Source organism: Streptomyces sp. NPDC050085, from assembly GCF_044460595.1.
GTDB lineage: Bacteria > Actinomycetota > Actinomycetes > Streptomycetales > Streptomycetaceae > Streptomyces.
Genome location: NZ_JBITJZ010000007.1, coordinates 111,148 through 168,818, shown reverse-complemented (window position 1 = coordinate 168,818; position 57,671 = coordinate 111,148). Strand labels below are relative to the sequence as shown.

Sequence of the window (57,671 nt, the reverse complement as noted above, 5' to 3'; positions counted from 1 at the left end):
AACGCCGCCCTGACCACCTCGACGTCCACGTACGGCACCCGCACCTCGGTCGACGCGGCCATGCTGGAGCGGTCCGTGTAGGCGAGGTTGAGGCCCGGCAGGAACATCCGGGCGTCGCCCAGGCACATGCGGTTGACGAAGTCGTCGAGGTCGTTGTCCGCGTAGACGTCCGCGTGCTCGGTCAGCACGTCGTCGACCGTCCCCGCCAGGTCCGGGTTGATCAACGCGAGCAGATCGCCCCGGTCATACATGGTGTAACTGCGCCGGAACGCGGTCTCCTCCGGCAGGTCGGCGAAGGACAGGAACCGCTTCGCGAAGCGCACCGACCGGTAGCCGCGGCGGGCCGTCGCGACGGGCAGCCTGTCCACGGCCGCGGACAGGCCGCGGCGCAGGGGCCGCGGGACGCGCTGGTAGCGCAGCGCGATCACGTTGGCCAGGTGCTTGCGGTAGCCCGCGAACAGCTCGTCGGCGCCCATCCCCGACAGCATCACCTTGACCCCGGCCTCCCGGGCGGCCTCGCAGATCAGGAACGTGTTGATCGCGGCGGGGTCGCCGATCGGCTCGTCCAGGTGGTACGTCATCCGCGGCAGCAGGTCGAGGACGTCCGGGGCGATCTCGATCTCGTGCAGGTCGACCCCGAACTGCCGGGCCACCTGCCGGGCGTAGCGCAGGTCGTCGGGCATCGCCTCGAACTTGGCGTCCTCGGCGCGGAATCCGATCGTGTACGCGGAGATCCCCGGCTGGTGCCGGGCCGCGAGCGCGGTCAGATAGCTGGAGTCGAGACCGCCGGACAGGAAGGTCGCCACGGGGACGTCGGAGAGCATGTGGCGCCGGGTCGACTCCTCGACGACGGCGGCCAGGTCCGGCTGGTCGCCGCTGCGCGCCCGGTCCCTGCCCTCGGCCGCGACGTCGCGCAGGTTCCAGAACCGGCCGCGCTCGACCCGGCCGTCGGGGCGGCAGCGCAGCCAGCTCCCCGGCGGCAGCTTCTCGGCCTCGCGGTACGCGCAGCGCGAGTCGGGCACCCAGTAGTAGAGGAGCGAGGCCACCAGTGCCGAGGGATCCGGTTCCAGCGAGGTCACCCCGGCGAGCGCCTTGAGCTCGGAGGCGAACACCAGGCCCTGGCCGCGGCGCAGCAGGAACAGCGGCTTGATGCCCAACTGGTCGCGGGCGAGCACGAGTTCGCCGGTGCGCTCGTCGAAGACGCCGAACGCGAACATGCCGCGCAGGCGGGGCAGACAGTCCGTGCCCCAGCGCCGCCAGGCCTCGAGGAGCACCTCGGTGTCGGAGGTGCCGTGGAAGCGCACCCCGGCCGCCGTCAGCTCGGCGCGCAGCTCGGGGGCGTTGTACAGCTCTCCGTTGTACGTGAGGACGAGGCCGTCCGAGACCATCGGCTGGGCCCCGGTGTCGGACAGGTCGATGATGGCCAGCCGGCGGTGCCCGAGCTGCACGTCGCCGTCGCCGACGGGGTGGCCGTAGCGGCCCGCCCCGTCGGGGCCGCGGTGGGCGAGGGTGTCGGTGAGCCGGTCGGTGACGGCCTTCCCGTCCGGCCATCGGTAGGTTCCTGCGATGCCACACATGTGCTTACCGCGCCTCCTGGTCGTTGTCCGGGCCCGGTGCGGCCCACACCGGCAGCCGCTCGGTGCCGGGCCGGTTCGTCCCGTTGCGGCGGGCCGGGCGCTCGCTGCGGCCGCGCAGCGCGGTGTGCAGTCCGTCCCACAGGGTGCCGTCGGTGCGGTCCCGCGGATCGGGGTCGATCAGCACCACGCCGACCACCGGGATGCGCTGGTCCGCGAGTTGCCGTGCGACGGTGTGCAGCCAGGCGGCGCCGGCGTGCCCGACCCGTACGACGAGCACGGTCCGGGTGCCGAGGTACTGGAGGTCGGTCCACGCCGTGCCGGGCGCCACGGAGCCGACGCCGAGCCGGCGCTCCTGGGGCGCGAGGGTCGCGGCCTGCTCGCCGGTGACCACGGCCGGGCCCGAGGGCCGTCGGAGCTTGGCGAGTTCGGGTCCCGGCAGGCCGTCGACGACGGCCACCGGTCCGTCCGCCGCCAGTGCCGCCGCGACGTCCAGGGCGAGCGCACTCGCGTGGCGTGCGCAGCCCAGTTCGAGCAGCGAGAGCGGTTCGGGGTCCGCGGAGCCGCGCACGGTGCGCACGAGGGTCGTGGTGAGCCGTTCGCGTGCCACCCGGGTGCGGCGGCGTCGCCAGGGCCTGCCCGACCGGTGGGGCAGTTCCGCGATGACGGAGGCTCCCAGGTTCGCCGCGATGTCCCGGCGCAGTACGGGGCGGTCCCCCACCACTGTGCGGACCGCGGCGAGCGCGAGCCCGAGGACGAGCCCGAGGACGAGCCCGATCACGGCGTTCGTGACGGCGGTCTTGGGCACGGAGTGCTGCACCGGGCGGGCGTCGTCGACGATCTGCGTGCCGGCGACGACCTTCGGCGTGCCGACCCTGGCCTCTTCGGCGCGCTGGCTGAAGTCGGCGATGCGCGAGGTGAGTTCGGCCCTGCGGGCGAAGAGCGACTCGATGCCCGCCGACTCCTTGGGGTCGGTCTCCGTCTCCGGCGACCGGTCGCCGATGTCCTTGTTGACCTGGGTCAACTCGTGCTGCAGCCGGTCCCGTTGGTCGAGCAGGGCCGTGGCCTCCGCCTCCGCGCTCGCCCGCATCCGGCGCACGTGGTCGGCGACGAACGCGTCGGCCAGCGCCTTCGCGCGGGCCACCGCCTGTCCGTCGCTGGTCCCCGTGACGTCGATCTGCAGGAGGTTGTTGGTCAGTCCGGTGCCCCGGTAGCTCTTCATGAACTCCTCTGGATCCTCCGAGGAGTTGAGGGACTTCAGGGCCCGGTCGGCGATCCGCGTGGTGGCCAGCACGGCGACGTCGGTGCGGATCAGCGTTCCCATGTCGTTCGGCTGGTCCTCGGCGTGTGCGACCAGAACCTTGATCCGCGCGCTCGGCGGGGGCGGCATGAGGACCGCGACCGCCGCGCCGGCCAGCAGGCCGAGGAGCGCCAGGGCGCACCAGAAGCGGCGGCGCCGGCGCACCGACACCAGCAGCCCGTGCAGGTCGAAGAGCGGGGCGGCCGCCGACGACTCGGATGTCGTGTGGGTCGTCACCCTGAACCTCCCGTCACCGGGCCGCGCCCTGCCAGCGCCGGAGCGGCGTGGTCCGCGGGGTGGTCGGCGGAGCGCGCGGGCCGGGTCCTGACCGGGCCCGCGACGACGACTCCGACGACCTCGTGCCCGCCGTCCGCACACGCCTCGGCGAGGCCGGCGACCTCCTCGGCCGTCCAGTGGCCCGCACTGAGGACGACCAGGGCACCGGACTCCGTACCGCTGTCCGGCACGGTCGGCCGGTCCATGGAGATCTCCACCGTCCGCAGCAGCGGATCGCTCGCGGCCTCGGCGACGAGGTGTCCGGCGGCCCGGCGGGCGACGTCGTCGCGGTCCGGGACGACGATCAGCAGCCGTCGGGGAGCCGGCACCTGGTTCCGTACGCGGGTGCACACGCGCCGGTAGCGGATCCGTCTGCCCGCCTCGTCGCCCGATCTCTGCGGTGTCGGTGTGTCCCACCGGGTGTCGAGGGCGAGGAGCCGGCGGATCCGGGCTCCCGTGCCACGGTCCTCGGGCCGGTGCGAGGACGGTCCGTCGAGGACGTCGACGGTGCCCAGGAGCACCGAGCCGAGGGCCGCGGCGATCTCCGGTTCGGTGCGCAGGCGGCGGTTGCTCCGGGCGGCGACGAGATGGCCGATGACCGCGACCAGGAAGAACAACAGGGCGCCTGCGACGACGAGTTGCAGCCGCGTCGGCGGTGCCTCGCCGGTCGGCCTGGCGGCCGGTCCCATGACGACCATGCCGGCCTTGTCGTTGGCGGGGTCGGCCTGTTCCAGCTGCGTCATGGCTTCTTCCAGCGAGGTGCGCAGCTTCTCCAGCGTGGTGCGTGCCTGCACGCTCTCCACGGTCTGTCCCGGATCGGCCGCGTTGGCGAGGTCGGTGATGCGGCGGCTGGTCTCCTGGACCTGCTTGCGCAGCGCCTCGGGCCCCGTGGCGACTCCGGCGTCGGTGCCGCCGCTGGTGATGCGTGCGGCGAACGTGACGAACTGCTTGGCCACCTGGTCGGCGAGGCGCTGTGCGCGCTCCGGTGTGTCGGAGGTGCCCGAGATCTTGATGATGTTCCCGTCGGCGGCCTTGGCGGCCACCTTGTCCCGCAGGTCGGCGCCGCTGACGCCCTTCCAGCGGAGCTGGGCGGCGGCGCGGTCGGTGACCGAGGAGCTGGTCGCGACGTCCACCTGGGTCAGCAGTTCGCGCTCTTCCCACTGTCCGGGCAGCAGTACCGATGCCGACGCGGTGTAGCGCGGCGGAAACACCAGCACGGCCGTGCCGTAGCCGACGAGTGCGCCCACCACGGTGAGGACGGCGAGCAGCCGCCAGCGCCTGTGCAGTATCCGTCCGACGGTGGCCAGACGGATCGTGTCTTCGTTCAACGCCGCGGCCTCTTCCTTGCTCGGCCCGTCGAACCCGTGGCCGCCTCGGTGCGGTCACCGCAGGCGGCGGCGTACGCGGCGAGCAGGGACGCCTGCGAGTTGCGCCAGGAGAGCGGTCCGCCGACCCGCTCCTGGCCGATCTTGCCCATCCGGGCGCGCTGTTCCGGGTCGTCGAGGAGCTGCGCGATGAGCTCGGCGAACGCGCTCTCGTCGTTGGCGGGCGCGTAGACGGCGGCATCACCGGCGGAGACGCGCGCCTCGCGGAGGTCGAACGAGACGATCGGCCGACCCATCGCCATGTACTCCAGGACCTTGTTCATGGTCGACACGTCGTTGAGCGGGTTGCGCGGGTCGGGGGAAAGGCAGACGTCCGCGGTGGACAGGTGGCGCACGAGGTCGGCGTCCGGGATGCGCCCGGTGAACTCCACCTGGTCGGACAGGCCCAGCTCGCGGGAGAGCTCCACCATGGAGTCGAACGCGTCGCCGGATCCGACGAACACCGCGTGCCAGTCGGTCCGTCCGCACGCGTCGCGCAGCTTCGCGAGGGCCCGCAGCGCGTAGTCGACGCCGTCCTGGGGGCCCATGACGCCCAGGTAGCACAGCAGATGGGGCTTGCCGCGCTTCAACTCCGGTTCGGGCGGCACCGGTTGGAACCGCTCGATCGCCGGAGCGCTGCGCACCACGAAGACGTCCTCGGGGCGCTGCCCGCCGCGGCGTATCGCGACGTCGCGGTAGCTCTCGTTCGTGGCGAGCACGATGTCCGCGGCCCGGTAGGTGCGCCGTTCCAGCGCGCACACGGCGCGGTAGAGCAGGTCCTTGCCGCGGTCGAACCGGGACAGGTACAGCTCGGGTACGAGGTCGTGCTGGTCGAAGACGAACCGTGCGCCGCGCCGCTGCAGCCACCGTGCCGCCAGGAACAGCAGGTCGGGCGGGTTGCAGGCGTGGACCACATGGACCGGCCCCACGGTGCGGGCGAGCCGGGCGGTGTGCCAGAGCGCGGAGCCGTACTCCCGCAGATAGCCGGCGGGGCCGCCGGTGGCCGCGCGCAACGGGTAGCGGTGGATCCGCACTCCGTCGATCACGGCCTCCGGCTCCGTGTCCCGCTTCTGACCGCGGGGGCAGATGACGTGCACTTCCCAGCCGGCGTCGCGCAGGGTCGTGCACTCCTGCCAGACCCGACGGTCGAACGGCACCGACAGGTTCTCCACGAGGATCAGCGCGCGACGTGCCCGCCGGTTGCCAGGGGTTGTTCCATCGAACGATGTGTTACCAAGCAAGGCCTACGTACCCCGATTCGGTCCGGCGCTCGTCGGCGTCGGGAAGATGGACAAGGTCGACGAGCAGCGGGCCGTCGTCGCCGTGGGGCAGTTCCGCCAGCACGGCCGGGTCCCGGGTCCCGACCAGGCACACGTCGGCGTGCTCGAGCACCTCCTCGACGGAGTCCGCGAGCAGCTGCGCGAGGTGCGGCAGCCGGTTCTCGATGTACTCGCGGTTCGCGCCGATCAGCCGGGACAGGCTGACGTTGGCGTCGTAGATCTTCAGGTCGTAGCCCTTGCCGAAGAGCCGCTCCGCCAGCTCGACGAGCGGGCTCTCGCGCAGGTCGTCGGTGCCGGGTTTGAAGGAGAGCCCGAAGATTCCCACCTTGCGCTTTCCGGTGCGCTCGACGAGCTCCACCGCCCGTTGCAGATGGGCGGAGTTCGAGGTCAGCACGTTCGCGAGGATGGGCACCGCGACGTCGGCCCGCTGCGCGGCGTGGACCAGGCTGCGCAGGTCCTTGGGCAGGCAGGAGCCGCCGAAGGCGAAGCCGGGCCGCAGGTAGGCGGGGCTGATGTTCAGCTTGCGGTCGGCCAGGAACACGTCCATGACCTGGTGCGAGTCGACGCCGAGCGCCTGGCACACCGCGCCCAGTTCGTTGGCGAAGCCGATCTTGAGTCCGTGGAACGCGTTGTCCGCGTACTTGATCGCCTCGGCCGTCGGGACCGGCACCCGGAACACCTCGCCGGGCAGGCCGTCGTAGAGCGCCGCCACCGTGTCGCCGCTCGTCGGGTCGAGTTCACCGATGACGGTCTTGGGCGGGTCGAAGAAGTCCCGCACGCTCGTGCCCTCGCGCAGGAACTCCGGGTTGACCGCGACCCCGAAGTCCACCCCGGCGGTGCCGCCGACGTACTTCTCCAGGATCGGCACCAGCAGGTTCATGCAGGTGCCCGGGAGCATGGTGCTGCGGAACACGACCGTGTGCCGCCCGCCCTTCTCGGCGATCGCGGCGCCTATCTGTTCGGTGACCCGCTCCAAGTAGGTCGTGCACAGACTGCCGTTGGGCTCCGACGGTGTGCCCACGCAGACCAGTGACACGTCGCTGCCCAGGATCGCCTCGCGGACGTCGCCGGTGGCGCGCAGCGCTCCGGTCCGCACGACCTCGGCGGTGAGCTCTCCGATCCGTTCCTCGACCACCGGCGCCTTGCCGTCGTTGACCAGGTCGACCTTCGCCTGGTTGACGTCGACGCCGATGACCTCGTGACCGAGGCTCGCCAGGCACGCGGCCGACACGCAGCCCACGTAGCCGAGCCCCAGAACGCTGACTCTCATGACCCGTTCCTCCCCCTGGGCAGGCCCGGTCGGCCTGCCGTCCGTGCGCCGCCGCGGCGGCGTCCCCCCGTGCATCAGTACGCCCCCTGCCCGTAGAGCACCGCGCGCAGCGTCTTCCACAAGATCACCGCGTCGAGGGCGAGCGACCAGTCCTCCACGTACCGCAGGTCGAGGCGGACGGCCTCCTCCCACGGCAGGTCGCTGCGCCCGCTGATCTGCCACAGGCCGGTGAGCCCCGGTTTGACGAGCAGCCGTCGCCGGATGTCCGGGCCGTACGCCGCGGACTCCTCGGGCAGCGGGGGCCGCGGACCGACGAGCGACATCGATCCGGTGAGTACGTTGAACAGTTGCGGCAGTTCGTCGAGCGAGTACCGGCGCAGCACCGACCCCACCCGGGTCACCCGCGGATCGCGGCGGAGCTTGAACAACAGGCCCGCGCCCTCGTTGAGTTCGGCCAGTTCGCTGCGGGCCCGGTGGGCCCCGGTGACCATCGTGCGGAACTTGAGGATGGTGAACTCGCGGCCGTCCTTGCCGACCCTGCGCTGGCGGTAGAACGCCCCGCCCCGGCTGTCCGCCATGACGAGCAGGGCGACGAGGACCATGAGCGGCGCGAACAGCATCAGCAGGACCGCCGCGCCCAGCCGGTCGACGACTCCCTTGACGGCCCGGCGGCCCCCGGTGAAGGTCGGCATGCTGACCCGCAGCAGCGGGATCCCGAGGACGGCGTCGACGTGCAGCCGCGGTCCCGCCACCTCCATGAGGACGGGGGCCACGATCATCTCGGCGTCACTGCCCTCGAGGTTCCAGGCCAGCCGCTGCAGCCGGTCCGGTGACCAGTGCGGGTCGGGGGTCACGGCGACGACGCGGTAGCCGTCGCGGTGCACGTGGCTCGCGACGTCCGCCAGCAGGCCGACGACCGGCACGCCGTCCAGGTGGTTGCCGTCGAGGCCGCGGCCGTCCGTCGTGCACACCGCTTCCACGCGCCAGCCGAGGTGCGGGAACTTGCGGGTGCGGACGATCAGGTCGCGCACGGTCTCCGGGCTCCCGGCGGCGAGCACGGGCCTCAGGCAGCGTCCGTCCTTGCGCTGCTTGTGCAGCCAGAGGCGGAGCAGGTACCGCTCGGTCATGGTGGTGATCGCTATCGCGGGGATCGCGACGAAGATCCAGAGTTTGATGTTGCGCGAGGTGAGGGCGATCCCGCCGAGCGCGAGGACGACGGTCGCCGCGAACAGGGAGCGACCGAGTCTTCGGAATTCCTCGGCGCCCTGACCGAGCACGGCCGGTGCCCAGGCCCTGCTCACCGCGAGCGCGGCAAGCACCAGGAGCTCCGTGCCGAAGGCGAGAATGCCCCACTTCTCATGCCAGTTGGCCGCGTCCCGGATCCCGAAGAAGTTGCCTATTCCGGCCACCACCAGCGCCGTGGTCACGGTGTCGCTGGTCATCACGGTACGGCGGTACCGCTGCTCCCAGTCGTGCGCCGGCTGACTGAACACCCCGCCCGTCAGACGCCCGCGCGCCGACGGAGAAGGGCCGACTAATCCCCCCTGCCGCACAGAACCCCCCCGGTCCCCAGTAATACGACGTGGTCGCCCGACACTGTCCCTCCCCCCGGGAGGCCCCCGCCCCCCGCACAGTTCCTCCCCTCGGGAGGCCCCCGCCTCCCGCGCCGCGCTGTTCCTCCCCTTGGGAGGCCCCCACCTCCCGCGCCGGACGTCCCGGCTGTTCCAGGGCTACGTGAACCGACTCTCGAGGTGCGCGGAAACCCGTCACGACCTCGGGTGCTCCCCGCACCAAAGGCCCATCACGGGCTCACAGACTGATCACTTCCACGCCTGGTGACAGAGACACAGCGGCTGGCTGACCGCAACTCCTGACCTATAGATCGGGATTTCTCGCCTCGTGTCCCAGCATGCGAAGCACGGTCAATCTAGACCATCCGACCCCGTCTGAAGAGAGGGATGTGTGGAATTTGTGCTCAAGATTTGGAGCCCGGCCCGGAGCCCAACTCCCGCCCAGGGGTGGCCTGATGACGTGGCACGCCGTGTGACCAGTAATGACGTGACCACGCAGGGCCACTGGAACCGGAAGCTCCGGACCGGACGATGGGCTCGAACTGGTCTACGCGCAAGGCCCGTTCGGCCGTTCACCGGACGGGCGACACCCAACTCCTGTACTCGCGCGACGAGTTCGGCCACCGCGCACGCCGCCTTCCCACCGTTCCCCCGCCCTGTGCGGCGTACCACAGGAAAGCCCCGCGAACAGGATCAGGCCTCCTCGGCCTCGAAGGTGCGCAGCAGATCGGCCGCCACGCTGACCGCGATCGTCGCCGGGGCCTTCCCCCCGATGTCGGGCAGCCCGATCGGGGTCTTGATCCGGCGGATGGTGGCCTCGTCGTGGCCGCCCTCGGTGGCGAGGCGCTTGCGGAACCGGGTCCACTTGGCGGCTGAGCCGATCAGGCCGATCGAGGCGAGGTGGTCGGTGCGCAGGGCGGCGTCGCACAGGGCGGCGTCCTCGGCGTGGTCGTGGGTCATGATCAACACGTGGGTGCCGTGCGGGAGTTCCTCCAGGACCTCCTCCGGCAGCAGCGGCGTGTGGTGGACGTGCACCTGTGCCACCGCGTCCGCGAGGACGTCGAGCCGCTCCTTGGTGAGGACCTCGGAGCGGGTGTCGACGAGATGGAGGTCGAGGTCCTGGCGTGCCAGGATCCGTGCGAGTTCCAGGCCGATGTGCCCGATGCCGAAGACCGCCACCGCCTGCACCACCGGCAGGGGTTCGAGGAGCACCGAGACCGTGCCGCCGCAGCACTGCACGCCGTGCCGGTTGGTCACCTTCTCGTTGAGGGCGAAGTCGAGCAGCTCCGGCTCCGACTTGGCCGCGGCGATCACTTCCCTGGCCCGGTCGATCGCGACGGCCTCGACGTTCCCGCCGCCGATGGAGCCCCAGGTTCCGGACTCGCCCACGACCAGTTTCGCGCCGGCGTCGCGCGGGGCGTGGCCGCGCACGGTCACGACGGTCACGAGCACGCCGGCCTCCCGGCGCGCCCGCAACCGCGCGACCGCGGCGACCCACGTCATGTCAGGCATCGTGCAACGCAGGTGCGTCGGTACGGATCGCGGTGCCCGTCGCCCGGCCGGTGCGGTCGGCAGTGCCCCGGCGGGCCTCCTGGATCGCCCAGTACACGGCCTCCGGCGTCGCGGGCGAGGCCAGTTCGACGGCGACCGTGCCCGGGCCGAACGCCGCGGCGGCCTGGCGCAGCGCCTCCCGCACCGAGAACGCCAGCATCAGCGGCGGCTCCCCCACGGCCTTGGAGCCGAACACGGCGCCTTCCTCGGTGGCGTTCTGCAACAGCGTCACGTGGAACTCCTCGGGCATCTCCGAGAAGCTCGGCAGCTTGTAGGTGCTCGCCGCCTGCGTCTGCAACCGGCCGCGGTGCGGTCCGTCGCCGGTGTCCCAGCGCAGGTCTTCCAGCGTCAGCCAGCCCGCGCCCTGGACGAAGCCGCCCTCGACCTGACCGATGTCGATCATCGGGGAGAGGCTGTCGCCGACGTCGTGGACGATGTCAACGCGCCGGATGCGGTACGCGCCGGTGAAGCCGTCCACCTCCACCTCGGTGGCGGCGGCGCCGTGGGCGAAGTACTTGAACGGCGAGCCGCGGAACGACTTGGCGTCCCAGTGCAGCCCCTCGGTCCGGTAGAAGCCGGCCGCCGACAGCTGTACGCGCTGGAAGTACGCGGTGTGCACCAGGTCGTCCCAGGCCAGCTCCTTGTCGCTGCCCAGTGCGCGGGCCACGCCCTCGACGATGCGTACGTCGGAGGCGTTCGCGCCCAGCTGCGTCGCGGCCACCTGCAGCAGCCGTTCGCGCAGCTGCTCGCAGGCGTTCTTCACCGCACCGCCGTTGAGGTCGGTGCCCGCGCTGGCGGCGGTGGCCGAGGTGTTGGGCACCTTGTCGGTGCGGGTCGGGGCGAGGCGGACCTTGTGCAGCGGGATGCCGAGGGTGGTCGCGGCCACCTGGAGCATCTTGGTGTGCAGGCCCTGGCCCATCTCGGTGCCGCCGTGGGTGATCAGGACGGAGCCGTCCTTGTAGATCAGGACCAGTGCGCCGCCCTGGTTGAAGGCGGTGAGGTTGAACGAGATGCCGAACTTGATGCCGGTGAGCGCGAGGGCCCGCTTGGTGTGCGGGTGCGCGGCGTTGAAGGCGGCGATCTCGCGCCGCCGGCCGGCGAAGTCGGCGTTCTCCTGCACCTGCTGCCAGACGGTCGCGATCCGCTCGGGCTGTGTGACCGGCTGCCCGTACGGCGTCGTCTGCCCCTGGCCAGGACGGTAGAAGTTGCGCTCCCTCAACTCCATCGGGTCGAGGCCGAGTTGGGGTGCGACCCGGCCCAGGATGTCCTCGATCACCAGCATGCCCTGCGGTCCGCCGAAGCCGCGGAAGGCGGTGTTGGAGACGGTGTTGGTCCGGGCGATGCGGCCCGCGACGCGTGCGTGGGGGAGCCAGTACGTGTTGTCGATGTGGCACAGCGCCCGGGCGAGGACCGGCTCGGACAGGTCCAGGCTCCAGCCGCCGTCCGCGGTCAGGGTGGCGTCGAGGGCCTGGATGCGCCCGTCGGCGTCGAAGCCGATCTTCCACGTGGCGTGGAAGCCGTGCCGCTTGCCGGACATGGTCAGGTCCTGCGTCCGGTTGAGGCGGAAGCGGACCGGGCGTCCGGTGAGCTTGGCGCCGAGCGCGGCGACGGCCGCGAACCCGTGCGGCTGCATCTCCTTGCCGCCGAAGCCGCCGCCCATCCGCAGACACTGCACGGTGACCTCGTGACTGGGCACGCCGAGCACGTGGGCGACGATCTCCTGGGTCTCCGAGGGGTGTTGGGTGCTGCTCTGGACGAACACCTGCCCGTTCTCGTCGATCTGGGCGAGTGCCGCGTGCGTCTCGAGGTAGAAGTGCTCCTGCCCGGAGAACTGGAACTCGCCGGTGAACACGTGCGCGGAATCGGCGAAGCCCGCGTCGATGTCGCCGTGCACCATCAGGGGCCGGGCACCGTGGTAGCTGCCCGCCGCCATCGCGTCCTGCAGCGTGATCACGGAGGGCAGTTCGTCGAGCTCCACCTCGACGGCCGCGGCGCCGAGCCGGGCCGCCTCCAGGGTCTCGCCGAGCACCCAGGCGACCGCGTGGCCGTGGAACATGACCTCGTCGGGGAAGAGCGGCTCGTCGTGCTTCATCCCGGCGTCGTTGACACCGGGCACGTCCGCGCCGGTCAGCACCCGGACGACGCCGGGCACGGCGAGTGCGGGCGCGGTGCGCAGCGCGGTGATCCGGCCGTGGGCCTTCATGACCTGGACCGGGTACGCGTGCAGCACGTCCTTGGTGCGCTGGACGAGGTCGTCGGTGTACAGCGCGGTGCCGGTGACGTGCAGGTCGGCGGCTTCGTGCGGCAGGGAGACGCCGACGACGGACTTCTCGGGCCGCTGGGACAGATGACTCATGACGTCGCCGCCTCGGTGGTCTGCGCGTACAGCTTCAGCAGGCTCTGGCCGAGCATCGCGGAGCGGTACTCGGCGCTGGCGCGGTGGTCGTCCATCGGAGTGCCCTGGGCCCGCAGCACCTGTGCGGCTCCCTCGACGGTCTCCTGCGTCCAGGGCCTGCCCTCCAGGGCCGCCTCGGTGGCGAGCGCGCGGATCGGGGTGGCGGCCACGCCGCCCAGGCCGATGCGTGCCTTGCGGACGACGCCGTCCCGGATGTCGAGCGCGAACGCGACCGCCACGCTGGAGATGTCGTCGAACCGCCGCTTGGCGATCTTGTGGAAGGCGGTGACCGGCGCCAGGGGCAGCGGGACGCGCAGCGCGCGGATCAGCTCGCCGGGGCGGCGCACGCTCTGCCGGTAGCCGGTGAAGTAGTCGGCGAGGGGGACCTCGCGCTCCCCGTCGGCGTCGGCCAGCACCACCGACGCCTCGAGAGCGAGGAGGACGGGCGGGCTGTCGCCGATGGGCGAGCCGGTGCCGAGGTTCCCGCCGAGGGTCGCACTGTTGCGGATGAGGCGGGAGGCGAACTGCGGGAACAGCTCGGCGAGGAGCGGGAGTTGTCCGTTGAGGCGGCGTTCGATCTCGGTGAGGGTGAGCGCCGCACCGATCTCGACCGCGTCGGACTCGACGCGCAGTTCCCGCAGTTCGGGCAGCCGGTCCACGGCGATCACGCAATCCGCCCTGCGGGAGCGGATGTTGACCTCGACGCCCCAGTCGGTGGAACCGGCGACCACCACGGCGTCCGGCCGCTCGCGCAGCAGGCGCAGCGTCTCGGCGAGGGTGTCCTTGCGCAGGAACACCCGGTCGCCCTGGGCGTATTCGGTGGCGACCGGCGCGGGCGGCGACTGCTCGCGCCGCTGCGCCAGCGGATCGTCGGCGGCGGGCGCGCCCACGGCGAACGCGGCGTCGCGGATCGGGCGGTAGCCGGTGCAGCGGCACAGGTTCCCGCTCAGCGCGTGCAGATCGAAGCCGTTCGGACCGTGCTCGGCGTCGGCGGCGGCGTCGGCGTCGTCACCGGGCTCCCCCGCCGCGTGTGCGCAGCGGTCGGGCCGGTAGTACTCGGAGGCCATGCTGCACACGAACCCCGGTGTGCAGTACCCGCATTGGGAGCCGCCGCGCACGGCCATCTCCTCCTGCACCGGGTGCAGGGCGGGCCGCGTGCCAGGGGCGCCCGCGGTGGCGAGGCCCTCGGAGGTGATGACCTCCTGGCCGTCGAGCGCGGCGACCGGCACCAGGCAGGCGTTGACCGCGACCCAGTCGGTGGGCCTGTGCACGCCGGGGCGGGCCACGAGCACCGAGCAGGCGCCGCATTCGCCCTCGGCGCAGCCCTCCTTGGTCCCGGTGAGGCCGCGCTCCCGCAGGAAGTCCAGCACTGTGGTGTGGGGGGCGGCCGGTGCGATCGGCGCGTCCTCCCCGTTGACCTTGATCCGCGCGGCTACCACGACAGGCCCCCGTTTCGGTGGGTGAGCTGTCGATGCATCATATTCGCCAATTTCAGGCAGCTTTCTGTGTTCAGGCGCGCCCGCCGGCCACAGGGGACGGGGCGCAGGACGGCACGCAGCAGCGACGTGCCGGAACGTCATGGCAGGAAGGGCGAGGTGCCTCGAACGGGCACGGGGAACGGCGTGCTCAGCAGCCGTGCGCGATGCGGCCCGGGGCCCAGGCCGTGCGCGGGGCGAGGCGGCCGAGATCGCAGTGGGAGTACATCCGCGGGTCGCCTCCTTCGCACGGTGATCGGTCGACAGGAGTCACGGGACGGACGGGTCGACGGGTTACCGCAAGCTAATCGCTGGGACCGCCGAGATCAAGGGGGCACCGCCCCTCGTCGCTCTCGCACCACACGGTCCTGCCCTCGGGTCACAGGGCCTCCGACGGCTCGTCCGCGCCGTCCTCGTCGATCTCGAACCACACGGTCTTGCCCTCCGGCTCGGGCCGGATGTTCCACCGGTGGGCCAGCACGTCGAGGAGGACGAGGCCCCGGCCGGAGGAGGAGAGCTCGCCGGGGGCGCGCCGGTGCGGCACTTCGTCGCTGCGATCGGTGACCTCCACGCGCAGCCGCCGTCGGCCGACGGCGCCGCTGATGTCGGCCCGCAGGACGGCGGCCTGTTCGGTGTGGATCAGGACGTTGCCCAGCAGTTCGGAGACGAGCAGCAGGACGGTGTCGACCTGCTCGGGGCGCGCCCAGTCGTGGAGCAGGCCCTGGAACTCGATCCGCGCGTCGGCGAGGCCCTGCGCCTGGTCCTGTGCCAGCGTGAACCGCAGATGCCGCCCGGTCCCGTCGGCGTACCCGTCGGACGGGTCGCGGCGCAGGAGCAGCAGGGCGATGTCGTCCTCCGTGAAGGAGGTGGCGGGCAGGTCGCCCGCCGGTGACGGCTGCGGGGCGACGACCGCGTTCAGGAGCCGGTCCGCGAGCCCGTCGAGGTCGTCCGCGCTGCCGGGGGTCAGCGCGTTGCGCACCCGCAGCCAGCCGGAGTACATGTCGTGGCCGCCGGACTCGATCAGGCCGTCGGTGCACAGCATCAGGATCTCGTTCTCTCGCAGGGAGACGACGCTCACCGGATAGTCGTCCTCGCCGAGGTCGAGGCCCAGGGGCAGGCCGCCCCGTACGTGCTTGAGCAGACAGGTCCCGTCGGGCAGGCGGAGCACGGGATGCGGATGGCCGGCCCGGGCGATGCGCAGGATGCCGGTGGCGGGGTCGGCCTCCAGGTAGATGCAGGTGGCGAAGCGGCCCTCGTTCAGGGACGCCAGGAAGTGGGAGGCGCGGACCAGGACGGCGTCGGGGCCGTGGCCCTCGGCGGCGTAGGCGTGGATGGCCGTACGCAGTTGGGACATCAGCCCGGCAGCGTGCACGTCGTGGCCCTGGACGTCGCCGATCACCAGGCCGAGCCGCCCATTGGGCAGGGCGATGCTGTCGAACCAGTCGCCGCCGACCATGAGGCCGCCGCCGGTCGGGACGTACCGGGCGGCGACGCTGAGGCCGTCGACGCCGGAGCCGATCCGGCCCATGCTGCTGCGCAGGCTCTGCGAGAGAGCGCGGTCGGCCTGGCCGTCGTAGGTCTGCTCGATGCACCGGCCGAGCAGCCGGGCCACGGTCAGCAGGAAGGCACCGAAGCCTTCGGTGACCTTCACGGGGGCGTCGAAGGCGGCCATCCAGACGCCGGTGAGCTGGCCGTACGTGGTCAGCGGCAGGAAGGCCCAGGCCGCGCAGCCCTCGCGGTCGGAGAGCTGCCAGGTGGCGGGGAAGCGGTCGCGGAACTCCTGCGGGGAGGCGAGGAAGACGGGGCGTCCGGTCCTGGCCACCTGCGCGGCGGGGTGAGCGGTGTCCAACGGCAGCCTGAAGGCGTCGCTCTCGCCGTCCTGGAGCCCGAACTGCCCCACGCAGTGCAGTACTTCGCGGTCCGCGCGGAACACCGCCTGACTGCGCAGCGGCAGCGTGGTGTCGGCCATCCGGGAGATCAGGGTGAGCGCCTCGCCGAGCGATTCGACCTGCGCGAGGGCGTGCCCGGTCAGGAGCAGGTCGGCGCCGCGGTGGCGCGCGCGCTCCGCCACTGGGCCCGTCGCACCGGCCGCCGGGCCCGCAAGCCGGTTGAGGGCCTCGACCTGGCGCATCTCGGCGTCGTACGCCTCCGAGTCGCCCTGCTCGCGCCCGCCACCCACCTGCGCCACTCCCGTCTGCTCGGCCCGCTGCCTTCCCCCATGTTGCGTCGATCGGGCCTGCCGCGCCTGCTCACGTACGTCCACCCGCCTCTGCCAGGAGGACGCGCACGCGCGCCTTCTGCCCCAATGAGCCGTCCGCGCCGATGCATTGACGGATCCGCACCCGCGGGACGAAGATCGACAGGCGTCATTCTGACAACGTTGTCGAACGAGAGGAACGCGATGAGAGCGCTGAGACGCGCATTCACCGCCGCATTGATAGTCACCACGGTGGCCGCGGCCTCCGGGGTCGCGAACGCCGGGGAGCGGGGGCCGCGCTTCGCCGCCGACCCCACCACGCTGGTCGACACGTCGATCGGCAACAACGGGGACGGGACGACCTTCCCCGGTGCGGCCGCCCCGTTCGGCATGGTGCAGCTGAGCCCCGACACCCAGCTCAACAAGTACGCGTCCTACGACTACGCGCAGAACTCCATCCTCGGCTTCAGCCACACGCACCTCTCCGGCGTCGGCTGCCAGACGATGGGCAACATCCGGTTCATGCCGACCACCGGCGCGGTGACGTCGTCGGACCCGGCGAAGTACGCGGCGAAGTTCAGCCACGCCAACGAGACGCGCGCACCGGGCTACTACGGCGTGACGTTCGACAACGGCATCGAGGCCGAGCTGTCGGCGACGCAGCGCACCGGCCAGCACCGCTACACGTTCCCCGCCGGATCGGGCGAGGAGAACGTCCTCGTCGAGGCCGGCGAGAGCAACGGCAGCACGTACGCCGGCGACATCGAGGTGGTCGGCGACGACACCGTGGAGGGCTGGGTCCAGGGCGGGAACTTCTGCGGGGAGACCGGCAAGGAGCGCTACCGGATCTACTTCAGCGCCACGTTCGACCGTGCGTTCTCGAAGTTCGGCACCTGGACCGACAACACCCTGACCGCGGACCGGCGGACGGCTTCGCGCGGCAGCAAGCGCGCGGGGGCCTGGCTGACCTTCGACTCCGCCAAGGGCAAGCAGGTCGGCGCTTCGGTGGGCGTGTCCTACACGTCGGTCGACGGGGCGCGTCTGAACCGCAGGGCCGAGCAGCCGAAGTCCTTCGACAGGGCCCGCGGCGCGGCGCACGACGCCTGGAAGGACGAGCTGAACCGCATGCGCGTGGCCGGTGGCAGCACCGCCGACCAGCGCACGTACTACAGCGCGCTCTACCACTCGCTGCTGCACCCGTCGATCGGTTCCGACGTCGACAACCGCTACCGCGGCTTCGACGACAAGGTGCACCGGGCGGATGCGCCGTACTACCAGATGTTCTCGCTGTGGGACACGTACCGCTCGCAGAACCAGCTGGTCGCGTTGTTGCATCCGGACAAGGCCGCGGACATGGCGAAGTCCGTGCTGCGCATCTACCAGGACGGCGGCTGGCTGCCGCGCTGGGGGCTCGGCGGCGGCGAGACCAATGTGATGAGCGGCGACCCCGTCACCCCCTGGGTGGTCGACCTCTACAACCGCGGCCTGCTCGACGACCGCACCGCGCGGGGCCTGTTCGACGCGCTCTGGAAGAACGCCAACGAGGTCCCCGCCGACCAGTCCCTCTTCCGTGGCCGCGACGGCAATCCGACGTACGTGAAGAACGGCTGGATCGGCTACCAGAACCTGCCCGGCTACACGTTCGGCGACAGCCGCCAGGCCGGTTCGGCGACGCTCGAGTACGCGCTCGGCGACTGCGCCCTGTCCACGATGGCCGACGGCCTCGGCCACCCGGACAAGGCCGCGACGCTGGCCGCACGCTGCGACAACTTCACGCACCTGTGGGACTCCGGCGTCACGTCCCAGGGCTTCACCGGGTTCCCGGTGACGAAGAACGCGGACGGCACCGTCGCGGGCAACCCCGACCCGACGCAGTCCGGCGCCTTCCACGAGGGCACCGCGTGGCAGTACCAGTGGCTGGGGCAGCAGGACCCCGAGACGCTGTACGGCCTGATGGGCGGCAAGGCGGCGGCCGAGCAGCGGCTCGACAAGTTCTTCGACATGCCGACGGTCCTGACGGACCCGGCGAAGGCCGCCTCGGACTCGTGGGTGACGGGCGCCTACGACTACCACAACAACTTCGCCTTCAACCCGAACAACGAGCCGGACTTCCACGCCCCGTGGATGTACACGTGGACCGGCGCCCCGTGGAAGACGTCCGCGGTGCTGCGGGCGATGCGGACGCTGTTCACCGACGACGCGTACGGCATGCCCGGCAACGACGACCTCGGCGCCACCTCGTCGCTGCTGGTCTTCGCGATGGCGGGCGTCTTCGAGGCCCAGCCCGGCTCGGCCACGTACGTCGTGACGGCGCCGATGTTCGAGAAGGTCGAGATCCGGCCCGAGCACGGACGCAGGATCGGCATCGAGGCCCCGGGCGCCGACGCCTCGAAGCTGCAGTACGTGTCCTCCGTACGCACGCACAAGGGCGAGCTGCGGCAGAGCTGGCTGTCCCACGAGGACCTGCTGCGCTCCGGCACCGTCAAGGTGCGGCTCGCCGACCGGCCGACGAGCTGGGGCGTGGACGCGGCCCCGCCGGCCGTGGCCGCGCGCTGACATGACGAACGGGTGCGGTCCCTCCCTGCGGAGGGGCCGCACCCGTTCGCGTACGCCGGTCAACTCGGGCGCAGCAGTTCGCGCAGCGCGTCGACGTCGCCGAGCAGCCCGTCGACGTCCCCGTCCGTCAGGGACGGGTCGGCGACGGGGCGCAGGGCCGGGTCGCGCAGGGCCGCGGCGAGGGCCGCGACCTTGCGGTTGAGCACCGCGTTGACCCGCTCGTCGATGGTGTCCGTGGCGAGCAGGACCGTGCAGGTGGGGCGGGCGTCGGGCGGCAGGCCCAGCCGGTGCGTGCGGTCGATGGCCTGGAGCCAGGTGCCCGCGGCGTAGCCGCGGTCCAGGTGGATCTGGTCGCTCGCGGCCAGGTGCAGGGAGACCCCCTCCCCCAGCGTCTGCGGGGTCGCGACGAGCGCCCAGCAGTCCGCGTCGTGCCGGAAGCGGTCGAGCTGCGCACGGCGGTCGGCGCGGCCCAGCGGGTCGTCGAACGGGGTGGAGCCCGTGATGACGGCCGGACGGTGCCGGGCCAGCGCCGAGGTGAGCGCCTCCACGTTGCCGAGGAAACCCGACCAGACGACGGTCTTGCGGCCCGCGGCCCGGTTCCCGGCCACGAGCTGGGCGGCGCGCAGCACCTTGGCCGGGCGGATGTGCCCCACCGGATCGGTGACCAGGGACGCCAGATCGGTGTGGCCGACGTCCTCCCAGGGCAGCGACCACGGGCGTCCCGGAGCGAACACGGCGGCCGGGTTGGCCGCGGCGGCGATCAGGTTCAGCAGCGCGCGTCCGGCCTGGGCGGCCACCGCGGCGGACGCGGCGCCCCCGGGCCCGCCGGCGTCCAGGGCCCACCGCCGCACCCGGTTGGACATGGCGTCGTACAGGGCGCGGTGCGAGGCGTCGAGGGCGATGCGTTCCACCCGCAGCTCCAGCGGCGGCAGTTCGAGGTCGTCCTTGGTGGCACGCACGTAGGCCCGGTCGCGGAGGTGGGCGAGGTCGCCGTGCACGAGCCGGGGTCCCTGTCCCGGCCACACCAGGTCGAACACGGCCTCCAGGTCACGGGGCCGATTGGGCATCGGGGTCCCGGTCAGCACCATCACCGCGTCGGCCCGGCGGGCGAGCTCGGCGGCCTGTGCTCCGCGCCGGGATGCGGCGCCCGCCTTGGCGCGGTGGGCTTCGTCGAAGACGGTGAGGACCTTGCGGCCGCGGGACCAGCCGGCGAGCCCGGCGCGGACCGCCGGGTCGGCGAGCCGCTCGTAGTTGAGCACCACGACGGAGTCGGTGCGCGCGAACACCCGGGGACGGACGGCGACGGACGGCACCCGGTCCGGGGCGAAGCAGGCCCGGGCCTCCTCCACCCAGGCCTCGAAGGCGGACGGTGGCGCGACCACGAGCATGGCGTGCGCGGTGCCGAGGCTGCGCAGCGCGGTGAACACGGCGTACGCGACGGTGGTCTTGCCCGATCCCGGTACGGAGAAGTTCGCCCCGCCGCGGGCCGCCACGAGCCGGGCCACGGCGGTGCGCTGGAAGGGGCGCAGCGGCCGGACGAACCCCAGCGCGGGCAGATCGAGTCCCGTCGGCCAGACGGACTGCCGCGCGACCGACAGGGCCAGCACTCCGGCCGGCGCGTCCTCCCCCGCGGCCCCGGCGGCCGCTGTCGCACGCAGCCGCTCGGCGGCCGCGGTCCACTCCCAGCGGGCGCCCGCCGCGGGGTGGCGGGCGAGCAGCCGGGGCAGCGCGCGGGCCCGGTCGGGGCGGACGGTGACCTCGCTCGCGGCGCCCGCGGGGTCGGTGGCGCCGTGCAGGGTCGGCCGCAGCAGGGCCACGACCTCCTGCCACCACAGGTCGTCGACGTGCGCGGGCCTGCGGACGACGGGGCGGCCCGCGCCGTCGACGGTCACCGTGCCCGTGGCAGGCGGGCGGATCCGCGTCGCGGCGCTCACCGGCGGGCCTGCTGCCTGAGGTACGCCATCACGCCCTGCCGCAGGAAGCGGCGCAGGTTCTCGATCGACGCGTCGGTGCCGCCCTCCGCCTCGGGGTCGATGCCGAACTCGTCGATCATGCGCGGCAGATCGGGGTCCTCGGGGTCGTACTCGTCCGCGTCGACCCCCGCGCGTACGGCGTCCACGGGGACCTCGGCGAGGACGTCCGCGTGCGCGGACAGGGCGTCGATGTCGTCGGCCAGGGCGACGACGGCCTTCGACCACTCGCGGGGGTCGGAGAGCGGGTCGGTCCGCGGGGCGTCGTCCTCGTCCTCATCCGGCGCGTCCGGCGCGTCCGGCGCGTCCGGCCACAGCGGGACGGCCACGCCGGAGCCGAGCGCGGGGCCCGCGCCGTCGGTGCGGGCCCCGGCGCCCTGCTCCCGGGGCTGCGGGGCGTCGTCCGCCGCCCGTTCGCGCCGCCCGCTGTCCACCCACCGCTGGCGCAGCCACTCCTCCAGCATCTCCTCGCCGCCGACCGGGTCGACCGGGACGACGGGCACCTCGGTGACGGCCGCGGCGACGATCGCCGCCAGCTGGTCGATGCCCTCGTGCCGGCAGGCCGCGTTCATGACGACGACGTCCGCCTCCACCTTCATGACCCCGCCGCGGCCGCCGCGGCCGGTCAGGGTCAGTGAGGACGGCCAGCGCACGGTGCGGACGCCGTCCTTGGCCGCCACTTCCCTGCCGTACTCGCGCAGGGCCGGATTGGCCGCGTGCGCGACGAGCGCCAGGGCGGCGAGGGCGCGCTGGTGGGGGCCGAGGGACGAGCGCTGCGGATGCGTGACGGCGTCGGCCTCGCGGTGGGCCGCGGCCGCGATCTCCTCGAGGTCGCGCTCGATCACGTCGGTCCAGTTGCCGTCGTGCGACGCGATGTCGCGCAGCTCGGGCTTGCGGAAGGAGCGGGCGATCACCGCCGTGAACTGGCCCATCTCGCCGTCCCCTTCGAGGCCCGCGACCAGGCCGGCGAGCGAGGCGGTGGTGGTCGCCGCCTGCAGGGGCGAGTTGGGCACGCGCAGCCGCTTGAGGGTCTCGCGGACCACGCGGTACCGGCTGGAGACCGCCGGGTCGTCCACCACCGTGGAGATCATGACGTGGGTGGTGGCGACGACGCGGTTGCGGTAGGGGCCGCGCGCGGGGTCGTCCGCCCAGGGCACCTCCGTGTCGCCGAAGAAGACGTCGCGCTGCTCGTCGGTGACGTAGGCACGGCGGACGAGGTCGTTGACGACGGTCCGGGCCTTGAAGGCCTCGTCGTCGGCCTTGCCCCACAGCGTCGGGTTCTGGCCCTTGACGTGGAAGCGGGCCATGTCGGCGTAGACGACGTCGTGGTCGCTGTTGTCGCGGTAGGGCCGGACGGCGATGCCGATGTCCATCCGCGCGGTCATCATGCGCAGGGTGGCCTCGGCCTCAGGGGAGGCCGCGTCGAGCCACTTCTGCACGGCGTTGCCGGTCCGGCCGTCGGGCCACACCTCGAACGCGGCGTCCTTGAAGCGGAGTTCGCGCAGCGCCGCCTCGATCGTGTCGGGCGTGTGCGGGCGCACGGTGAGGGTCCCGTCGCCGTTCTCCCAGTGCAGGGTGGACAGTTCGGCGTTCAGTCCCATCAACTGGCCCATGAAGGCCTGGGCGACGCTCACCCGCGTCCAGCCGTCGTCGGTCTCGACGAGGTGGCCGTGCTCGTCGTCGTCGACGTACATGTCGTACGCGAATCCGCGGATCTCCTCCCTGATGCCCTCCAGGGCCAGCGAGTCGGCGAACTCCTTCTCGGCCTCGCCCGCGTAGGCGTGCGGCAGACGCACGCTCTGCTGCGCCTTGGTGATGGCGTCCAGGTGCTCGGCGGAGCGCGCGCGGACCCGCAGGCCGGGGCCGATCTCGTGGATCAGCGACAGCCCCTTCTCCCGCATCTGGCGCTGGGCGGAGGCCGCCATGCGCGGCTGCACGGTGGCCGGGCGCACCATCGGGACGCACACCTGGAGCTGGGCGACCGAGAGCAGTCCGGCGTGGTTGCGGCGCCACTGGGCGCGGCGGACGGCCTCGATGTTGTCGCGGCCGACGGACACCGCCTCGATGGCCCGGACGAGTCCGGCGGGCGTCTCCTCGGGAGCGCCGCCGTGGATCTTGGCGTACCACTCCATGACGGCCTTGCCGAGTGCGGTGGGCGGTTCGCCGTCGCTCAACTCCCGCTCGCCGCTGAGGGGTTCGAAGACCGGTGGCAGCAGCGGGAAGACGCCGTCGAGCGGGACGGCGTCCGAAATCAGGTTCTGGTGGCCGGGATTGAGGAACTGGAAGGTGCTCTTACGAGCGGCCATGGGTGACAACCTCCGTGGGTCGACACCCGTCGATGCGCCGGGTACAGGAAGACACTGTGGACACGGTGGAGACGGGTGCGTCATCGGTGCGCTGCACGGCAGCGCGCTGCTCAACTGCTCGACGACGCAAGCGCCGCCTCCACTGACCCGTCACCAGAGCCGGCCAAGCGCGTCGCCTGTTGCGGCGTGCGAGGGCGGATGGACTCCCGATGTCGTGGAGCGGCCACCTGTCGGAGGTGGCTGCGGAGGGAAGAGTAGCGACCGGTGTGTCAACTCGCTCATGAAATCGAGGAGTTGATCACGGCACCGTCAGGATTCGGCCACCTGTGTCACGACGTCCGACAGCGTCCGCCCCAGCGGCAGGTCGATACGGTGCGCCGCCAGCGCGTCGCCGCGGCCCGGGCCCTGGTTGACGATCAGCACGGGGATGCCGGCCTGATGCGCCTGGCGCGCGAAGCGGAGCCCGGACATGACGGTCAGCGAGGAGCCGAGCACGAGCAGGCTGCTCGCCCCTTCGACCAGCTTGCGGCAGTCGGCGACCCGCTCCCGCGGCACGTTCTCCCCGAAGAAGACCACGTCCGGTTTGAGTACGCCGCCACAGGCCTCGCAGGGGACGACGCGGAAGCCCGTCACCGCCTCGTCGGGCAGGTCCACGTCGCCGTCCGGATTGACCCTCGCCGCCGCGGCGCGCTGTGCGGCGGCCGACTCGAACTCCGGGTTGGCCCCGCGCAGCCGCCGGTCGAGCGCGGTGCGGTCGCTGAGGTCACCGCACGCGAGGCAGATCACGCGGCGCAGGCTGCCGTGCAGCTCGATGACGTCCGCAAGGCCCGCGGCCTGCTGCAGCCCGTCCACGTTCTGCGTGATCACCCCGTCCACCAGGCCCGCCGCGGCGAGGGCGGCGACGGCGCGATGGCCCGCGTTCGGCTCGGCCCGGGTCATGGCCCGCCAGCCCACCTGGCTGCGCGCCCAGTACCGCTGCCGCGCCGCCGCGCTGCCCGCGAACTCCTGGAACGTCATCGGGGTGCGCCGCCGCAGGGAGCCGTGCTCGCCGCGGTAGTCCGGGATGCCGGACTCGGTCGACAGGCCCGCGCCGCTGAGCACGACGACCCCGCCGGCCCGCACGGCGTCCACCACCGGGGCCGGATCGGTCGAGGCCGGGGGCAGCCCTTCGGCGGGTTCCCAGGTCAACGTGGGTCGCATCCGCATGTCTGCCAGCTTACGCAGAGAAGATCGGCCGCCCTAGGGCGTGTCTTCAAACTCCCGTCTGCCTCACGACGCCTGGCACGCACTCTCGCCGCACCGGGCGTAAGGCCAAGTACATCCAGTACGAGGCCTTGCACCCGGCACGCCGAGAGCACGCACCAGACGCCGCGCGGCCGCCCTGCGGGCGACGACGGGAGTTTGAAGACACGCCCTAGGCCGCCGTCTCCGCCTCCACGACGGACCGGGTCAGCGGCCCGTACACGCCGAGCGGCTCGTTCAGGGCGCGTGCCTGTTGGATCCGGGTCACGGCCTCGGTGACGTCCGTGCCGTACGTGCCGTTCAACGGGCCCACGTACAGCCGCAGTTGGCGCAGGCGCCGCTGCAGATCCCGGACCTGGGTGCCTTGGCTGCCCGGGCCGAGCCGCTGCGGCTGCCCGGCGGGCCGGGCGGACGGCGGGGGTGCGGCGCTCCGGTGGGCCGGGACGGTGGGGGTCTCGGCCGGGACCGGGGACGCGTCCTGCCAGGGCGGGACGACGGCCTGTCCGATGCCGTGGGCGTCGCTCGGCCCGGGCTCCGGCGCCGCACGCTCGGTGCCGTGCCTCGCCGAGGTCAGCGTGTGTCCGGCGAGCAGCACGGCCGCGCCGAGCACGGCCACGGTGACGCCGGTGTGCACGGTGCGGCGCACGGCCCGGCCGCCGTTGCGCGGGACCGTCCGGTACCTGGGCGCCCGGTGCCGTCCGCCGACCGGCCGGGACGTCCTCGTCGCCGGTTCGATGATCTCGATGCTCACGGGGTGACCCTAGGCGGGACACGGGCGGCCTCGACGCGCTCCGAACCGGACGCGCGGATCCTTAAGCGGGCCTTGATGTGCGCCTCAACGGCCGTTAAGGAAGCGCGGGACGGGCCGGGGGTCAGCCGGTGACCAGCCCGGTGACGAGGTTGATGGCGGTGGCGAGGATGCTGGTGCCGAAGACGTACGACAGCAGGGTGTGGCGCAGCACGATCGCGCGGATCGTCGTGCTGGAGACGTCGGTGTCGGACACCTGGTACGTCATGCCGAGGTTGTAGCTGAAGTAGAAGAAGTCCCGGTAGGCGGGCGGTTCCTCGGAGTTGAAGTCGATCCCGCCGCCCGCCGAGTAGTAGACGTACGCGTAGCGGGTCGCGTACATGAGGTGCAGCGCGGCCCAGGCCAGGAACACTCCGCACAGTGCGGTCGCGGCGGCGACGTGGTCGGTGTCGGACTTGCCGCGCAGGAGCAGCAGCACGATGGCGACCAGGCCGCACAGGGCGACGGCGACGACCACGAGCTCCTCGGCGAGCGGCCTGAAGTCCTCGCGGTGGGCGTTGCGGTGGGTCGCGGCGGCGTCCAGGGGCCACAGGACCACCCAGCCCGAGACCACGAAGAGGAGCTCGGTCGCGGCGATGCCGACGAGCCAGCCCAGCGGGGCGTCGGTGGCGACGCCCGCGGCCGTGCCGCCCAGGGCGCCGATGACCACCGCGGCGACGAGCCTCGGGACGGCGGACAGCGGCAGTCTCATGGGGTGATCCTCGCATCGGCGCCGGGCGGCGGCACGTACTCGGCGAGCAGGTCGGTCAGGGCCCGGGCGGCCGCGCTCGGCGGGCGGTCGGTGGGCGCGGCGAGGGAGAGCGGCCAGTGCAGGTCGGCCCCGGTCACCGGGAGCACGGCGAGTCCGTGGGCGGTGCCGACGAGGAAGCGCGGGACGAACGCGATGCCGAGCCCCGCGCGCACATAGTCGGCGGTCGTCACGATGTCGGTGATCTCGATCGTCACGTGCCGGGGCACCTTGGCCGCCGCGAACGCCCGGTCGGCGATGGCCCGGTTGCCGTAGCCCGGCGGGCAGTCGATGAAGCGAAGACCGGCGAGCTCGCCGATCTCCACCTCGGTGCGGGACGCGAGCGGATGGTCGGGCGGGACGACCAGGTCCAGGGTCGAACCGGCCAGGGTCGTCAGGGCGACGCCGGCCGGCGCCGGTCCCGGCAGCGAGACGAGGGCCAGGTCGAGGCGGCGCTCGGTGAGCGCCTCGACGTGGCCGCGCGAGCCGGAGGGCGCGACGGAGATCTGTAGTTGCACGCCGGGGTGGCGGCGGTGGAACTCGCCGAGCAGCGCGGGCAGGTCGATGAGCCGGACGGAGGTGAGCGTGCCGAGCCGCAGGGTGCCGCGCAGCCCGCCGCGCACCTCGGCCACGGCGTCCGCGGCGTCCCGCGCGGCGTCGAGCGCGATCCGGGCCTTGGGCAGCAGGGCGCGGCCCGCGTCGGTGAGCAGCACCCGCTTGGAGTTGCGGTCGAGCAGCCGGGTCTCCAGCTCGCGCTCGAGCGCCTTGACGGCGGCGGAGACCGCGGACTGGACGATGTGCAGTCGCGCCGCGGCCCGCGTGAAGTTCTGCTCTTCGGCGACGGCGACGAAGTACTCGAGATGTCGGAGCTCCACGCCCCGACTATGACACAACCATCTCTCATCCAGATGATGACCAGCGCAAAGATTCGTTGGACGCGATCGCTGGTGCGTCGGAGAGTGGGCCGTGCCCGCCCACGCCCCGTGGGCAGCGCCCTTCGGATCGGAGCAGTGCCATGACCACGTCGACGCCCGTGCGCGCTCGGCTGTCCCCCCTGCCCACCCCGGGCGGCCCGCCGCCCGCCCTCGCCGCCCCGTCGGCCCGGCACGGCACGGGCTTCTGGGTGGTCGCCGCGGCGTTCCTCGTCGCCATGGCGTTCTCCACCGTGCCGACACCGCTGTTCCCGCTGTACGCCGCCCATGACGGCTTCTCGACGTTCATGGTCACGGTGGTCTTCGCCGTGTACGCGGTGGGCGTGATGGTCAGCCTGGTCCTGGCCGGACACGTCTCGGACTGGCTGGGCCGCAGGCGCGTGCTGCTTGCCGCGCTGACCCTGCAACTCGTGGCGGCCGTCCTGTTCCTGACGAGCGCGGCGCTGCCCGTGCTGCTCGTGGCACGGTTCGTCACGGGCCTCGGCGTCGGCATGCTCACCGCGACGGCGACGGCGCATCTGCACGAACTGCACACCGCGCACCGGCCGCGCGCCTCGGCGCAGCGGTTCGAGACGGTCTCCACGGCGGCGAACATCGGCGGCCTCGGCCTCGGCCCGCTGGCCGCCGGATTCCTCGCCCAGTACGTGACCGAGCCGCTGCGCGTTCCCTACGCGGTCTTCGCCGTGCTGCTCGTGGCGGTGATGGCCGCGCTCGTCCTCGCGCCCGAGACGGTGCGCACGCCCGAGGTGCGCCCGCACTACCGGCCGCAGCGGGTGAGCGCCGACCACGGCGACCGGGCGGGATACATCGGGGCCGCGGCCGCCGGGTTCTCCGCGTTCGCGGTGCTCGGCCTGTTCACGGTGACCGCGCCCGGTTTCCTCGGGCAGGCGCTCGGCCGTCCCTCGCACGCCCTGGCCGGTGCCGTCGTGTGCGCGGAGTACCTCGCCGCGGTCCTCGCCCAGACACTGACGCACCGCCTCCCGGCCCGGGCGAAGATGACGCTCGGGCTGCTCGCCCAGGCCGTCGGCTTCCTGAGCGTGGTCGCCGGCATGCACGCCGTCGATCTGGCGACGTTCCTGACCGGCGGGATCGTCGCGGGCATCGGCTCGGGCCTGATGTTCAAGGCGGCCGTGGGCACGGTCGTCACGATGGCCGCACCGGCCCGGCGCAGCGAGGCGCTCGCGGGTCTGTTCCTCGTCGCCTACGTGGGCCTGAGCGTCCCGGCGGTCTCGATCGGCGTCGCCACCGTGTCGCTGACGGCGACCGCGGCGATGACCTGGTTCGCCGGGCTGCTCCTGGTGCTCCTCGCGGCCGTCGCGGTCCTCAACCGGCGCTCGCCCGACGGCCGTTGAGCCCTTCAGCTGGAGGCGCGGACCACCAGCTCGGGCTCGAAGATCATCGACGTCGGTTCGGTGCGGGTGCCCTCGATGTGCTCCTGGAGGATGCGGGCCATGGCCCGCGCCATCTCCTCCACCGGCTGCCGCACGGTCGTCAGGGGCGGGGTGCAGGTGATCGCGACGCTGGAGTCGTCGAACCCGACGACGGCGACGTCCTCCGGGACGCGCCGGCCCCGCTCCCGCAGGACCTGGCAGACGCCCTGCGCCATCAGGTCGTTGGCCGCGAACACCCCGTCCAGATGCGGATGGTCGTCCAGGAGCCTGGCCATCGCCGCGGCCCCGCTCTCCAGGGTGAACCCGCCCTCGGCGATGGGGACGTAGGGCAGCCCGGCCCGCTCCGTCGCCTCCCGGAACCCCGCGAGCCGCTGCTGCCCCGCGGGCACGTCGAGCGGTCCCGTCACCGTCGCGACGCGGCGGCGGCCGCGGTCCAGCAGGTGCTGCGCCGCGATCCGGCCGCCCTCTCCGTGCGCCAGGTCCACGTAACTGAGGGGTGCGGGCACGGCGGGCCGCGCGAAGCACACCGCGGGCAGGTGCTCCGCGGCGAGCAGCGGCGGCAGCGGGTCCTCCGCGTGCGTGGAGACGACGAGTGCCCCGTCGGCCCGGCCCTCGCGCAGATACGCCATGACCTCGCTCCGCGCCGCCTGGGACTCGGCGAACATCAGCACCGGGTGCATGGAGCGCGTCCGCAGGAAGGCGACGACGCCGCTGACGATCCGCCCGAAGAACGGGTCGGCGAACACCCGTGCCGTGAACGCGTTCTGCGCGCCCTCGTCCTCCTCGCCCGCGCCCGACACCACGAGGGCGATGGTCTCCGCGCGTCGCGTCACGAGGGAACGCGCGGCCCGGTTGGGCGTGTAGCCGGTGCGCGCGATGGCCTCGCGCACCACCTCGCGGATGGCCGGATCCACGCTGGGGACCTCGTTGATCACCCGGGACACGGTCGCCCGCGAGACCCCCGCCTCGCGCGCGACGTCCTCCAGCGTCAGGGACTGTCGTTGCATGGACGCAGCCTAATCGCGACCGGCGCGCCGCGCATAGAGCGCTCTCTTGTCAACTGCCCTGGCCCCGCGCCTCGATGACCGCACTGAGCGGCAGGTCACCGACCGAGCGTCCCGCGTGCACGGTGAAGCGGCCGGGCTCGACGACCCACGCGCCGCGCTCCGCACACCAGTGCCGCAGCGCGCGGGCGGACACCGTGACGGCGGCGTCGACCGTCGCCCCGGGGGCCGCGTGCACGGCCGCGTACCCGGCGAGCCAGCGCACGGGCCGCTCCACCGCCGAGCCCGGCCGCGACAGATACACCTGGACGACCTCGCGGCCGTGCCGCCGACCGGTGTTCCGCACCTGCACGCGGACCGTGAACTCCCCTTCGTCTTCTGCGACTTCGGGCACGGCGACGCTCTCGTACGCCCAGGTCGTGTAGCCGAGACCGTGCCCGAACCAGTAGGCGGGTTCCCGTCCGGCGTACAGCCAGGCCCGGTGTCCGACGTGCAGCCCCTCCTCGTAGGCGAGCACGCCGTCGACGGGTTCGGTGGCGGTGACCGGCGCGTCCTCGAGGTACTCGGCCCAGGTGGTGGGGAGGCGGCCGCCCGGTTCGGTGTCGCCGAGGAGGAGTCCGGCCAGGGCGTGTCCCGCCTCCTGCCCGGGGAGCCAGCCGAGGAGGACGGCCGCGACCTCGTCCCGCCAGGGCAGTTCGACCGGCCCCCCGGCGTTGACCACCACGACGGTACGGGAGTTGACCGCGGCCACGGCGCGTACGAGGTCGTCCTGGTGGCCGGGCAGGGCGAGGCAGGTCCGGTCGTGGCCCTCCGACTCGCTGCCGTCCGTGGTCCCCACGACGACGACCGCGGTGTCCGCGTCGCGGGCCAGGTCGACGGCCTCGGCGAGCGCCGCGCCGGGGTGCGGCGGGGGCGGAGCGGCGGTCAGGACGGTGGCGCGGCCGGTGTCGGGGTCGAGCCGGCGGCGCGCCACGACGAGAACGGGCGTTCCTTCGGCGAGCTCGTGGCATGCGGTGGCGGCGGGCGGGTTCACATGGACGACGGCCGGGTCGTCGGTCTCCCGCGCGAACGAACCGTCGATCACCACGCGGCCGTCCACGCTCAGCGACATCCGGCCGAACCCGGCGAGAGCGAACGTCCATTCACCGCCGGCTTCCGGCGTCAGCACCGCACTGATCTCCACGGTGTCCGCGCCCTCGACGAGGTCGGGCTCCAACAGGCGCCCGGAGAACCTCAGTTCGCTGTACAGCTCGGCGCCGTCGGCGGCCAGCATGCGCAGCCGCAGGCCGGGGACACCGGTGAGCGGATCGGTGCAGTCGCGCGGGCCGAGGGGCTCGGGCGGGGCGCCGAGGTCCGGGCCCGCCGCATGGACTACCCGGGTCCGCTCGGGCAGCCGGGCGCGCAGGCCCTCCAGCGGGGAGACGGTCCGCTCGGGGAAGACTCCGGCGCTGCCGCCGCCCTGCACGCGCGGCTCGACAGCGTGCGCACCGATGACCGCGATGGTCCCCAACTCCCCTTCTTTCAACGGGAGTACGCCGTCGTTCTCGAGCAGGACCGCCCCGGCTGCGGCGGCCCGGTGCAGCAGCGCTCGCGCACGGCCGGGGCTCGCCTGCGTACGTCGGGCAGGGTCGGCCGTTCCCGCCAGGGCGCCGACCCGCTGGGCCAGTACGAGGAGCCTGCGCACCTTGTCGTCGATCGCGGCACGCGGCACCCGGCCGTCCGCCACGGCGTCGGCCAGCAGGTCGTCCCACGGGCCGCCCGGTCCCGGCATGGCGAGGTCGAGGCCCGCGTGCGCCGTGTCCACGGCGGTGCGCAGGGCGCCCCAGTCGGAGACGACCACGCCGTCGAACCCCCACTCGTCCTTCAAGGGGTGGGTCAGGAGTGAACTCGCGGTCATGGTCGCGCCGTTGACCCGGTTGTAGCTGGCCATCACCGCCCACACCCCCGCCTCGACGGCGGCCTCGAAGGGGGCGAAGTACACCTCGCGCAGGGTGCGTTCGTCGACGCGTACGTCGACGGTGAGGCGGCCGGTCTCGGAGTCGTTGGCCACGAAGTGCTTGGCCGCGGCCGCGACCCCCTCGCTCTGCAGGCCGCGGATCAGGGCCGCGCCGATCCTGCCCACGAGCCAGGGGTCCTCCGAGAAGCACTCGAAGTGGCGCCCGGCGAGCGGGGAGCGGTGGAGGTTGAGGTGCGGGGCGAGGACGACGTGGACCCCCTTGCGGCGGGCCTCGTCGGCGAGCAACCGGCCGACTTCCTGGACGAGTTGTTCGTCCCAGGTGGCCGCGAGGGCGGACGCCGACGGGAGCAGGACCGAGGTGACGCGCTCGTCCCAGGCCTCTCCGCGGACCCCCGCGGGCCCGTCCGAGGTCACCACCTCGGCCAGGCCCACGGCGGGTTCGGCGCGGGTGCGCCAGGTCGTCCCCCCGGTGAGCAGCCGGATCTTCTGCGTCGGACTCAGCTTCTCGAGCAACCGGTCCGGCTCCTCGTCGGCCATGGCCCCCACCCCTCGTTCACCTCGCGAACCGAGAGCGCGATAGAGCGCTCTCTCATGCTGTACGAAGACGTTCTGCCGGACGCCGGTCAGTTGTAGACACCGAACTCGTACAACGAGTAGCCCCAACCGGTGCCGCGGGCCGTCCCGTTGACCCGTACGTAGCGGCCGGCTCCGGTCACGTCGAAGTCGTCGATTCCGCCGTTGCCGTCGCTGACCTCGCGCACCGTCGTCCAGTTCTGCCCGTCGTCGGAGGTCTGGATCGTGTAGGCCTTCGCGTACGAGGTCTCCCAGTTGAGCTGGACGTGCTTGAACGACTGGCGGGAGCCGAGGTCGACCCGGACCCACTGCGGGTCGCTCCAGTCGCTGGCCCAGCGGGTGTCGTTCTTGCCGTCGACGGCCTTGACCGCCGTGCACGGGCAGCCGCCGTAGTCGGTGGTCTGCTCCGAGGAGGCGGTGGCGGGCTTGCCGAGGGCGATGTTCGTGCCGTTGACGGGCGGCGGCACGACGCGTACGGACCGGGTCTCGACGCCCACGTTGCCCTTGCCGTCGGTCACCTTGACGTAGATCTTCCAGACGCCCGGCTTGTCCGGCGCGGTGGTCTTCAGACGCCCGGAGCCCTCGTCGGTGAACTTCAGCGGGACGAGGTCCTTGCCCTTGTCGATGTACATGCTGTTGCTGAGGACCTGGTAGGACAGCGCGTCCCCGTCCGGGTCGGCGGCCTTCACGGAGAGGGTCACGTCGCGGCCCGCGGGCACGCTCGCCGCGCCGCCCTCGACGTTCATCTCGGAGATGACCGGCGGGGTGTTGTCGTGCGAGGTGTCGGCGCCGTAGGCCTTCTTGACCGCGTAGTACGACAGCCGCTTCTCCCCCGCGGGCAGCAGGTTGAACCAGATGCCGCCGAAGTCGTACTCGGTGCCGTAGTGGAACATCGTGGCGCCGAGCGCGACGCCCTTGTGCCCGGTGATGCAGCCCCACGCCTTGGTGTATCCCGCGGCCTTGGCCTGGTCGGTGGGCTCCTCGGGCACGCCGTTGGCGTCGTCCGGCACCTCCCACTCCCCCGCGGGACCGGTCTCGGTGACGATGTACGGCTTGGTGTAACCGCCCTGCTCCCAGGCGGACTTGACGTCGCACACGGCGTTGTAGGAGTTCACGGCGTACAGGTCGAGATCGGGTGCGTTCTTCTTGTAGTAGGGCCAGGCGCCGACCCAGGCGTCGGTGGAGGTGACCGGGTGGTTCGGGTCGACGCCGTGGATCTTCTTCGCGACGTCGTTGACGAAGGTGGTGTAGGCGTCGCGTTGCTTCTCCAACTCGTCGCCGCTGTAGCAGTTCTGCAGACCGAGCACCGACTCGTTGCCGACGTTCCACATGAGTACGCCGGGGTTGTCCTTGTACGTGTCGACCCACTTGGGGAACTCGTCGAGCATCTGGTTCTTGTACGCGGTGTCCGTCAGGTAGTTCACACAGCCGCCGCTGCCGGGTCCGCCGCCGGGCTGCAGCCAGAAGCCGGCGATGACCTTGATGCCGTGCGCCGCGGCCGAGTCGAACAGCGGCTTGCTGCTGGCGTCCGTGCCCCACGTGCGGATCGTGTTGACGCCCATGGACTGCACGTCGGGCATGTACCTGTCCGCGTCGGCGACGGACGGCCCCCAGGTCAGGCCCTTGATCTGGTACGGGGATCCGTTGACCTGGAGTTGCCAGTTGCCCTGCGATCCGGTCACCTTCACCACGTCACCCGCGGCCTGCGCGTGCTGGGCGGGCAGGGCGAGGAAGCCGGCGGCGAGCACTCCGGCGGTGATCGGGGTGGCCAGGCGGCGGGATCTGTGGTTGACGGTGCGGGTGGTGCGCATGCGGGTCCTCCCGTGGGGGTCGGTGGGGGCGTCGGTGAGGGGTGGGGCGACGACCGGGCGTGCCGTCCGTCGCCCCGGGTGCGCAGGTGTCTACGCCGTGCGGGTCAGGGCAGTTCGTAGTGGTCGTTCAGGACCGCGCCCGCCTCGGGGTGGTTCTGGTCGTAGCCGCGCGGGTCACACTGCAGACCGCCGACGACACAGTGGTCGACCATCGCCTTGAGCGTCCGGTCGTCCCAGGCGTTGAAGAAGTCGTAGTGCCAGGAGTAGCTCGCGCCGCTGGCCAGCCGCAGCTTGGACAGGTCACCGTTGACGGGGAACGCCATCTTGAACTCGATCATCGGCAGCGCGACGGGGTGGTCGGCCGGGCACATGTTGTCGTTGGTGCCCGGCTTGACCACGGGGTAGGCCATGTGGGCCTTGTGGTCGGGGGTGTCCAGGTACTTTCCGTCCCAGCAACTCGGCGCCTGGAAGCGGATGTTGACCTGGGTGTCCTGGGTCGTGGGGCAGTCCTTGGGGAAGTCGACGTTGAAGTAGCTCGTGCCGCACTCCCAGCCCTCGACGAAGCCGGGGTGGTTGCGGAACTCCTGCGCGCTCTGCATCGGGCTGCCGACAACGAATCGCAGCCCCTTCGGGAAGGGCCGCACGCTGGTGTAGTCGGTGACACCGGCCTTGTAGTAGATCGTCTGCTCGCCGACGGGGAGGACGGGCTGGTCGCCGTTGAACATGGTCGGCATCCAGTAGCCCGACTTGTCGCCGGGCGCGAGGCAGGTGGTGGAGCCGGCGTCGAGCGAGGCCGTGGTGCTGTTCGCGTCGGTCGTCGTGTTGCCCATGAACGTGTGGTCGTGGGACTTGCCGGGCTGCCCGGGGTAGACGATCGGGTCGTCGGGCTTGGTGTGCGTGACGGAACAGTGGGCCTGGAACTCGTGGAAGTAGGCGTGCGGCGGCTCCTTCGTGGACGGTTCGACGCCGGTGACCGGCGGGTTCGCGGGGATGTAGCCGTCCCCGTCCGGGTCGTCACCGCTGGCGCGGGTGGACGCGGGCATGGCCATGCTGTGCGCCTGGGGAGCGGCGGCGCCGGCCTGCTGCGTGGCGGGCGCCTCGGCGGCACCCGCGGAGAGCGCTATCCCGCCCACGCCCAGCGTGGTCAGCATGAGCGCGCTGGATATCAGCAGCCCTGAGAAGTATTTCGATCTCCGTGCCATGGAGACCTCCTGCCGTGTCGGTACGACGAGTGGTGGGGGGGGGCGGTACCTGTGGTGCACGGAAGTGCGGGAGAACTCAGTGAGGTTGAGAAGGATGGAGAGGGATGGATGGAGAGACGGATGGAGAGACGGATGGAGGGATGGATGGAGGGATGGTGATTGAAGGCTGAGAGAGAAGCTGAGAGAGCGCTCTCTCGCCGGGGAGTGTTCTCGCTATGACGTGGCAGTGTCAAGAGAAAGTGAACGGCCTGTTTCGTGGGACGTGCGCCGATCGAGGTGCCGCAGGGGTGGCTGTGGCCCTTTTCAAGTGCCTGTATACCGGCCGGACTTGGCGGCGACGGCGCGGCCGACCGGGCTCCCGCGGCGGTCGGCGGCGCTCACCGGAACGGGGCACGCGGGCTGGCCCGCGGGCCCGGGCGGAAGTGCGCGGCAGGCGCTCGACCGCCCGCTCGGGCCGGTGGCTGCACCGGCTTCCGCCGAACCGTCGTCGACGGCGCAGTGAACGTACCGCCCGGGGCGTCCCGGGCCAAGACGGCATTTCAGGCGGCGGGGAGCGCGACCTCGGTCGACTTCATCAGGGCGACGCCACGGGAACCGGGTGCCAGGCCGAGATCGGTGACGGCCTCCCTGGTGACGGCCTCCCTGGTGACGGCCGCGGTCGGTTCCGCTCCGGCGACGGCGATCCCGACCGCGGCCATGGCGCCGCCAGTGGTCACGTCGGTGACGGTGCCCGGGAGTTGGTTGCGGAGGAACAGGGCCTCCAACGGGGCTGCGGCAAGGGCCACTTCGGTGGACTTGGTGGACTTGACCAGGGCGCGGACCGTCGAGCCCGCGGCGAGTCCGAGGCCCTGACGGAGTCCACGGTGATGGCGGCGTGCCTTACGCATCGGGGCGTTCTGTCCGGGACGGGGCCTGCGGACGCCTCACGGTGGTCGCGCCGGGTTCACGCCGGGTAGGCGTGCGTCTGCGTCGCCTTGACCGTCGCCCAGACCGTGGTGCCGGGGTGCAGGTCGAGTTCGGCCGCGGCCACGGTCGTGAGGTCGGCCGCGAGCGGCAGGTCACCGGTGAGGGCGGCACGGATCTGGTCGCCGTGGATCTCCATGCCGGCGACCTCGCAGCGCCACAGGTTGCGGGCGCTCGAGCCGCCGGGGCGTTCGCGGTGGAGGGTCACCGCGCCGGGCGGAAAGGCGACGAAGACGGGGCCTTCGAGTTCCTCGGTGGTGGTGATCGGAGGGCCTTCGTCGATCCGGACGGTGTGTCCTTCGGCCTGTCCGCGGTACAGGTTGAGGCCGACGAGCTGGGCGATGTAGTCGGTGCGCGGGCGGCGGGCGACGTCGGAGGGGGCGCCCTCCTGGACGACGTGCCCGTGCTCGATGACGACGAGCCGGTCGGCGAGCACCATGGCGTCCAACGGGTCGTGGGTGACCAGGACGGCGACGGCCTCGAACTCGGCGAGGTGGCGCCGCAGTTGGGCGCGTACCTCCAGGCGCGTACGGGCGTCGAGGGCGGCGAGGGGTTCGTCGAGGAGGAGCAGGCGCGGCCGGGTGGCCAGGGCGCGGGCGACGGCGACGCGCTGGGCCTGACCGCCGGACAGGCGGCGCGGCTTGGCCCCGGCGTGGGCGGCCAGGCCCATCCGCTCGAGCCAGGTCGCGGCCTCGGCGCGGGCCTCGGCCTTGGTCCTGCCCTGGCAGCGCGGCCCGAACGCGACGTTGTCCAGGGCGGTGAGGTGCGGGAAGAGCAGGTAGTCCTGGAAGACGACGCCGACCGGCCGGGATTCGGGCGGGGTGCCGTCCAACTCGGCCCCGTCGAGCCGCAGATGTCCCGCGTCGAGCGGGGTGAGCCCGGCGAGGGCGCGCAGGGCGGTGGTCTTCCCTGCCCCGTTCGGGCCGAGCAGCGCGACCACGTCACCGGGGGCGGCGGTGAGGGCGACGTCGAGGCGGAAGGTGCCGCGGTCGACGACGAGGCGGGCGTCGAGACCGGCCCCGTCGGCGCCTGCCGGAGAGTACTCGGCCGGGGTCGAGGGCGAGGCCGGGGTCGGGGTCGGGGTCGAGGGCGAGGCCGGGGTCGAGGGCGAGGCCGGGACCGAGGGCGAGGCCGGGGTCGAGGCCGGGACCGGGGTCGAGGCCGGGGTCGAAGGCGGGGTCGAAGGCGGGGTCGAGGGCGAGGGCGAGGCCGGGGTCGAGGGCGAGGCCGGGACCGAGGGCGAGGGCGAGGCCGGGCTGTGGTCGCCGGGCATGGCGCGGTCCTTCCTCATGAGGCCGTCATCCATCGGTCGCGCAACCCCGCGAGCACGGTGATGGAGACGGCGAGCAGCACCAGGCTCAGGGCGATCGCCGCGGCCGGGTCGCTCTGCATGGCGAGGTAGACGGCGAGGGGCATGGTCTGGGTGCGGCCGGGGAAGTTGCCCGCGAAGGTGATGGTCGCGCCGAACTCGCCGAGGGCGCGGGCCCAGGCGAGCACGGAGCCCGCGGCGATGCCGGGCGCGATGAGCGGCAGCGTCACGCGGCGGAACGCGGTGAAGCGGGAGGCGCCGAGAGTGGTGGCGGCTTCTTCGTAGCGGGGGTCGGCGGCGCGCAGGGTGCCTTCGACACTGATCACGAGGAACGGCATGGCGACGAACGCCTCGGCGATGATGACGCCGGTCGTGGTGAACGGCAGCGTCAGGCCGAACCAGGATTCGAGGTACTGGCCGACGATGCCGTTGCGGCCGAGCGCGGTCAGCAGCGCCACACCGCCGACGACGGGGGGCAGCACCAGCGGCAGGGTCACCAGGGCGCGGACGAAACCGCGGCCGCGGAACTCCGTGCGGGCGAGCAGCCAGGCCAGCGGCACCCCGAGCACCAGGCTCACCAGCGTCGCCGCCGTGGCACACAGGAGGGACAGCTGGAGCGCCTGCCACACCTCGGGGCTGGTCAGCTGGGAGGGCAGGTCGCGCCAGGGGGCGCGGACCAGCAGGGCGATCAGCGGGACGACGAGGAAGGCGAGACCCACCAGCGCGGGCAGTAGCAGCGGCAGCGGGGCGGCCCGGGCGCGGCGGCGGCGCCGCGGACCGCCCTGAAGGGTGTCGGCCGCGGCGCCGGTCTTGTCGAGCGAGGTCACGGCTTGAGGAATCCGGCCTCGGTCAGCACCTTCTGGCCGTCGGCGGACTTGACCAGCTCGATGAACGCCTTCGCCGCGGCGGAGTTGGGCGCGTCCTTGAGCAGCGTGATCGGGTAGTCGTTGACGGCGTCGGCGGATTCGGGGAAGTCCACGCCCTCCACCTTGTCACCCGCGGCCTTCACATCGGTCTTGTAGACGACCGCGGCGTCGGCCTCCTTCAGCTCGACCTTGGTCAGGGCGCTCTTGACGTCCTGCTCGTAGGAGACCGGGGTGAGCTTGAGCCTGCTCGCGTCGAGCGCCTTCTGGGCGGCGGCGCCGCACGGCACGGTCTTGTCGCACAGCACGACCTTGAGGCCGGACTTGGTGAGGTCCTTCAGGGAGGCGACCTTGTCGGGGTTGCCCGGCAGGGTGGCGATCTCCAGCTGGTTGCGCACGAAGGTGGACGGCGAGCCGGCCGCGTCGCCCTTGTCCGTGACGATCTTCATCGTCTTGGGGCTGGCGGCGGCGAACACGTCGGCGGGGGCGCCGCCGGTGATGGAGGCGGCGAGGCTGTCGCTGCCGCCGAAGCTGAAGGTGACCTTGGTGCCGGGGTGCGCCTTCTCGAACTGCTTGCCCAGGGTCGTGAAGCTCTCCTTGAGCGAGGCCGCGGCGAACACGGTGACCGTGCCGGTGACCTTCTTGTCCGCGGAGTCGGACGCCGTGGAGTCGGAGGACGAGCCGGAGTCGGAGTCGGACGAGCCGCAGGCGCTCAGGGTGAGCAGCGCGGCGGCGCCGGCGCCGGTCACCTGGAGCATGCGGCGGGTCCGGCGCGCGGATCGGGTTGTCACGGGGGGGCCACTCCCTTTGTTCCTGAAGCTGGTGCCTGAGCGAGGTGCCTGGGCGTTCGACGTGTGCGGCAGTCGAGCGGGTTGCGGGGATCATACTGCCGCAGGTGCCAGGTGTAAGTCTTCTGTCACATCGCATGAGCTGGGGTCTTGCGGCTTGGATGTACGCATGTGCGTTTGTACGGGACAGTCCGGCGGGTACGGTCCTGCGGGCGGCGGTGCCCCGTGACCGAGTCCCTGACGCCCGCCCCGCCCGGCTGACGGTGTCCGACCTGCGGGCCTGGCCGCAGCACGGCGTCGAGGTGGACTTCGCGGGCGCCACCAGCGGCGAGCAGCACCACCGGTTCACGGGTCCGCGCCTGTACGACGTGCTGTCGGCGAACGGGCCCGGCTTCGACCCGGTGCGCCGCAAGGACCGGCTGCGGTACCTCGTCGCGGTGCGCGGCACCGACGGGCATCACGCGCTGCTGTCGTGGGCGGAGACGGACCCGGACTTCGCGGGCGCCCCCGTGCTGCTCGCGCTGACGATCGACAGCATCCCGCTGGACGTCGCCGGGCCACAGCTGGTGCTGCCGCAGGACCGGTGCGGGGCGCGGCACATCAGCGGCATCAGCACGATCCGGGTGGACGGGGACTGTGCGCCGCGGGCTTGAGACAGATCCGGCGGCGTTCGGCCGAGAGCCAGGGGACCGGGCCCGCCCGAGGGGGCGCCGGTGGTTCAGGTGCGGTCGATGTGGACGTTCGTCGACTTCACGCGGGCAGTGGCCTCCATGCCGACCTCCAGGCCCAACTCCTCCACGGCCTCCCGGGTCAGCAGCGACACCAGGCGGTGCGGTCCGGCCTGGATCTCCACCTGTGCGGCGACGTCCCCGAGCTTGACGGCGGTGACGATGCCGGGGAACGCGTTGCGCACCGAGGTGTACGAGACGTCCTCCTCGCCCGTGCCCTTGGCCAGTTCGACGGAGAACGCGGCGAGGTCCTTGCCTTCGATGAGGCGCCGCCCGCCCTCGTCGCGGTGTGTGGCGACCCGGCCCGCGTCCGCCCAGCGCCGCGCGGTGTCGGGACTGACGCCGAGCAGCCGCGCGGCCTGGCCGATGGTGTAGGACTGCATGGATCACAAGATAGCGACCGCGGCCGCACCGCGTTCTCCCGGCATCTCAGTACCGCTGCGCCTTCGCGATCTTCGCGGTGAGGTGCGGCTCCGGCGGGTGGGAGCTGATGGCGAGCGGCTGGGCGCGCCCGCCCGGCTTCAGGTCCCTGGCGCCGACGACCTTGGACTCGACGACCTTGCCGTCGGAGTCGCTGAAGTCGACCTGCACCGCGAACGAGGCGGTCTGATCCGTCTTGTTGGTGATGTTCACGACGAGGGCGCGCACGTTGTTCGTCTCCGCGAGCGGCTTGCCCGTGAGGGAGACGTCGTTCATCGCGTTGCCCTGGCCGTCGACGCCGTCCAGTTCCTTGGTGAACTCCTGGCGGTTGCGCTCCACGTCGGCGGCGACGGACGCCTCGAAGTCGCGGGCCCGCTCGGACGCCGACTCGGCCGCGGCCGACGCCGACTCCTTGACCTCGGCCTTCTTCGACGCGGCGCTGGAGGCGAGCGCGGAGGGCGGCTCGCCGGAGAAGTTCGACGCGTCCGGGGCGGTCGGGCGAGGGGTGACGCTCGCGCCGGTGTCGTGGTCGCTGTCGGTGCTGCAGGCCGAGAGCGTCAGGGCGGCGGTGACCGCGCAGACGGCGAGGACCAGCGGGCCGCGGCGGCGGACCTTGGCTGCACTCATGGTTCGGTTCCTTTCCAAGGCGAGGCTCAAAAGCGCAGGACGGCCGCGATGTGCCCCGCGTCCGCCAGGGTTCCTTCGGGGACGTGGACGACCCGGGCCCCGGTCTCCAGGGCGGATTCGACGATCTCGTCGACGATGTCGTGCACGGCGTCCAGGTCGTCGTCCGCGGCGGGTTCGAGGTGGCCCTCGCCGGCGCGCACGGTGACGCGGTGGTTCTCCTCGAGGACGAGCTGGTGGATCCGGCCGTCGGAGGCCTTCTGCCAGACCTCGTCGACGCCGGCCGCGTACGTGGCGGTGCCGCGGGCCCGGTCGAGCGCGGCGAGCGCGTCGGCGATGTCGCGTTCGGCGTCGGCGGCGCGCGCCGGGGCCACGGCCTGGGCGACGGCGCCCGGCGCGGCCTGGGCCAGGCCGCCGAACGGGACGAGGGCGGCGCCGTGCGTGGCGCTGCCGACCTCGCCGAGCAGGGACAGCGCGGCCGGTTCCCCGGTGACGTACAGCGGGCGCGGCTCGTCGCGCAGCACGTCGGCGAGGGCGGTGTCGGCGTCGCGGAAGAACTGGCGGGTCCGCTCGTCGCGGAAGGTGCTCGGGGTGTCGCCGATGCGCTCCTTGCGCTCGGCGTCCGGGTCGTCGGGGCCGCGGCCGAGCGGGAACCCGTGGCCGGTGTCCTCGCCGACCCGCTCGCCCTGCCCGTCCCACAGGGCGATCCGGTCGGCGGCCACGGTCAGCACCCAGTACGGGTGCCGGGCAGCGTCGGCGGCGACCAGGTTGCGGGTGAGGAAGGTGTCCGCGACGACCACCCGCTCGGGCACGGTGCGGTCGAGCGTCCAGACCTGGTGCTCGCCGGGCGCCGCGAAGACGACCAGGCCGTCCTCGGCGTGGGCGAGGTCGACCTCGGCGACCGCCGCGTCCAGGTGGGCGAGGACGTCCTCGCGGCGCTCCTTCGTCACGGCGGGGTCCGCCTCGAGCTGCCGTACGGCCTCGCGGACGAGGTTGCCCAGGCGGACGGGGTCGCCCGCGTTGTCCGGCGGGCGCCGGAAGGTGGGCATCGCGAGGGTCACCGCCGGATAGGGACGCTGCTCTCGCAGGCTCTGGAGAATCGCCGGGGTCACCGTGGAGTGCATGCCTGAAAGCCCTTCTGTCGCAACCTCCCCATGCTGCGCACAGATGGATATATCCGGCCATTCGGCTTCGACTGCCCGTCATCACCAAAAGGTGCGATCCGGTACCGAGCGGGATGAAACTGAAGCCATGGAGCAGGCCGTCGACACCAAGAGCGCGCCCACTGCCAAGCTGCCGCTCTTCACCCTCACCACCATGGTCATCGGCTCCATGGTCGGCGCCGGTGTGTTCTCCCTGCCGCGGCGCTTCGCCGAGGAGACCGGGGTGGCGGGCGCCCTCATCGCCTGGGCGATCGCCGGTACCGGCATGCTGATGCTGGCCTTCGTCTTCCAGTCCCTCGCGGTGCGCCGACCGGATCTGGACGCGGGCGTGTACGCGTACGCGAAGGCCGGGTTCGGCGAGTACCTGGGCTTCTTCTCCGCGTTCGGCTACTGGGCCAGCGCCTGCGTCGGCAACGTGACGTACTGGGTGCTGATCATGTCGACCGTGGGCGCGATCTGGCCGGCCCTCGGCGACGGGGACACGGCGCTCGCGGTGGTGCTCTCGTCGGTCGGTCTGTGGGCGTTCTTCCTGATGATCCGGCGCGGCGTGAAGGAAGCGGCGGCGATCAACAAGATCGTGACGGTCGCGAAGATCGTGCCGATCCTGGTCTTCGTCGTGCTGGCCCTCGTGTACTTCAAGCCGTCGGTGTTCGCGGACAACTGGGGCGGCGCCGACTACGCCGGATCCCTCTTCGGCCAGGTCCGCGGCACGATGCTCGCGACCGTCTTCGTCTTCCTCGGCGTCGAGGGCGCGAGCGTGTACTCCCGGCACGCGAAGAAGCGCTCCGACGTGGGCCGGGCGACGATCCTCGGCTTCCTGAGCGTCTTCGCCGTCTTCGCCTCCGTCGTCATCGTCTCGTACGGGATCATGCCGATGGGCGAGATCGCCGACCTGCGCCAGCCGTCGATGGCGGGCGTCCTGGAGGAGGCGGTCGGCACCTGGGGCAAGGTGTTCATCAGCGTCGGCCTGATCGTCTCCGTCCTCGGTGCCTATCTCGCCTGGACGCTGATGGCGGCCGAGGTGCTGTTCGTCGCGGCCAAGGACGACGACATGCCGCGCTTCCTGCGCCGCTCCACCTCCGCCGACGTACCGCTGCCCGCGCTGCTGATGACGACGGTGCTGACCCAGGTGGTGCTGGTCGTCACCGCGTTCTCGGACGACGCCTTCAACTTCGCGCTCGACCTGACCAGTGCGCTGTCGCTGATCCCCTACCTGCTGGCGGCCGCGTTCGCCGTGAAGATCGGGGCGCGGCCCGATGCCCGTACGGACGGCGGGCGCACCACGACGCGCGAGCTGACGATCGCGGCGATCGCCACGCTCTACACGGCGTTCATGCTGTACGCGGCCGGGCTGAAGTTCGTCCTGGTGTCGTTCGTGTTCTACGCGCCCGCCACGATCCTGTTCGTCATGGCCCGCAGGGAGCAGGGCCGACGCCTGTTCTCCCCCCGTGAGTTGATCATTCTGGTCGTCTCCGTCGTCGGCGCCGTGGTCGGCGTCGTCGCGCTGGCCGCCGGCTGGATCAGCCTGTGAGACCCGACCCCCGGAAGGCACACCGTGACTGACCACGACACCCCCGCGTCCGCCGCGTACGGCGTCCACTCCGAGGTGGGCAGGCTGCGCAAGGTCCTGGTCTGCGCGCCGGGGCTCGCGCACCGCAGGCTGACCCCGACCAACTCCGACGACCTGCTCTTCGACGACGTCATGTGGGTGGAGAACGCCCAGCGCGACCACGCCGACTTCGTCAACAAGCTGCGGCAGCGCGGCGTCGACGTCGTCGAGCTGCACGAGCTGCTCGCCGAGACGATGGCGCTCCCGGAGGCCAGGTCCTGGCTCCTGGACCGCAAGATCGTCGCCAATCAGGTCGGCGCCGGGCTCATCGACGACACCCGCGCCTTCCTGGAGACGCTGGAGCCGCGGCAGCTCGCCGAGTACCTCATCGGCGGTCTCGCCACGACCGATCTGCCCGACGACTACCGCTCGGCGTACGTGTCGATGGCGCGTGAATCGACGGGCGTGCGCGAGTACTTGATGCCGCCGCTGCCCAACACGCTCTACACGCGCGACACCACGTGCTGGCTGTACGGCGGACTCACCCTCAACCCGCTGTACTGGCCGGCGCGGCACGACGAGACGCTGCTGATGAAGGCGGTCTACACGTTCCATCCGGACTTCGTCGGCTCGACGGTGTGGTGGGGCGATCCCGAACTCGCCTGGGGGCAGGCCACGTTCGAGGGCGGCGACATCATGCCCGTCGGCAACGGCGTGGTCCTGATGGGCATGAGCGAGCGCACCTCGCGGCAGGCCATCACGCAGGTCGCGGCCGCCCTGTTCGAGCGGGGCGCGGCCGAGCACGTGATCGTCGCCGGGATGCCGAAGCTGCGTTCGGCTATGCACCTGGACACGGTCTTCACGTTCGCCGACCGGGACATCGTCACGCTGTACCCGCGGATCATGGACTCGGTGCACACGTTCTCGCTGCGCCCGAGCGACAAGGCGCCCGGGCTCGACATCACCGACGAGGGCTCGGCCGCGTTCGTCGACGTCGTCGCCAAGTCGCTCGGGCTGCCCGGCCTGCAGGTCATCGAGACGGGCGGCGACGTGTACGCCTCGGAGCGCCAGCAGTGGGACAGCGGCAACAACGCGGTCGCGGTCGAACCCGGTGTCGTCTTCACCTACGACCGCAACACGCAGACCAACACCCTGCTGCGCAAGGCGGGTGTCGAGGTCATCACCATCGTCGGCGCCGAGCTGGGCCGGGGCCGCGGCGGCGGGCACTGCATGACGTGCCCGATCGTGCGCGACCCCGTGGACTTCTGACGGCGCGCCGTGCAGCGGGCCGGGCGCGTGGTCGCCTTCCTCGTGGCGGTGCTGGCCACGCTGTGCGTCATCGCGACGGCCACGCTGCGCGGCACGCTGCTCGACCCGGCGTTCCACGCGTCCGTCCTGGACGAGCAGCACGCCTACGACCGGCTCTACAACGAGGTCCTGGTGGACCCCGAGGCCTCGCCGGTCACCCGCGACCTGCTGGCCCGGCTCGCCGTGCCCGAGGCCCAGGTGACGTCCAACATCAAGCTGGTACTGCCGCCGGACACCCTGCGGGACCTGACGCGGCAGCAGATCGACGCCGTGGTCGGCTATCTGAACGGGGACCGCGCCACGCTCGACCTGACCGTGGACCTGCGTCCGGTGCTCGACAACGTCGACCAGCTCGCGCAGACGTACTTCGGTGATCTCGTCTCCGGTCTGCAGCGGCGCGACGAACCGGACTTCGACCGGTTCACGGCCGACGTGTCGGGCGCGGTACGCGATCTCACCGAGGGGCGCGTGCCCGCCGGGCTGCCCGCGTTGCCACTGACGCCCGACCAGGCGGGCCAGGTCGCCGAGGCGCTGCTGCGGCCGCTGTCGGAGCAGGACCGTGACGCGCTGCGCCCGCAGGTGGAGACGGCTCTCGCCGAGGGTGACGTCGCCACCGCGCTCGCCGCCGTGGCGCCCTCCCTGGTCTCCGACGACACCCGGGAGGCGGCCCGCCGGATCCAGGAGAGCGTGGGCGGCGGCACCTGGGACCTCACCGCGGCCCTCGCGGCCTCCGGCAACGACCTCCGGGCCGTGCACGATCTGCGCCCCTACACCGCGGCGGGCCTCGGCCTGGTGGAGCTCGTGGCCGCGGTCCTGCTCGTCCTGGCGCTCGCCGCCCTGTGGTTCCTCGGTTCTCCCCTGCAGGCGCGCCGGCTGCGGCGGCTCGGGCTGCCGCTGCTCACCGGCGGCCTGCTGACGGCGGCCGTCGTCGTCGCGGCGCGGCTGCTCACCGACGGACGCGTCGTCGACCCGCCCGCCTCCTGGCCGGCGAGCCTCGCGCGCCTGGTCGACGACGTGCAGCGGGCGGCCGTCGGCGACCTCACGCGCAGCGCGCTGTGGGCGGCGCTGGTCCCGGCCGTCGTCGGGGCGGGCCTGGTCGTCGCGGCGCGTCTTCGCGTACGTGCGACGGGTTCGCGGGCTCTGGTCGGGCTCGGGCTCGGTGCGGCGGCCGTGGCGCTGGCGGGGATGGTCGTGGTGCCGCTCGCGACGAGTGCGGCCGCGCCGCGGCTGTGCCAGGGCAGCGCCGCGCTGTGCGACCGCCCGTACGACGAGGTCGCGTACCTCACCTCGCACAACGCCATGTCGACGACCGTCGACCGGTTCATCGGGCCGCTCCAGGACCCGGGCATCACGGCCCAGTTGGACGACGGCGTGCGCGCCCTGCAGATCGACACCTACCGGTGGGAGCGGCCCGACGAGATCGCCGCGCGGCTCGACGCCTCGGACTTCACGGACGCGCAGCGGGCGCTCGTCGAGCAGGCGGTCAACACCATCAACCCGCCGCGCGAGGGCCTGTGGCTGTGCCATGCGGTGTGCCGGGCGGGCGCGCTGCCCCTGGTGCCGACGCTCCGCGAGATCGGCGCGTGGATGCGGCAGCATCCGAGCGAGGTCGTCACGTTCATCGTGCAGGACGCGATCACCGGCGAGGAGACCCAACAGGCCGTCGCCGAGGCCGGGTTGACGGACCTCGTGCACACGCCCGACCGGGATCCGGCGAAGCCGTGGCCGACGCTCGGCGAGATGATCGACAGCGGTCGCCGCCTGGTCGTGTTCGCCGAGGAGGCCGACGGCCCCGCGCCCTGGTACCGCAACTTCTACGCGTACGGCATGGAGACCCCGTTCGCGTTCCGCTCCCCCGGCGAGATGAGCTGCGTCCCGCACCGCGGCGGAGACGACAAGCGGCTGTTCCTGCTCAACCACTTCATCACCATCAACGGCGGCAGCCGCCTCGACGCGGGCACGGTCAACGCCCGCGACTTCGTCCTGGACCGCGCCCACCGCTGCGAGCGGGCACGCGGCCGCCCGGTGAACTTCGTCGCCGTGGACTACGCGACGATCGGCGACGCGGCGGGAGCGGTGGACGCGCTCAACGCGGAGCGGTGACACCGGCCGTCGGGACGGGGCGAGCGTAGTGATACCTTCCGATGGCCAGTCGTACCTTTGTGCGTACTCGTACGCATACGGGTCAGGGAATCCGGTGGAATTCCGGAGCTGACGCGCAGCGGTGAGGGTGACGGGCGGAGCAACTGCCACTGGGCCGGTCGAACCGGCCCGGGAAGGCGCTTCGCGCGGACGATCCCGAGTCCGAAGACCTGCTGGCGGCCTCCAGGACCGATGCACGGCCGGGGGTGGACCGTAGACCGGCTCCGCGCATGGGCCCTGGAGACGAAGGAAGTTCCGTGCTGTTCGCACGTCAAGTCCGCTGCCTCGCACCGCTGTTGGCGGGCGCCCTGTTGCTCACGGCCTGTGGCGGCCAGGGCTCCGCAGACACGTCGCGGCGCGCGGGCGACGCCGTCACGCTCGACAACTGCGGCACGAAGGTCGAGGTCACCCACGCCCCGCGCCGGGCCGTCGCCCTCGACCAGGGCTCGGCGGAGATCATGCTCTCGCTCGGGCTCGCCGACCGGATGGTGGGCACGGCGACGTGGACCGATCCGGTCCTGAAGGGGCTGGAGAAGGAGAACGCGAAGGTGCCGCGGCTCGCCGACCGCTATCCGTCCTTCGAGAAGGTCCTGGACACGGAACCCGACTTCGCCGCGGCCTCGTTCGCGTACACGCTCGGCAAGGGCGGAGTGGCGACCCGCGGGCAGTTCCAGCAGCTCGGCGTACCCACCTACCTCTCCCCCACGGACTGCGCGGGCAAGGACAACAGCGGAGACGGGGACGGCGTGCGCACGTCGGCGCTGACCATGGACACCGTCTACGGCGAGATACGCGACCTCGCGCGGGTCTTCGACGTGCGCGAGCGCGGAGAGCAGCTGATCACACGCCTCAAGTCCCGCGTCACGAAGGCCACTTCGGGGCTCGACGCGTCGGACGTCAGCGTCCTGTACTGGTTCGCGAACGCCGACTCGCCCTACATGGCGGGCTGTTGCGGCGCGCCCGGCATCGTCACCGAGGAGACCGGGGTGCGCAACGTCTTCGACGACACGCACGAGGAGTGGCCGCAGATCAACTGGGAGACGGTGGCCGACCGCGATCCGGACGTCCTCGTCATCGGCGATCTCACCCGCCGCTCGCAGTCCGCGGAGTCCGCCGCGCAGAAGATCGAGTTCCTGGAGTCCGACCCGGTCACGAAGCACATGAGCGCCGTGCGCGAGAAGCGGTACGTGCTGCTGCGCGGGCAGGACATGAATCCGACGATCCGGACGGTGGACGGCGTGGAGAAGGTCGCCGCCGGTCTGCGCACCTTCGGCCTGGCCAAGTGAGCACCACCCAACTGCCCTTCGTCCGGCCCGTGTTGGCCTGGGCCGCCGCCGTCGCCGTCCTGTGTGCGTCCGTGGCCGTCGCGATCACGATCGGCCCCGCGCACATCGGCGTCGGTGACGTGTGGACGACGGTCGGGGAACGCCTGGGCTGGGGCACGTCGCAGCTGTCGCCGATCCGGGACGGCATCGTGTGGGACCTGCGGCTGCCGCGGACGCTGCTCGCGGCGGTGTGCGGGGCGGGCCTCGCGGTCTGCGGCACGGTGCTGCAGGCGCTGCTGCGCAATCCGCTCGCCGATCCGTTCGTCCTGGGCGTGTCCTCGGGCGCGTCGACCGGCGCGGTGCTCGTGGTGGTCCTCGGTCTGGGCGGCGGCGCCGTCTCGGTGTCGGGCGGGGCCTTCCTCGGGGCGCTGTGCTCCTTCGCCCTGGTGCTGCTGCTCAGCCACACGCTGGGCGGCACCACGGACCGGGTCGTGCTGTGCGGGGTCGCCGCGATGCAGCTCTTCTCGGCGCTGACGTCGTTCGTGGTGCTGACGGCGGCCGACGCGGAGACGACGCGCGGCGTCCTGTTCTGGCTGCTCGGCTCGCTGGGCGGCGTCGGCTGGACGGAGGTGTGGCTGTGCCTGGCGGTGCTCGTGGTGACGCTGGCGGTGTGCCTCGGCCACGGCAGGACCCTGGACGCGTTCGCCTTCGGCCCGGAGGCGGCGGCCGCGCTCGGCGTGCGCGTGGCCCGCACCCGGCTCGTGCTGCTGTGTGTGACGGCCCTGTTGACGGCGGCCCTGGTCAGCGCGGCCGGGGCGATCGGCTTCGTCGGTCTGGTGCTGCCGCACGCGGCCCGCGCCCTGGTCGGCCCGGGGCACACACGGCTGCTGCCGGTCACGGCGCTCGCGGGTGCGGTGTTCCTCGTCTGGGTCGACACGCTGGCGCGTACGGTCCTGGAGCCCCAGGAGGTGCCGGTGGGGGTCGTGACGTCGCTGATCGGTGTGCCCGCGTTCGTGCTCGTCCTGTACCGCGGCCGGGCCGTCCGGTGAGCGCGGGCCTGCACGCGGACCGCGTCTCCTGGTCGGCCGGGGGCGCCCTCGTCCTCGACGGGGTGAGCCTGACGCCCCGGCCCGGCACGGTCACCGGGCTGCTCGGCCCGAACGGCTCGGGCAAGTCGACGCTGCTGCGCCTGCTCGCCGGGGTGCTCGCCCCGGCGTCGGGTGTCGTCACGCTCGACGGGGACCCGCTCGCCGGGGTGCCGCGCAGAACGGCCGCCCGGCGGATCGCGCTGGTCCAGCAACAGAGCGACACCCAGGTCGAGTTGACGGTCGCCGACGTCGTACGGCTCGGCCGGGTCCCGCACCGCCGCGCCTGGGCCCCGGCATCGGCCGACGACGAGGCCGCGGTCCGTGCGGCGCTGGCCCGCAGCGGCCTCGCCGACCGGGCGCACCGCCTGTGGCACACGCTGTCCGGCGGGGAGCGCCAGCGGGTGCAGATCGCCCGCGCGCTGGCCCAGGAACCGCGCGAGCTGCTCCTGGACGAGCCGACGAACCACCTCGACATCCAGCACCAGCTGGAGCTCCTCGACCTGATCGGCGGACTTCAGATCACGAGCGTCGTCGCCCTGCACGACCTGAACCTGGCCGCCGCCTACTGCGACCAGGTCGTCGTGCTCCGCGAGGGCCGGGTCGTGGCCGCGGGCGAGCCCGGGGCCGTGCTCACCGAGGACCTCGTCGCGGACGTCTACGGGGTGCGCGCCCACATCACACGGCCGGGGCCCGGCGAGCGCCCGCACATCCGCTTCCTGGGCACGGTCCGATGACTACTCGAAGCGCTCGGCGTCGCCCGCGCCGTACCGGATGATCTCGGCCCCGCCGTCGGAGAAGTCGATGACGGTGGTGGGTTCGGTGCCGCAGTCGCCGGAGTCGAGCACCGCGTCGACCGCGTGGTCGAGCCGCTCCTTGATCTCCCAGCCCTGGGTCAGCGGCTCGTCCTCGCCGGGCAGCAGCAGGGTGCTGGACAGCAGCGGCTCACCGAGCTCGGCCAGCAGCGCCTGGGTGACGACGTGGTCGGGGATGCGCACGCCGACGGTCTTCTTCTTGGGGTGCTGCAGCTGGCGCGGCACCTCGCGCGAGGCGGGCAGGATGAACGTGTAGCTGCCGGGCGTGGCCGCCTTGATCGCGCGGAACACGTCGTTGTCGATGTGCACGAACCTGCCGAGCTGCGCGAAGTCCTGGCAGACCAGCGTGAAGTGGTGCTTGTCGTCGAGGTTCCGGATCGCGCGGATCCGCTCGACGCCCTCGCGGTTGCCGAGCCGGCAGCCGAGGGCGTAGCAGGAGTCCGTGGGATACGCGATCAGCGCGCTGTCGCGGATGCCGTCGGCGACCGCGCCGATGATGCGCGCCTGCGGGTTCTCGGGGTGCACGTCGAAGTACCTGGCCATCCGCCGAGCGTACGGGATCGGGGGCGCCGCGCCACGGCGTCGCACGCCGGGAGAGCGGGGCACACGGACGACAATCCCGACACCCGCGCACCCTGCCCGTGCCCTTCGACGGGTCGAAGGACCATACTGGTCGGGCCCCCGACCGCCCACAGATCGACTCCATGGCCAAGAATTCTTCTTCCTCGCCTTCCTCGCCCACCGTCCCCGACACCGCGTGGCTGGGCCGCGGGCGCCACCTCGGCGCCGAGCCCGAGCAGGACGTCCGGCGCAACCTGATCGCCCTGAAGGCGGCCGGGGTGCTCGACGACTTCCTGGACCTCGACCCCGTCGAGGCGGCCCGCTCCACCGTGCTGCACCCGCGCGACGAGTCCGCCGACCCGGGCCCGTCGGCCCGCCGCCTGTTCGAGGCGCGCTGGCGCGTGGCCGACGACGTCACGGTGCGCGCCCAGCTGACGACGTACGAGCCGGAGGGGCGCCGCAAGGACGCCGAGGGTGTCCTGTGGGTGCTCGCCGCCGAGGCCGAGCGGCCCTGGGACGACCGGTGGCCCTCGCCCGCCACCATGTTCTGGCCGGACAGCGACCGGGTCGACTGGGACCACGACACGGTGGCGGGGCTGCGGCTGCGAGCCGCGAACCAGCTGCCGAAGGACGACGACGAGCTGCGCCACCTGCTGCGGGACTGCACCCGGCAGAGCTGGTACGTGCACGTCGTGGTGCACGAAGCGATGACGCCGGACGCGCAGGGACAGCAGCCGATCACCCGGTTCCTGCCGCCGGGGCTCCGGCACCGGGTGATCGAGCACCGGGCGACGCCGGAGCAGGCGCAGATCGCCGACTTCGCGCTGAAGCGGGAGTTGAAGCTGCGGATGCCGCGCGGCGGCGCCGTCGTGCTGCCGACGTCGCCGCCGCTGCCCGGCTACGAAGCGGATCGTTTCACCGTGCGCAGCGTCTTCCTCGACGGCTCGGAGCCGTTCGAACTCCTCGACCGGATCCGGGAGTTCGCCGCGTTCGCGCGCCCGCTGCCGGCCGAGGCCGAGCAGGCGCTGACCCGGCTGCGCCAGGGCTGGCACCTGCTGACGCCGGACGAGGAGCTGGTCCACGCGCAGACGATGGTGAGCCGGTACGCCGAGGCGCTCGACGCGATGACGAAGTCCCGGGACCTGTACCGGGAGGCGGCCGACGCGGCGCAGGCGGCGCTGGCCGAGGCGACGGGCGGCGACGGGGTGCCGCGGCCCCCCGCGTCCGGGCCCGCGCGGACGGAGGGATCACCGCTGAACGCGCTGACGAAGGCGTTCGGCCGCCGCCGGGGTCCGGGCAAGTAGGCGGGGGTTCCGGCACCGGTTCTCAGTCCCCCTGCGCCGTCGACTCGGCCATCCGCAGCGCGATCTCCTGCAGCAGTTCCGCCGAGCTGACGTCGGTGCGGCCCTCGTCGTGGACCGTCGCGAGCTGCGTGAACAGGTACGCGAACGCCTCGACGAGGGACACGCTCGCCGGCATCAGTGCGGCGATGGTCAGTTCGGCGGCCTTCTCGGCGTCGGACCCCGCCGGGATCTCGATGGTCGGGAACACCTCGGTGACGAGCTGTCCCAGTTGGGTGAGATCGGTGTCCAGCCGGTCCCCCTCGTTGAGCCTGCGCACCATTTCCTGCGTCTCGGTCAGCACTCCGATGGCCCGCAGGACGATCTCCTTCTGTTCCATGAAGGGAGCCTATGCGGGCGAAGCGCCCCCGGGTGCAACGTGGTCGCAACGTCCCGGCCCGTTGACTGTCCTGTCATGACCGACGTACCCCGCGTGGAGCTGACCCCCGCGGCCGCCGAACTGGTGCGGCGACTGCGAGACGCCCATGGGCCGTTGATGTTCCACCAGTCCGGCGGCTGCTGCGACGGCAGTGCGCCGATGTGCTACCCGGAGGGCGAGTTCAGGACCGGCGCGGCGGACGTGCTGCTGCAGGAACTGGTCGTGGACGGCGTGGCGGAACCCGTGTCGTTCTGGATGTCCAAGAGCCAGTACGAGGTGTGGAGTCACACGCGTCTGATCGTCGACGTCGTCGAGGGCCGCGGCAGTGGCTTCTCGCTCGAGGCGCCGGAGGGCGTACGTTTCCTGATCCGTTCCCGACTGGTCGGCACCCGGCCATCGACGTGACCCGTGTCGTCTGCTGAACTCCCTTGATGCAGACGAGAGTTGGCAACAGACGCAAGAGATTCCTGGCGGCCCTGGCGGTCGTGGGTGTGCTGGCCGGTGCGAGCCTGACGGGGGCCGCGCCGGCCAGTGCCGTCGCGGCGGGCGAGCGCCTCGCGCCCGGGGTGACGTACACCGAGTTCGACATACCCGCCGCCAAGGGCACCGCCCACGCCCATGTCCTCACCGTCGATCTGCGCGATCCCCGGGTCCGCGTCGACCTGCTGCACCCGGACGCCGTCGGGGCCCGCGCGACGGTCTCCGCCATGGCCGACGCCTCGGGTGCGGTGGGCGGGGTCAACGGGGACTTCTTCAACATCACGGAGACGCAGCATCCGGGCGTCGAGGCGACCGGCGCCTCGGTCGGCCCCGCCGTCGCGAGCGGTCGTACGCTCAAGGCGGCCGTTCCGGACGGGCAGCGCTTCGGCCCGGCCCTGCCGCCGGGCACGTCGACGCGGGACGTGCTCGGGGTGGGCGTGGACCGGCGGGCCCGGCTCGACAGCATGGCGCTCGACGGCTCGGTCCGCGCCGGGGACGACCGGGTCCCGCTCGGCGGGCTCAACCAGTACGCGCTGCCGGTCGGTTCGGTGGGCGCGTTCACGGCGCAGTGGGGCAGCGTGTCCCGGGTCCGTGCCACGTGCGGGACGGACACGCAGCGGGCGGCGCCGTGCAGCACGGACACGTACGAGGTGACGGTCCGCCGCGGTCGGGTCGTGTCGGCGGCGGACGTCCCCGGCGGCGGGCCCATAGCGGACGGCACCACGGTCCTGGTGGGCCGGGAGGCCGGAGCGCAGTGGCTGCGCAAGCTGTCGCCGGGTGAGCCGGTACGGGTCGATCACCGCCTCGTCGCCGCGCACTCGCGTGTCCCGTACCGGTTCGCGGTGGGCGGCTATCCGGTGCTGCGGGGCGGCGCGCCGCTGCCGGGCCTCGACGCGAAGACGTCCGCGGTGCGCACGGCCGCCGGGATCGCCGACCACGGCAGGAGCCTGATCCTGCTCGCCCTGGACGGCGCGCCCGCGTACCGCACGGGTCTGTCCATCGCCGAAGTGGCGGACGTCATGCGGTCGTTGGGCGCGGACGACGCGTTCAGTCTGGACGGCGGCGGCTCCTCGTCGCTGGTGGCGCGGGAGCCGGGAGCGGCCACGGTCACGCTCCTCAACCACCCGACGGACTCTCCGGAACGCGCCGTCGCGAACGGGATAGGGGTGTACGCGCGCGGGTAGCACTCCGCGGCCGGTACACCGCGGCCGGGCGGCCGTGGTCCAGGTGCCGGGTCGTCGCCCACACCGCCACGGCTGCGCAGCTGAAGGCCGCTCCCAGCAGGCACACCGCGGTCCAGCCGGCCGCCGCGTACACGACGGAGGAGCCGAGGGCGCCGAGGGCGCTCCCGGCCGAGTAGAAGACCATGTAGCCGCCGATGATCCTGCTTCCCGCGTCGGGCCGGACGGCGTAGACGAGGGACTGGTTGGTGACGTGCACGGCCTGGACGGCGAAGTCCAGGAGCAGCGCGCCGACCGCCAGGGCCCACAGCGACTGGCGGGTGAAGGCCAGCGGGAGCCAGGACACGGCGAGCAGGATCAGCCCGGCACCCGTGGTGCGCTGCGCCAGACCGCGGTCGTTCCACCGCCCCGCGGCTGCCGCGGCGACGGCGCCGGCCGCACCGGCGAGGCCGAACGCGCCGATCGCGGTGTGCGAGAGCGACCACGGCGGTCCGCTGAGGGGTTGGACCACGCTGCTCCAGAGCGTGCTGAAGGCCGCGAAGACCAGCAGGGCCAGCAGGCCGCGGATCCGCAGCAGCGGGTGGCGGGCGAACAGGGCGACGGTCGACGCCGGCAGCCGCCGGTAGGGCAGGGTGACCGTCGGCGGCCGGTCGGCGGGCAGCGCGATGCGCAGGAGTACGGCGAGCAGCGCCGTCACCCCGGCCGACAGGAGGTACACGGCGCGCCAGCCCGCCAGGTCGGCCACGACGCCCGCGACGGTGCGGGCCAGCAGAATCCCGGTGATCACCCCGCTGGTCACGGAGCCGACCACCCGGCCCCGGTGGGCGGGGGCGGCGAGTTGGGCCGCCGCGGCCACCATCGTCTGGGCGACGACGGCGAGGGCGCCGACCGCCGCGAGGGCGGCGAGCAGCACGGCCGCTCCGGGGGCGAGTCCCGCGAGCAGCAACGCACCGGCGAGCAGAGCCAGTTGGAGGGTGATGAGCCGGCGCCGACCGACGAGGTCACCGAGCGGGACCAGCAGCAACAGGCCGGCCGCGTAACCGAGTTGGGTGATCGTGACGATGGCGCCGAGCGTCCCGGAGCCGAGTGCGAACCGTTCGCCGAGCGTGACCAGCAGGGGCTGGGCGAAGTAGACGTTGGCCACCGCGCTGCCGCAGGCGACGGCGAACAGCAGGACCAGGCGCGTGGGCAGCGCCCCGGACGGAACGGGCGCAGCGTCCGTACGACAGCCCTCTCGCATACGACACCCCTCTCCTTGATGGTTGCAACTTGCTACCTCGCGGAGCCTAGGCGGGCGGGGTAGCATGTTGCAACCACAGGAGTACGAGAGTCCGAGGAAGGAAGTGCGATGGTCGCCCGCACGCGGTTCGACGCCGAGCCCTGCCCCGTCGCCCGGTCCATCGACGCGATCGGCGACTGGTGGTCCCTGCTGATCGTGCGCGACGCGTTCGACGGCAGCCGCCGCTTCGGCGAGTTCCACCGCAGCCTGGGAATCGCCAAGAACATCCTGAGCAGCCGACTGCGCAGGCTGGAGGAGACCGGCGTGATGACGTCCGCGCCGGCCTCCGACGGGAGCCGCTACCAGGAGTACGTGCTCACGGAGAAGGGGCGCGCGCTCTTCCCCGTCATCGTGGCGCTGCGCCAGTGGGGCGAGGCCGAGTGCTTCGCGCCGGGCGAGGAGCACTCGCGGCTCCTGGACCGCCGCACCGGACGCCCGCTGAGCCCGCTGGAGATCCGGGCCGGCGACGGGCGCCCGGTGGGCCCGGACGAGACGTTCGTCGAGAAGGTCGCGCAGGAGAAGGCGAGCAGAAGTGAGGGAGAGACGGTGGTCAGGAACCGTCGCGCACGGCGACCAGCCCGTTGAACACGCCCACGTAGGCCGTGCCGTCGGGGCCGAGCGTCACGGGCGCCCAGTTGTTGTCGTAGGCGATGCCCGTCCCGGCGAGGCGCTTCCAGCGCGTCTGTCCGGTGCGGAAGTCGACGGCCGTGAAGTACCAGGCGTCGATGCCCAGCTTGTTGGGCTCCTTTGTGTAGAAGTACAGCAGCCCGTTGGCGGTGGACAGCTTCGGCACGGTCGACGGCGAGCGCACGCCGGACTCCCACGCCGTGTCGCAGCCACTGCCGTCCGGACGTACGTCGACGCGCGTGACGCCGCCGACGACGCTGCGACCGAAGGTGAGCGACGTGATGTTCTCGTAGCCGTAGTTGTTCTCGACGACGAGTGAATTCCCGTACGAGATCAGGGAGTTGTCGGTGGTGGAGGCGCCGGAGCCGAAGACGGGCACCTTGCAGACGAGGCGTTGGTCGTCGGGCACGTCGGCGCCGCGGCGGTAGACGAGGACGTTCATGCGGTCGTCGGCGTTGTCGGTGATGGCGACGTAGTCCTCGTGCTCGCCGAAGAGGTCGGGCGTGGTGCCCGAACCCTGGTTCACGGAGCCGGGCTTGGTGCCGGTGCCGCGGTCGTAGGTCTGGCGCCAGACGGCCTTCGGCGTGCCGTCGGCGGCCGCCTCGAAGCCGTAGAGCGCGTGGTCGGTGACGATGGAGACGCCGTCCTCGGCCACGGAGAACGAGTTCTGGATCTCCTCGCCCTCCAGGCGGATCGCCTTGAGGGTGCCGGTGGCGGGGTCGACGGTGCCGACGCGGCCCTGCCGGGTCACCCACCAGATCCGCCCGCTCCAGTCGGGCATGACGGAGGTGACGGGGTCGCACTGACCGCTCGGGTACAGGTTCGTCCAGCTGACGCAGTCGTGCGGGACGAGGCCCGTCAGGTCCCAGTCGTCGGTGACGACGAACCGCCAACTGCCGTCCGCCGCCTGCTCGTGGGCGAGTCGCACGATGTGCTGGCGCGAGTCGGCGAGGACGAGCCGGTCCTGGTCGTCGAGGTAGGAGTAGGCGCCGCCTGAGGTGTCCTTGAAGATCCTGGAGAAGTCGAGGCGGGTGATGGCCTCGACCGTGGAGGGGCGCTGCGGCAGTTGGTACTCGGCGAGCGTCCGCAGGCTGTGCGGGTCCAGGAGTTTGACGAGGAATCCGGTGAACGTGCCGCAGACGGTGACAATGCGGCCCGCCCGGTCGAAGGTCACGGTGGCGCATTCACCGCCGAGCGCGGCCATTTGCTCGCTGGTGACCTTCGGTTCGGTGCCGTCGGGCCCGGTCCAGGGGTACGTTCCGCTGCCCCAGGCGTCGGCGTGCATCCCGCTGCGGCCGTTGGCGGCGAGGAACGGGTGCTGGGCGGGGGCCTTGCCGGGCACCGGCTGCGGGGTCGCGGGAGCGCCCGCGTACTGCTCGACGAGGCGGTGGCCCGGCGCGTCGGGGATCTCGTCGGCGCAGGCCCCGGGCGGTTGCACGGCACCGAAGGCCGTGAGGGCGAGGGTCACGGCCAGAGCCCGGGCTGGGAGTCTTCGCTGCGGCATGCGCCCGAAGCTAGGTACGGATGCCTGAAGTGTCCATGCAGATACGGGAGTTGTTCACGAACCCGAAACGATCACCGGCGGCCGTTCACGGCCACGAGGTTCACGGCTGCAGGCTGCTGACCAGTCCTGCCGTGGCGTTGATGCCGTCGTGAATGGTCGGGGCGACGCTGGTGCCCGCGAGCAGGAAGCCCAGGAGGACGCAGACGAGCGCGTGCGAGAGCTTCATGGCCCCGTTGCGCAGGATGATCACCGCGACGATCAGGAGCAACAGCACGATGGAAATGGACAGCGACATCATCGGACCTCCTCCGCCACGTCAGCACCGTGGCTTTCGGCCGCAAGTGTGACGTAACGGAGGATTCACGACGGGGCACGACCTGTCCCCCGAACGGGTGTTGACGGAGGGTGATGACAGATCGCGCTCACGGACGCCGATGACAGGTCCGTCAGCGGTCGTGCGCGTCGAGGAAGGCTTCGAGTCCCGCCAGGTCGTCGGTGTTGAGGTAGTCCACGTCGGCGGCGATCAACTCGGCCCACACCGCATCGCGTTCGGGCCCGGCCAGGTC

At 72.3% G+C, this 57,671-nt stretch carries 46 protein-coding genes and 1 riboswitch (2 of these 47 only partly in view); of the genes, 13 read left to right on the top strand and 33 right to left on the bottom strand.

The window, feature by feature from the left end:
- From asnB to ACIBUY_RS26020, 10 genes are all read right to left on the bottom strand, one after another.
- A protein-coding gene (gene asnB / locus ACIBUY_RS26065; RefSeq protein ID WP_399153884.1) for an asparagine synthase (glutamine-hydrolyzing) crosses the window boundary here: on the bottom strand, positions 1 to 1,577 show its 5' portion. It extends 352 nt beyond the left edge of the window; only the first 1,577 of its 1,929 coding nucleotides appear in the window; it begins with the start codon at positions 1,575 to 1,577; its stop codon lies beyond the left edge, outside the window.
- A 4-nt stretch (positions 1,578 to 1,581) separates the two neighbouring features.
- The gene (locus ACIBUY_RS26060) at positions 1,582 to 3,111 is read right to left on the bottom strand and encodes a Wzz/FepE/Etk N-terminal domain-containing protein (RefSeq protein WP_399153883.1); all 1,530 of its coding nucleotides are present in this window, start codon (positions 3,109 to 3,111) and stop codon (positions 1,582 to 1,584) included.
- Positions 3,108 to 4,478, bottom strand: a complete 1,371-nt coding sequence (locus ACIBUY_RS26055; RefSeq protein WP_365566085.1) for a Wzz/FepE/Etk N-terminal domain-containing protein — start codon at positions 4,476 to 4,478, stop codon at positions 3,108 to 3,110. The genes ACIBUY_RS26060 and ACIBUY_RS26055 overlap by 4 nt, the downstream gene beginning before the upstream one ends.
- Positions 4,475 to 5,755, bottom strand: coding sequence for a glycosyltransferase family 4 protein (locus ACIBUY_RS26050; RefSeq protein ID WP_365566087.1), 1,281 nt, complete (start codon positions 5,753 to 5,755; stop codon positions 4,475 to 4,477). Before ACIBUY_RS26050 ends, ACIBUY_RS26055 begins: the two co-directional genes overlap by 4 nt.
- A complete protein-coding gene (locus ACIBUY_RS26045; RefSeq protein WP_365566089.1) occupies positions 5,745 to 7,064 on the bottom strand; it encodes a nucleotide sugar dehydrogenase in 1,320 nt (439 codons plus the stop codon). Before ACIBUY_RS26045 ends, ACIBUY_RS26050 begins: the two co-directional genes overlap by 11 nt.
- A 74-nt stretch (positions 7,065 to 7,138) precedes the next feature.
- Positions 7,139 to 8,617 (bottom strand): sugar transferase, encoded by a 1,479-nt coding sequence (locus ACIBUY_RS26040; RefSeq protein ID WP_399153882.1) that lies wholly within the window; start codon positions 8,615 to 8,617, stop codon positions 7,139 to 7,141.
- Between the two features lie 711 nt (positions 8,618 to 9,328).
- A complete protein-coding gene (gene xdhC / locus ACIBUY_RS26035; protein ID WP_399153881.1) occupies positions 9,329 to 10,138 on the bottom strand; it encodes a xanthine dehydrogenase accessory protein XdhC in 810 nt (269 codons plus the stop codon).
- A 1-nt stretch (position 10,139) separates the two neighbouring features.
- Positions 10,140 to 12,542 (bottom strand): xanthine dehydrogenase molybdopterin binding subunit, encoded by a 2,403-nt coding sequence (gene xdhB / locus ACIBUY_RS26030; RefSeq protein WP_399153880.1) that lies wholly within the window; start codon positions 12,540 to 12,542, stop codon positions 10,140 to 10,142.
- Positions 12,539 to 14,020 (bottom strand): xanthine dehydrogenase small subunit, encoded by a 1,482-nt coding sequence (locus ACIBUY_RS26025; RefSeq protein ID WP_399153879.1) that lies wholly within the window; start codon positions 14,018 to 14,020, stop codon positions 12,539 to 12,541. The genes xdhB and ACIBUY_RS26025 overlap by 4 nt, the downstream gene beginning before the upstream one ends.
- Before the next feature lie 415 nt (positions 14,021 to 14,435).
- Positions 14,436 to 16,244 (bottom strand): SpoIIE family protein phosphatase, encoded by a 1,809-nt coding sequence (locus tag ACIBUY_RS26020; protein WP_399153878.1) that lies wholly within the window; start codon positions 16,242 to 16,244, stop codon positions 14,436 to 14,438.
- Between the two features lie 213 nt (positions 16,245 to 16,457).
- Between ACIBUY_RS26020 and ACIBUY_RS26015 the strand changes: the two genes are divergently transcribed.
- Positions 16,458 to 18,809, top strand: coding sequence for a GH92 family glycosyl hydrolase (locus ACIBUY_RS26015; protein WP_399153877.1), 2,352 nt, complete (start codon positions 16,458 to 16,460; stop codon positions 18,807 to 18,809).
- A 59-nt stretch (positions 18,810 to 18,868) separates the two neighbouring features.
- Here the strand turns inward: ACIBUY_RS26015 and ACIBUY_RS26010 are convergent, their stop codons facing one another.
- The 6 genes from ACIBUY_RS26010 to ACIBUY_RS25985 form a co-directional block, all read right to left on the bottom strand.
- On the bottom strand, positions 18,869 to 20,743 hold the full coding sequence (locus ACIBUY_RS26010; protein WP_365566102.1) for a DEAD/DEAH box helicase: 1,875 nt from the start codon (positions 20,741 to 20,743) through the stop codon (positions 18,869 to 18,871).
- On the bottom strand, positions 20,740 to 23,085 hold the full coding sequence (locus ACIBUY_RS26005; RefSeq protein ID WP_399153876.1) for a hypothetical protein: 2,346 nt from the start codon (positions 23,083 to 23,085) through the stop codon (positions 20,740 to 20,742). The genes ACIBUY_RS26010 and ACIBUY_RS26005 overlap by 4 nt, the downstream gene beginning before the upstream one ends.
- 309 nt (positions 23,086 to 23,394) lie before the next feature.
- Positions 23,395 to 24,291, bottom strand: a complete 897-nt coding sequence (locus ACIBUY_RS26000) for an NAD-dependent protein deacetylase (RefSeq protein ID WP_399153875.1) — start codon at positions 24,289 to 24,291, stop codon at positions 23,395 to 23,397.
- Between the two features lie 208 nt (positions 24,292 to 24,499).
- Positions 24,500 to 25,078, bottom strand: a complete 579-nt coding sequence (locus ACIBUY_RS25995) for a peptidoglycan-binding protein (protein ID WP_365575623.1) — start codon at positions 25,076 to 25,078, stop codon at positions 24,500 to 24,502.
- A gap of 121 nt (positions 25,079 to 25,199) precedes the next feature.
- A complete protein-coding gene (locus tag ACIBUY_RS25990) occupies positions 25,200 to 25,826 on the bottom strand; it encodes a DUF1345 domain-containing protein (protein ID WP_365575625.1) in 627 nt (208 codons plus the stop codon).
- A complete protein-coding gene (locus tag ACIBUY_RS25985) occupies positions 25,823 to 26,737 on the bottom strand; it encodes a LysR family transcriptional regulator (RefSeq protein WP_399153874.1) in 915 nt (304 codons plus the stop codon). The genes ACIBUY_RS25990 and ACIBUY_RS25985 overlap by 4 nt, the downstream gene beginning before the upstream one ends.
- A gap of 140 nt (positions 26,738 to 26,877) precedes the next feature.
- Between ACIBUY_RS25985 and ACIBUY_RS25980 the strand changes: the two genes are divergently transcribed.
- Positions 26,878 to 28,146: an MFS transporter gene (locus tag ACIBUY_RS25980; protein WP_399153873.1), complete on the top strand. Its 1,269-nt coding sequence runs from the start codon at positions 26,878 to 26,880 to the stop codon at positions 28,144 to 28,146.
- 5 nt (positions 28,147 to 28,151) lie between these two features.
- Here the strand turns inward: ACIBUY_RS25980 and ACIBUY_RS25975 are convergent, their stop codons facing one another.
- The 8 genes from ACIBUY_RS25975 to modA all read right to left on the bottom strand — a co-directional run bounded on the left by ACIBUY_RS25975 (position 28,152) and on the right by modA (position 38,625).
- Entirely contained in the window at positions 28,152 to 29,192 is a 1,041-nt protein-coding gene (locus tag ACIBUY_RS25975) for a LacI family DNA-binding transcriptional regulator (protein WP_399153872.1), read from the bottom strand.
- Between the two features lie 49 nt (positions 29,193 to 29,241).
- Entirely contained in the window at positions 29,242 to 31,683 is a 2,442-nt protein-coding gene (locus ACIBUY_RS25970; protein WP_399153871.1) for a glycoside hydrolase family 3 C-terminal domain-containing protein, read from the bottom strand.
- An 86-nt stretch (positions 31,684 to 31,769) separates the two neighbouring features.
- A complete protein-coding gene (locus ACIBUY_RS25965; protein ID WP_365575635.1) occupies positions 31,770 to 33,530 on the bottom strand; it encodes a discoidin domain-containing protein in 1,761 nt (586 codons plus the stop codon).
- 104 nt (positions 33,531 to 33,634) lie between these two features.
- The gene (locus ACIBUY_RS25960; RefSeq protein ID WP_399153870.1) at positions 33,635 to 34,732 is read right to left on the bottom strand and encodes a DUF1996 domain-containing protein; all 1,098 of its coding nucleotides are present in this window, start codon (positions 34,730 to 34,732) and stop codon (positions 33,635 to 33,637) included.
- 539 nt (positions 34,733 to 35,271) lie between these two features.
- Positions 35,272 to 35,619, bottom strand: a complete 348-nt coding sequence (locus ACIBUY_RS25955; protein WP_399153869.1) for a TOBE domain-containing protein — start codon at positions 35,617 to 35,619, stop codon at positions 35,272 to 35,274.
- A gap of 56 nt (positions 35,620 to 35,675) precedes the next feature.
- Positions 35,676 to 36,986, bottom strand: coding sequence for an ATP-binding cassette domain-containing protein (locus tag ACIBUY_RS25950; protein WP_399153868.1), 1,311 nt, complete (start codon positions 36,984 to 36,986; stop codon positions 35,676 to 35,678).
- Positions 36,983 to 37,831, bottom strand: a complete 849-nt coding sequence (gene modB, locus ACIBUY_RS25945; protein ID WP_365575643.1) for a molybdate ABC transporter permease subunit — start codon at positions 37,829 to 37,831, stop codon at positions 36,983 to 36,985. Before modB ends, ACIBUY_RS25950 begins: the two co-directional genes overlap by 4 nt.
- Complete coding sequence (gene modA / locus ACIBUY_RS25940; protein ID WP_399154041.1) at positions 37,828 to 38,625, bottom strand: molybdate ABC transporter substrate-binding protein; 798 nt, start codon at positions 38,623 to 38,625, stop codon at positions 37,828 to 37,830. Before modA ends, modB begins: the two co-directional genes overlap by 4 nt.
- A 248-nt stretch (positions 38,626 to 38,873) precedes the next feature.
- Between modA and ACIBUY_RS25935 the strand changes: the two genes are divergently transcribed.
- A complete protein-coding gene (locus ACIBUY_RS25935; RefSeq protein ID WP_399153867.1) occupies positions 38,874 to 39,308 on the top strand; it encodes a hypothetical protein in 435 nt (144 codons plus the stop codon).
- A gap of 65 nt (positions 39,309 to 39,373) precedes the next feature.
- Here the strand turns inward: ACIBUY_RS25935 and ACIBUY_RS25930 are convergent, their stop codons facing one another.
- The 3 genes from ACIBUY_RS25930 to ACIBUY_RS25920 are packed head-to-tail and all read right to left on the bottom strand — an operon-like array spanning position 39,374 to position 41,551.
- Positions 39,374 to 39,766, bottom strand: a complete 393-nt coding sequence (locus tag ACIBUY_RS25930) for a helix-turn-helix transcriptional regulator (protein WP_365575647.1) — start codon at positions 39,764 to 39,766, stop codon at positions 39,374 to 39,376.
- Positions 39,767 to 39,812: 46 nt separating this feature from the next.
- Positions 39,813 to 40,430 carry a hypothetical protein gene (locus ACIBUY_RS25925; protein WP_365575649.1) on the bottom strand — a complete coding sequence of 206 codons (618 nt, stop codon included), beginning with the start codon at positions 40,428 to 40,430 and terminating at the stop codon, positions 39,813 to 39,815.
- Positions 40,431 to 40,456: 26 nt separating this feature from the next.
- Positions 40,457 to 41,551, bottom strand: a complete 1,095-nt coding sequence (locus ACIBUY_RS25920; RefSeq protein ID WP_365575651.1) for a chemotaxis protein — start codon at positions 41,549 to 41,551, stop codon at positions 40,457 to 40,459.
- 127 nt (positions 41,552 to 41,678) lie between these two features.
- Between ACIBUY_RS25920 and ACIBUY_RS25915 the strand changes: the two genes are divergently transcribed.
- The 6 genes from ACIBUY_RS25915 (at position 41,679) to ACIBUY_RS25890 (ending at position 49,676) form a co-directional block, all read left to right on the top strand.
- Positions 41,679 to 43,121, top strand: coding sequence for a basic amino acid/polyamine antiporter (locus ACIBUY_RS25915; protein WP_365575653.1), 1,443 nt, complete (start codon positions 41,679 to 41,681; stop codon positions 43,119 to 43,121).
- Between the two features lie 24 nt (positions 43,122 to 43,145).
- On the top strand, positions 43,146 to 44,408 hold the full coding sequence (locus ACIBUY_RS25910) for an arginine deiminase (protein ID WP_399153866.1): 1,263 nt from the start codon (positions 43,146 to 43,148) through the stop codon (positions 44,406 to 44,408).
- A 9-nt stretch (positions 44,409 to 44,417) separates the two neighbouring features.
- Positions 44,418 to 46,550 carry a hypothetical protein gene (locus ACIBUY_RS25905; protein WP_399153865.1) on the top strand — a complete coding sequence of 711 codons (2,133 nt, stop codon included), beginning with the start codon at positions 44,418 to 44,420 and terminating at the stop codon, positions 46,548 to 46,550.
- 29 nt (positions 46,551 to 46,579) lie between these two features.
- Positions 46,580 to 46,782, top strand: a riboswitch (cobalamin riboswitch).
- A 37-nt stretch (positions 46,783 to 46,819) separates the two neighbouring features.
- On the top strand, positions 46,820 to 47,875 hold the full coding sequence (locus ACIBUY_RS25900; protein WP_399153864.1) for an ABC transporter substrate-binding protein: 1,056 nt from the start codon (positions 46,820 to 46,822) through the stop codon (positions 47,873 to 47,875).
- 11 nt (positions 47,876 to 47,886) lie between these two features.
- On the top strand, positions 47,887 to 48,903 hold the full coding sequence (locus ACIBUY_RS25895; RefSeq protein WP_399154040.1) for a FecCD family ABC transporter permease: 1,017 nt from the start codon (positions 47,887 to 47,889) through the stop codon (positions 48,901 to 48,903).
- Positions 48,900 to 49,676, top strand: coding sequence for an ABC transporter ATP-binding protein (locus ACIBUY_RS25890; protein ID WP_399153863.1), 777 nt, complete (start codon positions 48,900 to 48,902; stop codon positions 49,674 to 49,676). Before ACIBUY_RS25895 ends, ACIBUY_RS25890 begins: the two co-directional genes overlap by 4 nt.
- Here the strand turns inward: ACIBUY_RS25890 and ACIBUY_RS25885 are convergent, their stop codons facing one another.
- Positions 49,677 to 50,297 carry an L-threonylcarbamoyladenylate synthase gene (locus ACIBUY_RS25885; RefSeq protein WP_365575665.1) on the bottom strand — a complete coding sequence of 207 codons (621 nt, stop codon included), beginning with the start codon at positions 50,295 to 50,297 and terminating at the stop codon, positions 49,677 to 49,679. It lies immediately after the preceding gene.
- A gap of 161 nt (positions 50,298 to 50,458) precedes the next feature.
- Between ACIBUY_RS25885 and ACIBUY_RS25880 the strand changes: the two genes are divergently transcribed.
- The gene (locus ACIBUY_RS25880) at positions 50,459 to 51,619 is read left to right on the top strand and encodes a hypothetical protein (RefSeq protein WP_399153862.1); all 1,161 of its coding nucleotides are present in this window, start codon (positions 50,459 to 50,461) and stop codon (positions 51,617 to 51,619) included.
- A gap of 22 nt (positions 51,620 to 51,641) precedes the next feature.
- On the opposite strand, the gene ACIBUY_RS25875 is transcribed toward ACIBUY_RS25880, so the two are convergent.
- Positions 51,642 to 51,995: a hypothetical protein gene (locus ACIBUY_RS25875; RefSeq protein WP_399153861.1), complete on the bottom strand. Its 354-nt coding sequence runs from the start codon at positions 51,993 to 51,995 to the stop codon at positions 51,642 to 51,644.
- 75 nt (positions 51,996 to 52,070) lie between these two features.
- On the opposite strand from ACIBUY_RS25875, the gene ACIBUY_RS25870 reads away from it, so the two are divergent.
- Positions 52,071 to 52,439: a DUF779 domain-containing protein gene (locus tag ACIBUY_RS25870; protein ID WP_365575671.1), complete on the top strand. Its 369-nt coding sequence runs from the start codon at positions 52,071 to 52,073 to the stop codon at positions 52,437 to 52,439.
- 26 nt (positions 52,440 to 52,465) lie between these two features.
- Entirely contained in the window at positions 52,466 to 53,698 is a 1,233-nt protein-coding gene (locus tag ACIBUY_RS25865) for a phosphodiester glycosidase family protein (protein ID WP_399153860.1), read from the top strand.
- On the opposite strand, the gene ACIBUY_RS25860 is transcribed toward ACIBUY_RS25865, so the two are convergent.
- Entirely contained in the window at positions 53,631 to 54,935 is a 1,305-nt protein-coding gene (locus ACIBUY_RS25860; protein WP_399153859.1) for an MFS transporter, read from the bottom strand. The two genes, ACIBUY_RS25865 and ACIBUY_RS25860, sit on opposite strands and share 68 nt — an antisense overlap.
- 108 nt (positions 54,936 to 55,043) lie before the next feature.
- Here ACIBUY_RS25860 and ACIBUY_RS25855 point away from each other — a divergent pair, with 108 nt between their 5' ends.
- Positions 55,044 to 55,559, top strand: a complete 516-nt coding sequence (locus ACIBUY_RS25855) for a winged helix-turn-helix transcriptional regulator (RefSeq protein ID WP_399153858.1) — start codon at positions 55,044 to 55,046, stop codon at positions 55,557 to 55,559.
- On the opposite strand, the gene ACIBUY_RS25850 is transcribed toward ACIBUY_RS25855, so the two are convergent.
- The 3 genes from ACIBUY_RS25850 to ACIBUY_RS25840 form a co-directional block, all read right to left on the bottom strand.
- The gene (locus ACIBUY_RS25850) at positions 55,525 to 57,105 is read right to left on the bottom strand and encodes a hypothetical protein (protein ID WP_399153857.1); all 1,581 of its coding nucleotides are present in this window, start codon (positions 57,103 to 57,105) and stop codon (positions 55,525 to 55,527) included. The two genes, ACIBUY_RS25855 and ACIBUY_RS25850, sit on opposite strands and share 35 nt — an antisense overlap.
- A gap of 100 nt (positions 57,106 to 57,205) precedes the next feature.
- Positions 57,206 to 57,400, bottom strand: a complete 195-nt coding sequence (locus tag ACIBUY_RS25845; RefSeq protein ID WP_365575771.1) for a hypothetical protein — start codon at positions 57,398 to 57,400, stop codon at positions 57,206 to 57,208.
- Between the two features lie 151 nt (positions 57,401 to 57,551).
- Positions 57,552 to 57,671: the end of a phosphatidylinositol-specific phospholipase C/glycerophosphodiester phosphodiesterase family protein gene (locus ACIBUY_RS25840; protein WP_399153856.1), read on the bottom strand. 738 nt of this gene lie beyond the right edge of the window; the window shows 120 of its 858 coding nt (coding positions 739-858); its start codon lies off the right edge, out of view; its stop codon occupies positions 57,552 to 57,554.

Coding starts and splice junctions, on each gene's coding strand:
- ACIBUY_RS25980 (WP_399153873.1), top strand. CDS start 26,878: ATGACCACGTCGACGCCCGTGCGCGCTCGGCTGTCCCCCCTGCCCACC.
- ACIBUY_RS25855 (WP_399153858.1), top strand. CDS start 55,044: ATGGTCGCCCGCACGCGGTTCGACGCCGAGCCCTGCCCCGTCGCCCGG.
- ACIBUY_RS25990 (WP_365575625.1), bottom strand. CDS start 25,826: ATGAGACTGCCGCTGTCCGCCGTCCCGAGGCTCGTCGCCGCGGTGGTC.
- ACIBUY_RS26000 (WP_399153875.1), bottom strand. CDS start 24,291: ATGCGGATGCGACCCACGTTGACCTGGGAACCCGCCGAAGGGCTGCCC.
- ACIBUY_RS25875 (WP_399153861.1), bottom strand. CDS start 51,995: ATGGAACAGAAGGAGATCGTCCTGCGGGCCATCGGAGTGCTGACCGAG.
- ACIBUY_RS25965 (WP_365575635.1), bottom strand. CDS start 33,530: ATGCGCACCACCCGCACCGTCAACCACAGATCCCGCCGCCTGGCCACC.
- modA (WP_399154041.1), bottom strand. CDS start 38,625: ATGCTCCAGGTGACCGGCGCCGGCGCCGCCGCGCTGCTCACCCTGAGC.
- xdhB (WP_399153880.1), bottom strand. CDS start 12,542: ATGAGTCATCTGTCCCAGCGGCCCGAGAAGTCCGTCGTCGGCGTCTCC.
- xdhC (WP_399153881.1), bottom strand. CDS start 10,138: ATGACGTGGGTCGCCGCGGTCGCGCGGTTGCGGGCGCGCCGGGAGGCC.
- ACIBUY_RS25975 (WP_399153872.1), bottom strand. CDS start 29,192: ATGCAACGACAGTCCCTGACGCTGGAGGACGTCGCGCGCGAGGCGGGG.
- ACIBUY_RS25860 (WP_399153859.1), bottom strand. CDS start 54,935: ATGCGAGAGGGCTGTCGTACGGACGCTGCGCCCGTTCCGTCCGGGGCG.
- ACIBUY_RS26045 (WP_365566089.1), bottom strand. CDS start 7,064: ATGAGAGTCAGCGTTCTGGGGCTCGGCTACGTGGGCTGCGTGTCGGCC.
- ACIBUY_RS25885 (WP_365575665.1), bottom strand. CDS start 50,297: ATGGCCAGGTACTTCGACGTGCACCCCGAGAACCCGCAGGCGCGCATC.
- ACIBUY_RS25900 (WP_399153864.1), top strand. CDS start 46,820: ATGGGCCCTGGAGACGAAGGAAGTTCCGTGCTGTTCGCACGTCAAGTC.
- ACIBUY_RS26005 (WP_399153876.1), bottom strand. CDS start 23,085: ATGGCCGCTCGTAAGAGCACCTTCCAGTTCCTCAATCCCGGCCACCAG.
- ACIBUY_RS25970 (WP_399153871.1), bottom strand. CDS start 31,683: ATGGCCGACGAGGAGCCGGACCGGTTGCTCGAGAAGCTGAGTCCGACG.
- ACIBUY_RS25845 (WP_365575771.1), bottom strand. CDS start 57,400: ATGTCGCTGTCCATTTCCATCGTGCTGTTGCTCCTGATCGTCGCGGTG.
- ACIBUY_RS25925 (WP_365575649.1), bottom strand. CDS start 40,430: ATGAGTGCAGCCAAGGTCCGCCGCCGCGGCCCGCTGGTCCTCGCCGTC.
- ACIBUY_RS25960 (WP_399153870.1), bottom strand. CDS start 34,732: ATGGCACGGAGATCGAAATACTTCTCAGGGCTGCTGATATCCAGCGCG.
- ACIBUY_RS25920 (WP_365575651.1), bottom strand. CDS start 41,551: ATGCACTCCACGGTGACCCCGGCGATTCTCCAGAGCCTGCGAGAGCAG.
- ACIBUY_RS25955 (WP_399153869.1), bottom strand. CDS start 35,619: ATGCGTAAGGCACGCCGCCATCACCGTGGACTCCGTCAGGGCCTCGGA.
- ACIBUY_RS25870 (WP_365575671.1), top strand. CDS start 52,071: ATGACCGACGTACCCCGCGTGGAGCTGACCCCCGCGGCCGCCGAACTG.
- ACIBUY_RS25950 (WP_399153868.1), bottom strand. CDS start 36,986: ATGAGGAAGGACCGCGCCATGCCCGGCGACCACAGCCCGGCCTCGCCC.
- ACIBUY_RS25915 (WP_365575653.1), top strand. CDS start 41,679: ATGGAGCAGGCCGTCGACACCAAGAGCGCGCCCACTGCCAAGCTGCCG.
- ACIBUY_RS25930 (WP_365575647.1), bottom strand. CDS start 39,766: ATGCAGTCCTACACCATCGGCCAGGCCGCGCGGCTGCTCGGCGTCAGT.
- ACIBUY_RS26015 (WP_399153877.1), top strand. CDS start 16,458: ATGAGAGCGCTGAGACGCGCATTCACCGCCGCATTGATAGTCACCACG.
- ACIBUY_RS25865 (WP_399153860.1), top strand. CDS start 52,466: ATGCAGACGAGAGTTGGCAACAGACGCAAGAGATTCCTGGCGGCCCTG.
- ACIBUY_RS25850 (WP_399153857.1), bottom strand. CDS start 57,105: ATGCCGCAGCGAAGACTCCCAGCCCGGGCTCTGGCCGTGACCCTCGCC.
- ACIBUY_RS25880 (WP_399153862.1), top strand. CDS start 50,459: ATGGCCAAGAATTCTTCTTCCTCGCCTTCCTCGCCCACCGTCCCCGAC.